The organism is Paeniglutamicibacter terrestris (assembly GCF_012271785.1).
Lineage (GTDB): Bacteria > Actinomycetota > Actinomycetes > Actinomycetales > Micrococcaceae > Paeniglutamicibacter > Paeniglutamicibacter terrestris.
The window spans coordinates 57,340-115,010 of sequence record NZ_JAAWVT010000011.1 but is presented as its reverse complement, the minus strand read 5'-3'; the positions used below and the strand labels follow the sequence as shown (position 1 = coordinate 115,010).

Annotated in this window: 49 protein-coding genes (2 of these 49 only partly in view); 33 read left to right on the top strand and 16 right to left on the bottom strand. The window is 60.3% G+C overall.

Annotated elements, in window-relative coordinates; genetic code table 11:
* The 18 genes from ftsL to dnaE all read left to right on the top strand — a co-directional run.
* Positions 1-713: the 3' portion of a cell division protein FtsL gene (gene ftsL / locus HED64_RS17520; protein WP_168153265.1), read on the top strand. Its footprint begins 52 nt before the window's first position; only the last 713 of its 765 coding nucleotides appear in the window; its start codon lies beyond the left edge, outside the window; the stop codon is at positions 711-713.
* Positions 714-786: 73 nt separating this feature from the next.
* The gene (locus tag HED64_RS17515; protein ID WP_168153264.1) at positions 787-2,619 is read left to right on the top strand and encodes a peptidoglycan D,D-transpeptidase FtsI family protein; all 1,833 of its coding nucleotides are present in this window, start codon (positions 787-789) and stop codon (positions 2,617-2,619) included.
* Entirely contained in the window at positions 2,619-4,247 is a 1,629-nt protein-coding gene (locus tag HED64_RS17510; protein WP_168153263.1) for a UDP-N-acetylmuramoyl-L-alanyl-D-glutamate--2,6-diaminopimelate ligase, read from the top strand. The genes HED64_RS17515 and HED64_RS17510 overlap by 1 nt, the downstream gene beginning before the upstream one ends.
* Positions 4,248-4,260: 13 nt before the next feature.
* Entirely contained in the window at positions 4,261-5,739 is a 1,479-nt protein-coding gene (locus tag HED64_RS17505) for a UDP-N-acetylmuramoyl-tripeptide--D-alanyl-D-alanine ligase (protein WP_168153262.1), read from the top strand.
* Positions 5,736-6,839 (top strand): phospho-N-acetylmuramoyl-pentapeptide-transferase, encoded by a 1,104-nt coding sequence (mraY, locus tag HED64_RS17500; RefSeq protein ID WP_168153261.1) that lies wholly within the window; start codon positions 5,736-5,738, stop codon positions 6,837-6,839. The genes HED64_RS17505 and mraY overlap by 4 nt, the downstream gene beginning before the upstream one ends.
* Entirely contained in the window at positions 6,839-8,365 is a 1,527-nt protein-coding gene (murD, locus tag HED64_RS17495; RefSeq protein ID WP_245326074.1) for a UDP-N-acetylmuramoyl-L-alanine--D-glutamate ligase, read from the top strand. The genes mraY and murD overlap by 1 nt, the downstream gene beginning before the upstream one ends.
* A 9-nt stretch (positions 8,366-8,374) precedes the next feature.
* On the top strand, positions 8,375-9,673 hold the full coding sequence (gene ftsW, locus HED64_RS17490) for a putative lipid II flippase FtsW (RefSeq protein ID WP_168153259.1): 1,299 nt from the start codon (positions 8,375-8,377) through the stop codon (positions 9,671-9,673).
* Positions 9,674-9,733: 60 nt separating this feature from the next.
* Complete coding sequence (gene murG, locus HED64_RS17485) at positions 9,734-10,864, top strand: undecaprenyldiphospho-muramoylpentapeptide beta-N-acetylglucosaminyltransferase (protein WP_168153258.1); 1,131 nt, start codon at positions 9,734-9,736, stop codon at positions 10,862-10,864.
* A 4-nt stretch (positions 10,865-10,868) separates the two neighbouring features.
* Positions 10,869-12,269, top strand: a complete 1,401-nt coding sequence (murC, locus tag HED64_RS17480; RefSeq protein WP_168153257.1) for a UDP-N-acetylmuramate--L-alanine ligase — start codon at positions 10,869-10,871, stop codon at positions 12,267-12,269.
* Positions 12,269-13,024, top strand: a complete 756-nt coding sequence (locus tag HED64_RS17475) for a cell division protein FtsQ/DivIB (RefSeq protein WP_168153256.1) — start codon at positions 12,269-12,271, stop codon at positions 13,022-13,024. The genes murC and HED64_RS17475 overlap by 1 nt, the downstream gene beginning before the upstream one ends.
* A gap of 199 nt (positions 13,025-13,223) precedes the next feature.
* Complete coding sequence (gene ftsZ, locus HED64_RS17470) at positions 13,224-14,405, top strand: cell division protein FtsZ (RefSeq protein ID WP_168153255.1); 1,182 nt, start codon at positions 13,224-13,226, stop codon at positions 14,403-14,405.
* 38 nt (positions 14,406-14,443) lie between these two features.
* The gene (locus tag HED64_RS17465) at positions 14,444-15,154 is read left to right on the top strand and encodes a purine nucleoside phosphorylase YfiH/LACC1 family protein (protein WP_168153254.1); all 711 of its coding nucleotides are present in this window, start codon (positions 14,444-14,446) and stop codon (positions 15,152-15,154) included.
* A gap of 171 nt (positions 15,155-15,325) precedes the next feature.
* Positions 15,326-15,859 (top strand): cell division protein SepF, encoded by a 534-nt coding sequence (locus HED64_RS17460; protein ID WP_168153253.1) that lies wholly within the window; start codon positions 15,326-15,328, stop codon positions 15,857-15,859.
* Between the two features lie 21 nt (positions 15,860-15,880).
* The gene (locus HED64_RS17455) at positions 15,881-16,186 is read left to right on the top strand and encodes a YggT family protein (RefSeq protein WP_132364837.1); all 306 of its coding nucleotides are present in this window, start codon (positions 15,881-15,883) and stop codon (positions 16,184-16,186) included.
* A gap of 217 nt (positions 16,187-16,403) precedes the next feature.
* Positions 16,404-17,096 carry a DivIVA domain-containing protein gene (locus HED64_RS17450; RefSeq protein ID WP_132364839.1) on the top strand — a complete coding sequence of 231 codons (693 nt, stop codon included), beginning with the start codon at positions 16,404-16,406 and terminating at the stop codon, positions 17,094-17,096.
* A 165-nt stretch (positions 17,097-17,261) separates the two neighbouring features.
* Positions 17,262-17,786, top strand: coding sequence for a signal peptidase II (lspA, locus tag HED64_RS17445; protein WP_168153252.1), 525 nt, complete (start codon positions 17,262-17,264; stop codon positions 17,784-17,786).
* Positions 17,783-18,721, top strand: coding sequence for an RluA family pseudouridine synthase (locus HED64_RS17440; RefSeq protein WP_342590767.1), 939 nt, complete (start codon positions 17,783-17,785; stop codon positions 18,719-18,721). Before lspA ends, HED64_RS17440 begins: the two co-directional genes overlap by 4 nt.
* Before the next feature lie 107 nt (positions 18,722-18,828).
* The gene (gene dnaE, locus HED64_RS17435) at positions 18,829-22,395 is read left to right on the top strand and encodes a DNA polymerase III subunit alpha (RefSeq protein ID WP_132364841.1); all 3,567 of its coding nucleotides are present in this window, start codon (positions 18,829-18,831) and stop codon (positions 22,393-22,395) included.
* Between the two features lie 22 nt (positions 22,396-22,417).
* On the opposite strand, the gene HED64_RS17430 is transcribed toward dnaE, so the two are convergent.
* On the bottom strand, positions 22,418-22,915 hold the full coding sequence (locus tag HED64_RS17430) for an SRPBCC family protein (protein ID WP_168153251.1): 498 nt from the start codon (positions 22,913-22,915) through the stop codon (positions 22,418-22,420).
* A gap of 150 nt (positions 22,916-23,065) precedes the next feature.
* On the opposite strand from HED64_RS17430, the gene hisD reads away from it, so the two are divergent.
* Together hisD and nrdR are read left to right on the top strand one after the other, a co-directional pair.
* Complete coding sequence (hisD, locus tag HED64_RS17425) at positions 23,066-24,424, top strand: histidinol dehydrogenase (RefSeq protein WP_168153250.1); 1,359 nt, start codon at positions 23,066-23,068, stop codon at positions 24,422-24,424.
* Between the two features lie 145 nt (positions 24,425-24,569).
* Complete coding sequence (gene nrdR, locus HED64_RS17420) at positions 24,570-25,058, top strand: transcriptional regulator NrdR (RefSeq protein ID WP_168153249.1); 489 nt, start codon at positions 24,570-24,572, stop codon at positions 25,056-25,058.
* A gap of 125 nt (positions 25,059-25,183) precedes the next feature.
* Here the strand turns inward: nrdR and ppgK are convergent, their stop codons facing one another.
* Both ppgK and map read right to left on the bottom strand, forming a co-directional pair.
* Positions 25,184-25,972, bottom strand: coding sequence for a polyphosphate--glucose phosphotransferase (gene ppgK, locus HED64_RS17415; protein WP_168153248.1), 789 nt, complete (start codon positions 25,970-25,972; stop codon positions 25,184-25,186).
* 50 nt (positions 25,973-26,022) lie between these two features.
* The gene (gene map / locus HED64_RS17410; RefSeq protein WP_168153247.1) at positions 26,023-26,898 is read right to left on the bottom strand and encodes a type I methionyl aminopeptidase; all 876 of its coding nucleotides are present in this window, start codon (positions 26,896-26,898) and stop codon (positions 26,023-26,025) included.
* Positions 26,899-27,040: 142 nt separating this feature from the next.
* Here map and HED64_RS17405 point away from each other — a divergent pair, with 142 nt between their 5' ends.
* A complete protein-coding gene (locus tag HED64_RS17405) occupies positions 27,041-27,238 on the top strand; it encodes an SPOR domain-containing protein (protein WP_168153246.1) in 198 nt (65 codons plus the stop codon).
* Positions 27,239-27,253: 15 nt separating this feature from the next.
* On the opposite strand, the gene panB is transcribed toward HED64_RS17405, so the two are convergent.
* The gene (panB, locus tag HED64_RS17400; RefSeq protein ID WP_168153245.1) at positions 27,254-28,111 is read right to left on the bottom strand and encodes a 3-methyl-2-oxobutanoate hydroxymethyltransferase; all 858 of its coding nucleotides are present in this window, start codon (positions 28,109-28,111) and stop codon (positions 27,254-27,256) included.
* A gap of 135 nt (positions 28,112-28,246) precedes the next feature.
* Between panB and glnA (HED64_RS17395) the strand changes: the two genes are divergently transcribed.
* The 3 genes from glnA (HED64_RS17395) (at position 28,247) to HED64_RS17385 (ending at position 33,019) form a co-directional block, all read left to right on the top strand.
* The gene (gene glnA, locus HED64_RS17395) at positions 28,247-29,587 is read left to right on the top strand and encodes a type I glutamate--ammonia ligase (protein ID WP_132364857.1); all 1,341 of its coding nucleotides are present in this window, start codon (positions 28,247-28,249) and stop codon (positions 29,585-29,587) included.
* 16 nt (positions 29,588-29,603) lie between these two features.
* Positions 29,604-32,618: a bifunctional [glutamine synthetase] adenylyltransferase/[glutamine synthetase]-adenylyl-L-tyrosine phosphorylase gene (locus HED64_RS17390; RefSeq protein WP_210149899.1), complete on the top strand. Its 3,015-nt coding sequence runs from the start codon at positions 29,604-29,606 to the stop codon at positions 32,616-32,618.
* Between the two features lie 71 nt (positions 32,619-32,689).
* Positions 32,690-33,019: a cupin domain-containing protein gene (locus HED64_RS17385; RefSeq protein WP_168153243.1), complete on the top strand. Its 330-nt coding sequence runs from the start codon at positions 32,690-32,692 to the stop codon at positions 33,017-33,019.
* A gap of 202 nt (positions 33,020-33,221) precedes the next feature.
* Here HED64_RS17385 and glnA (HED64_RS17380) read toward each other — a convergent pair whose 3' ends face one another.
* Positions 33,222-34,646 (bottom strand): type I glutamate--ammonia ligase, encoded by a 1,425-nt coding sequence (gene glnA / locus HED64_RS17380; RefSeq protein ID WP_132364863.1) that lies wholly within the window; start codon positions 34,644-34,646, stop codon positions 33,222-33,224.
* Between the two features lie 438 nt (positions 34,647-35,084).
* Between glnA (HED64_RS17380) and HED64_RS20290 the strand changes: the two genes are divergently transcribed.
* Entirely contained in the window at positions 35,085-35,360 is a 276-nt protein-coding gene (locus HED64_RS20290) for an RDD family protein (RefSeq protein ID WP_425351813.1), read from the top strand.
* Positions 35,361-35,464: 104 nt separating this feature from the next.
* Here the strand turns inward: HED64_RS20290 and HED64_RS17370 are convergent, their stop codons facing one another.
* From HED64_RS17370 to lipB, 3 genes are read right to left on the bottom strand one after another with little or no spacing between them, the layout of a single operon-like run.
* Complete coding sequence (locus HED64_RS17370) at positions 35,465-36,220, bottom strand: DUF4191 domain-containing protein (protein ID WP_168153242.1); 756 nt, start codon at positions 36,218-36,220, stop codon at positions 35,465-35,467.
* A gap of 31 nt (positions 36,221-36,251) precedes the next feature.
* Positions 36,252-37,253 carry a lipoyl synthase gene (gene lipA / locus HED64_RS17365; RefSeq protein WP_168153241.1) on the bottom strand — a complete coding sequence of 334 codons (1,002 nt, stop codon included), beginning with the start codon at positions 37,251-37,253 and terminating at the stop codon, positions 36,252-36,254.
* Positions 37,250-37,930 (bottom strand): lipoyl(octanoyl) transferase LipB, encoded by a 681-nt coding sequence (gene lipB, locus HED64_RS17360; protein ID WP_168153240.1) that lies wholly within the window; start codon positions 37,928-37,930, stop codon positions 37,250-37,252. The genes lipA and lipB overlap by 4 nt, the downstream gene beginning before the upstream one ends.
* A gap of 103 nt (positions 37,931-38,033) precedes the next feature.
* Between lipB and HED64_RS17355 the strand changes: the two genes are divergently transcribed.
* Complete coding sequence (locus HED64_RS17355) at positions 38,034-39,677, top strand: serine/threonine protein kinase (RefSeq protein WP_168153239.1); 1,644 nt, start codon at positions 38,034-38,036, stop codon at positions 39,675-39,677.
* A gap of 63 nt (positions 39,678-39,740) precedes the next feature.
* Here HED64_RS17355 and HED64_RS17350 read toward each other — a convergent pair whose 3' ends face one another.
* The 5 genes from HED64_RS17350 to HED64_RS17330 form a co-directional block, all read right to left on the bottom strand.
* On the bottom strand, positions 39,741-40,178 hold the full coding sequence (locus tag HED64_RS17350; RefSeq protein WP_132364873.1) for an OsmC family peroxiredoxin: 438 nt from the start codon (positions 40,176-40,178) through the stop codon (positions 39,741-39,743).
* A gap of 182 nt (positions 40,179-40,360) precedes the next feature.
* Positions 40,361-40,711, bottom strand: coding sequence for a hypothetical protein (locus HED64_RS17345; protein ID WP_168153238.1), 351 nt, complete (start codon positions 40,709-40,711; stop codon positions 40,361-40,363).
* Between the two features lie 127 nt (positions 40,712-40,838).
* The gene (sucB, locus tag HED64_RS17340; protein WP_168153237.1) at positions 40,839-42,575 is read right to left on the bottom strand and encodes a 2-oxoglutarate dehydrogenase, E2 component, dihydrolipoamide succinyltransferase; all 1,737 of its coding nucleotides are present in this window, start codon (positions 42,573-42,575) and stop codon (positions 40,839-40,841) included.
* Positions 42,576-42,723: 148 nt separating this feature from the next.
* The gene (lpdA, locus tag HED64_RS17335; RefSeq protein WP_168153236.1) at positions 42,724-44,103 is read right to left on the bottom strand and encodes a dihydrolipoyl dehydrogenase; all 1,380 of its coding nucleotides are present in this window, start codon (positions 44,101-44,103) and stop codon (positions 42,724-42,726) included.
* Between the two features lie 291 nt (positions 44,104-44,394).
* Complete coding sequence (locus tag HED64_RS17330; RefSeq protein WP_168153235.1) at positions 44,395-45,909, bottom strand: leucyl aminopeptidase; 1,515 nt, start codon at positions 45,907-45,909, stop codon at positions 44,395-44,397.
* A 410-nt stretch (positions 45,910-46,319) separates the two neighbouring features.
* On the opposite strand from HED64_RS17330, the gene HED64_RS17325 reads away from it, so the two are divergent.
* The 4 genes from HED64_RS17325 (at position 46,320) to HED64_RS17310 (ending at position 51,401) form a co-directional block, all read left to right on the top strand.
* Complete coding sequence (locus HED64_RS17325) at positions 46,320-47,252, top strand: proteasome assembly chaperone family protein (RefSeq protein WP_168153234.1); 933 nt, start codon at positions 46,320-46,322, stop codon at positions 47,250-47,252.
* Positions 47,253-47,255: 3 nt separating this feature from the next.
* Positions 47,256-48,578 (top strand): MFS transporter, encoded by a 1,323-nt coding sequence (locus tag HED64_RS17320; RefSeq protein WP_168153233.1) that lies wholly within the window; start codon positions 47,256-47,258, stop codon positions 48,576-48,578.
* Between the two features lie 140 nt (positions 48,579-48,718).
* A complete protein-coding gene (locus HED64_RS17315) occupies positions 48,719-49,876 on the top strand; it encodes a DUF4192 domain-containing protein (protein WP_168153232.1) in 1,158 nt (385 codons plus the stop codon).
* Between the two features lie 298 nt (positions 49,877-50,174).
* On the top strand, positions 50,175-51,401 hold the full coding sequence (locus HED64_RS17310; RefSeq protein ID WP_168153231.1) for an RNA polymerase sigma factor: 1,227 nt from the start codon (positions 50,175-50,177) through the stop codon (positions 51,399-51,401).
* A gap of 213 nt (positions 51,402-51,614) precedes the next feature.
* Here HED64_RS17310 and HED64_RS17305 read toward each other — a convergent pair whose 3' ends face one another.
* Positions 51,615-51,839 (bottom strand): DUF7455 domain-containing protein, encoded by a 225-nt coding sequence (locus HED64_RS17305; protein ID WP_132364887.1) that lies wholly within the window; start codon positions 51,837-51,839, stop codon positions 51,615-51,617.
* A gap of 199 nt (positions 51,840-52,038) precedes the next feature.
* Here HED64_RS17305 and HED64_RS17300 point away from each other — a divergent pair, with 199 nt between their 5' ends.
* Positions 52,039-54,144, top strand: coding sequence for a DNA gyrase/topoisomerase IV subunit B (locus HED64_RS17300; protein ID WP_168153230.1), 2,106 nt, complete (start codon positions 52,039-52,041; stop codon positions 54,142-54,144).
* A 111-nt stretch (positions 54,145-54,255) separates the two neighbouring features.
* On the opposite strand, the gene HED64_RS17295 is transcribed toward HED64_RS17300, so the two are convergent.
* Together HED64_RS17295 and HED64_RS17290 are read right to left on the bottom strand one after the other, a co-directional pair.
* A complete protein-coding gene (locus HED64_RS17295; protein ID WP_168153229.1) occupies positions 54,256-55,218 on the bottom strand; it encodes a M56 family metallopeptidase in 963 nt (320 codons plus the stop codon).
* 24 nt (positions 55,219-55,242) lie between these two features.
* Positions 55,243-55,617, bottom strand: a complete 375-nt coding sequence (locus HED64_RS17290; RefSeq protein WP_168153228.1) for a BlaI/MecI/CopY family transcriptional regulator — start codon at positions 55,615-55,617, stop codon at positions 55,243-55,245.
* A 204-nt stretch (positions 55,618-55,821) separates the two neighbouring features.
* Between HED64_RS17290 and HED64_RS17285 the strand changes: the two genes are divergently transcribed.
* Both HED64_RS17285 and cydB read left to right on the top strand, forming a co-directional pair.
* Positions 55,822-57,396, top strand: a complete 1,575-nt coding sequence (locus HED64_RS17285) for a cytochrome ubiquinol oxidase subunit I (RefSeq protein WP_168153227.1) — start codon at positions 55,822-55,824, stop codon at positions 57,394-57,396.
* A 30-nt stretch (positions 57,397-57,426) separates the two neighbouring features.
* Positions 57,427-57,671 carry the beginning of a cytochrome d ubiquinol oxidase subunit II gene (gene cydB, locus HED64_RS17280; protein ID WP_168153226.1) on the top strand. Its footprint extends 778 nt past the window's final position, so 245 of the gene's 1,023 nt are visible here — the first part of the coding sequence; the start codon lies at positions 57,427-57,429; the stop codon falls past the right edge of the window.

Sequence of the window (57,671 nt, the reverse complement as noted above, 5' to 3'; positions counted from 1 at the left end):
CAACGCAGGGTGCCAATGCGCTCAGCCATGCCCCGCGACCCATCCCAGCCTCACGTCCGGAAGAATCTACCGCCAAGAGCCGCACGACGCTCTCGGTGGTCCCGGAGATCGGTTCCTCGCGACGGATTCCCTTCCTTGTCACCATCCTTGGTTTGGTTATTGCCTCGGTTGTTGCGGTTCTGCTCATCAACGTCGCCATTGCCAACGGCCAGTACACGGCGGTGGATCTGCGCGGACAGGAACGTTCCCTCTCCCAGGAAAACGAGGCATTGCGTCAGAAGGCGTTGTACCTCGAAGCTCCTCAGGTGGTAGCCGCAAAGGCTGAAAAATTAGGCATGGTGAAACCGGGAGCCCCCGCGGCCATCAACATTGAGTCGGGAAAGGTCTCTGGCACTCCGACAGCGGCCAAAAAGCCCGACGCTGATGCCAAAGCAAGCAATGTTTCCCTCAACTCTCCGGTCAAACCCGAGCCGCCAGTGGAAAAAGTTGTTTCCGCGCCCATCGTTCAGCCGGCACCGGCTCCCGTTGCCGCCGAAGTGCCTGCCAGTGAGCCTGAGGCAGTCGAACAGCCTGCCACCGCGCAAGAGGCAACCAAGAGCATCGTAAGCGAGCCATCCGAGCAGGCCGGCAACGATAAGCGTCCTGACTTTTCCGCGGCCGAGCTCAACGGGGGAACAATTCCCGCTCCGAGCTTGAAGACCCCGGGGCAGTAGAAACCCAGACTTGAACCGTCCACCAACCACCTAGAGCACCACCAACCCACGCCCGGTATGAGCTGAGGACCGCATGTCAAAATTATCCCCAACCACCACCGGAGCAACGCATCCACGCTTGCGCATGGTTTTAGGCATTGCATTGGTGCTTTTGTTGGCCATTGGTGGGCGGTTGTTTTTTGTCCAATCACTCAACGCCAAGGCCGTCGCTGCAGCAGCTGTTGATAACCGCACACGGGTCCAAGAAACCCAGCCCAAGCGTGGACAGATCCTTGACGCAAGCGGTGCCATCATGGCCACCAGTGTTGACCGTTATGACTTGGTTGTTGACCAACGCAAAGTCGAGGCGGCCAAGCCGATCGTGCGCGCCCCCATCTCCGGCGGCGCCAAGCGTGAAACGGTTTCCGTTGAACAGACGGTGACCGAGTTGGCGGACATCCTCAACCAAGACGTCGCCACGGTGCGCAACGCGGTGGTGGCCGCGGAGGGAGCAAAACCCAACGCCTACTCCGTTGTTGCCAAGGGCGTGACTCCCGAGGTGCGTAACGCGGCCATGGAACTGGGTATCCGCACCCTAACCGGCCAATTGCGCAGCGAACGCCAGTACCCCAACGGGGTGGTCGCCGGTCCGGTCCTGGGATTCGTGAAGAACTCCGATAACCAAGAAACCCATGTGGGTGCCGAAGGCCTTGAACTGAGCCAAAACGATCATTTAACCGGAGAAGCCGGAACCAAAACCTACGAGGTTGGTGCCGACGGCGTCAGAATCCCGGTGGCCGAGACGACCGAAGTTCCGGCAGTTGACGGCCAAGACGTGAAGCTCACGCTCGACAGCGACATCAACTTCATCGCTCAAGAAGCGGCGTTGAAGAAGCAGAAGCAGTTTAATGCCGAATGGGTCTCGGTCCTGGTCACCGAGGTGAAGACAGGTCGCATCATCGCCATCGGGGACTCGAACCAGATGGACCCCAACGACCCCAGCGCGACCGAAGGCAAATTTCGCACCTCGGCGTCAATCACCCAAGCCTTTGAGCCCGGCTCCACCGGCAAGATGGCCACCTTTGCCTCCGCGTTAGAGGAGGGCGTGGTCAAACCCACCGACGCCTTCAGGGTCCCGAATGCCTACAAGATCAACAACGAAGTCATCAACGACTCAAAAAAGCACACCACCTATGACATGACGGCCGCGGGCATCTTCGCTCGCTCATACAACACCGGTACCGTGATGATCGGCAACAAGATGAGCAACGAGACTCGCTTCAACTACTTGAAGAAGCTTGGCATCGGTTCGGCCATCGACATCGGCCTCGGCGGTGCCAGCAAGGGCATCTTAGCCCCGGCTGACGACTGGGAACGGCGCCAGCAGTACGCGATCATGTTTGGTCAGGGCTACACTCAGACTGCACTTCATACGGCACAAATCGCCCAAACCATCGCCAATGGTGGGGTTCGCATCCCTCCGACGCTGATCGATTCCTACATCAATCCCGATGGAAGCATCGAGAAACCTGCCGCACCAAAGAGTGAGCGTGTTTTCTCCAAGGCGACCACCGATCAGATGCTCAGGATGATGGAAACCGTGGTCTTGGAGGGCACTGGCACTAAGATGGCTGTGTCCGGTTACCGCGTTGGCGGTAAATCGGGCACCGGCCAAGCTGCTGGCGAATCCGGCGGATACGACGGATATACCAGCTCGTTTGCCGGTGTGGCTCCACTGGATGACCCCCAGTTTGCCGTCGTGGTGACCATGTATCGTCCGAAGGGCGACTGGATCTCCTGGAGCGTCGGTGACACCTTCAGCGAAGTCATGGGCAAGACCCTTAATGCCTACAACGTTGCTCCGAGCGATTCGAAGCCCAACGGCTACAAAGTGTTCATCGGATCCGAACAAAAGAAATCTTGGTAATGCCTGAAGCACTCTCCCCCCGGGCGGCCGAAGCGCTGCTTCGCCCCACCCGAGCAACCAACACACCACTGAACGCCATGCTCGAGTACCTGCATGAAACCGGACGTGGGGCCACAGTCGTTGGCGACGGTCGACTAGGTGTCACCGGGGTCTGCCTCGACTCTCGTGCCGTATTGCCGGGAGACCTGTACGTCGGCGCCCCCGGGGCTCGTTTCCACGGGGCACAGTTTGCCCAGGATGCGGCTCGCGCCGGGGCCACGGCGATCCTCACCGATGAGGAGGGAGCGGCAGCCGCCTCAGCGCTGGGGCTTCCGATGCTGCTGGTTGATGCTCCGCGTGAAGTCATCGGCGAAATATCCGCGCTGGTTTATGGGACAGATGAAAAATGCCCCGAGCTCTTTGGCCTGACCGGAACCAACGGCAAGACCACCACCAGCTACATGATCCGTTCGGTGCTCCGCGCCCTGGGCAAGGAAACGGGCTTGGTGGGAACCATTGAAATTTCCGCCGGCCAAACCCCGATTCCCAGCATTCTCACCACCCCGGAGGCACCCCAGCTGCACGGGTTGATGTCACGGATGCGCGAGTTGGGCGTTAACGCCGCCACCATGGAGGTCTCCTCCCACTCGCTGGCCTACCACCGGGTGGACGGTCTACGCTTCGCCGTCTCCGGCTTCACCAACTTGACCCAGGACCATCTTGATCTGCACGGGTCGATGGAGGAGTACTTCGGTATCAAGGCGATGCTCTTTGACTTAGAACGTAGCGACCGAGCCGTCGTCATCGTTGATGATCACTGGGGCAGCAAAATGGCGGCGCACGCCACCGCAGAGGTCTTGACGCTATCCACCGGCACCGAGGTCGTTGAAGCCGACTGGGCCGTGAGGGATGTACGTCCGGCCGGTCTGGGACACCACTTCACCCTGAGCGGGCCGAATGGACTTCGACTCACCGCGAAGACCGGGCTCCCGGGAGACTTTAATATCTCCAACGCCGCGCTGGCCATTCTCATGGTGCTGGCCTCCGGCGTTGATCCGCTGACGCTGCAGCAGGCACTGGATCAAGCGGATCCCCTCACCGTAGAGGTCCCCGGGCGCATGCAGGTCATCGCGTCGGAACCGGCCGCCATCGTTGACTTCGCCCATAACCCCGACGCCCTGGCCCGGGCACTATCCTCGGTGCGCCGTGACGAGGAAGGATCACGCGTCTTCGTGGTCTTCGGAGCCACCGGTGAACGTGACGCCACCAAACGCCCGATCATGGGTGCGGTGGCCGCCCAGCACGCCGATGTGGTCATTGTCACCGACGATGATCCGCACTCCGAAGACCCGGCACCGATCCGCGCGGCGTTGGTCGCGGGCGCACGCGCTGAGATCGACGCTCACGGCCTCACCGCTGTCGTACACGAGATCTACCCGCGCGCCGCCGCAATCGCCGCAGCGGTGGCCATGGCGGGGGAGAAGGACACTATTTTGGTGGCCGGACGAGGCCACGAAGTCTTCCAAGAGGTCATGGGTGTGAACCTTGAGCTTGATGACCGTGAGGAATTGCGCCATGCCCTGCGCGCCAATGGCTTCACGCCCCTGGGCTCGTCCTCCGATTCCTTCGAACCAACGGATGAAGGGTAAAGTCCTAGGTGCCATGATTGATCTTCTTTCCGCCGAAATCGCCGAAATTACTGGCGGGCGACTCACTTCAACGGCTAGCGCCGACCAACTTATTCGCGGAGTCGATACCGACTCGCGATCCTGTGAAACCGGATGGCTTTTTGTAGCCAAGCCGGGGGAGTCCTCAGATGGACACCACTTCATCGGATCGGCCATGAGTAGGGGCGCCGTGCTGGCCCTTGCCGAGCACGAAACCCACGCCGAGGACGGATCCGTTCACCCGGCCATCATCGTCCCCGATGCCGTCATCGCCATGGGGCACCTGGCCGCGGCCATCGTGGCCCGGCTTAAAGCCTCCAATTCCCTGCGTGTAATCGGCATTACCGGTTCGGCCGGCAAGACCACCACCAAGGACCTGTTGGCCTCCCTGCTCTCGCAGCTGGGTCCGACGGTTGCCCCGGTGGGTTCCTACAATGGCGAAGTCGGCGTACCGCTGACCGTCTTCCGGGCCACCTCCGAAACCAAGTACCTGGTGGTTGAGATGGGTGCCACCGGTGTGGGACACATTGCCTACCTCACCGAGATGGTGAAGCCCGAAGTGGGTGTGGTGCTCGGAGTCGGTTCGGCACACGCCGGAGAATTCGGCGGTATTGCGAACATCGCCAAGGCCAAGGGCGAAATGGTTGAATCGCTGTCCCCCGACGGACTTGCGGTGCTCAACCTCGATGACAATTTGGTGTCTGCCATGTCCTCGCGGACCAACGCCGTGGTGCGTAACTTTGGTGTGCAACGCACCAACGACGCCACCGCCGTGGGCGTTTGGGCCCAGGGCCTCGAGGTCAATGCGGAGGGTCACCCAGAATTTACCCTGGTCTTCGCCGATCACTCGTCGCACCGAATCACCTCCGGCCTGATCGGCCGCCACCACGTGACCAATATTCTTGCCGCGGCCACCGTCGCGGAATACCTCGGTGTGCCCCCCGCTATCATCGCCGCGACGTTGCAGGGCCTTGGCCCGGCCAGCCGCTGGCGGATGGAACGCTTTGAGCGCGCCGACGGGGTGAGCATCATCAATGATGCCTACAACGCCAACCCAGATTCGATGCGCGCAGCGCTTCGCACCCTGGCCGAACTTGGCCTGCCGGACGCGACGGGCAAAACTCGACGCACCTGGGCGGTGCTGGGCGAAATGCTTGAACTGGGTGATGAGTCACGGCACGAACACGACCTACTGGGTCGTGTTGCCGTCCGCATGAACATCAAGAAGCTGCTGGTCATCGGCCGCGGTGCCAAGTTGGCCTACAACTCTGCGGTGCTCGAGGGCAGCTGGGGAGACGAGGCCTACTACGCCGAGGACATCGAGGATGCAACACAAATCCTGACGGAGAATCTTCTTCCCGGGGACATCGTGCTTTTCAAATCGTCCAATGGCTCCGGCCTGCGGCACCTAGGCGATGCCATCGCCGGAATCAATAGCGGTGTTACCACCGCAGAGGGAGGTTCGGCACTGTGATTGCCCTCATCATCGGATCCGGCATCGCCATGGTTTTCACCATGGTCATGATGCCGCTATTTATCCGCCTACTGACGCTTAAGCAATACGGTCAGGTCGTCCGCGACGACGGACCAACCAGCCACGCGACGAAGTCTGGCACGCCCACCATGGGCGGAGTCATCATCATCGCCGCGGTGATCCTGAGCTACTTCATCACCCACGGGCTGCTGGCCCTGTTGGGTCGGCCCAGCGCCGGAGTGAGCGCCAGCGGGTTGCTGGTGCTGTTGCTCTTTGCCGGCATGGGACTCGTTGGCTTCCTTGATGACTTCATCAAGATCGCCAAGAAACGCTCGCTGGGACTGCGTGCCTGGCAGAAGATCGTGCTGCAGGCAGTGGTGGGCATCGGATTCGCCGTACTGGCGCTGAATTTCCCTAACGCTCAGGGACTGACTCCCGCCTCCACGGCAATCTCCTTCTTGCGCGACACCTCCATCGATCTGGCCTTCGCCGGACCGCTGTTTGGCTTGATCCTCTTTGTGCTGTGGTCCAACCTCATCGTCACCGCCACCACTAACGGTGTGAACCTCACCGACGGTCTGGACGGGCTGGCCACCGGCGCCGCCATCATGGTCTTTGGCGCCTACACACTCATCGGTATCTGGCAGCAGAATCAGGCTTGCGGTATCCATGAGGCGAAAAACGTTTGTTACACAGTGCGTGACCCCATGGATTTGGCGCTGCTCGGTGCGATCTTCTGTGGCGCGTTGATCGGCTTCCTCTGGTGGAATGCCAAACCGGCAAAGATCTTCATGGGTGACACCGGATCCTTGGCCATCGGCGGCGCGATTGCCGCCTTCGCCATCCTCTCGCGCACGCAGATTTTGCTGCTCGTGTTGGCCGGACTCTTCGTGATTATCGCCCTTTCGGTGATCATTCAGGTCGGCTTCTTCAAGCTCTCCGGCGGCAAACGCGTCTTTAAGATGGCACCGCTGCAGCACCACTTTGAACTCTCCGGCTGGGCCGAGGAGAACGTGGTGGTACGGTTCTGGATTCTTGGTGGGCTCTTTGTTGCCGCGGGTCTGGGCATCTTCTACTCCGAATGGGTCGTGGCACTCTAATGCTTAACAACCTTGATCACCTCACGCGCTGGGAATCTGACTGGAAGGGACTGCGGGTAGTTGTCGCAGGCCTGGGCCTCTCCGGGTTCTCTGCCGCCGATACCTTGATCGAACTCGGCGCCCACGTTGTGGTCATCGACGGCGCTGACACCGAAGTCAACCAATCACGGGGCGAGACCCTGAAGATCGTCGGAGCCACCGATGTGCTGCTCGGTGCAGCGCACCTTGATGAGCTGCCGCTGATCAACGGGCTGGCACCGCAACTGCTGATTGCCTCTCCGGGCTGGAATCCGCGCCAGCCACTGCTGGTGGCAGCGGCACAAGCCGGGATCGAGATCTGGGGCGACGTTGAGCTGGCCTGGCGCGTGCGCGAAAAAGAGGGCCGCAAGCTCGCCGAGTGGGTAGTGATCACCGGGACCAACGGCAAGACCACCACCGTGTCCATGACCGAAGCGATCTTCCAAGCCGCGGGACTGCGGGCCATTGCCGCGGGCAACGTGGGTACCCCAATTCTTGATGCCATCCGTGACCCCGAGGGGTTCGACGTGATCGCCGTGGAGCTTTCGTCCTTCCAACTGCATTACACCCACACCATGTCCCCGCTGGCCTCCGTGGTGCTGAACATCGCCGAGGACCACGTGGATTGGCACGGTGGGTTTGAGTTCTACAAGGCCGACAAGGCCAAAATTTATGAGCGCACCCGGGTTGCGGCGATCTACAACGCCGAGGAACCCGTGGTTGAGGCCATGGTCGAAAATGCCGACGTGACCGAAGGCTGCCGCGCCATCGGCTTCACCACTAACGTTCCCGGACTGAGTATGGTGGGTGTGGTGGATGGACTGCTAGTTGACCGCGCCTTTATCGAGGACCGGAAGAATTCGGCCGCGGAGCTGATTGCCCTTGACCAGATGGGTGAGGTGGTTCCGCGGCACACCGCGTCGAACGCCGCAGCCGCAGCCGCCTTGGCCCGAGCCTTTGGGGTTGAACCGGAGGCCGTGGCCAAGGGATTAAGTTCCTTCGATTCGGGAGATCACCGCATTCAGGCCGTCGCCCGCCGCGATGACGTGCTCTGGATCAATGATTCCAAGGCCACCAACCCGCACGCAGCAAACGCCGCGTTGGGTGCCTTCTCCTCGGTGGTGTGGATCGCCGGAGGGCTGTCCAAGGGTGTGGAATACGACGAACTTGTCACCGCCCACGTCAAGCGCCTCAAAGCGGTGATCGTCATCGGAACCGACACCGCAGCATTGCTCGGTGCCCTGCAGCGACACGCGCCGCAAGTACCGGTGATCATGGCCGAGGTGCGCGAAACTGGTGTGGAGACGGCAACAGGATCCGCCGCGGCCAAGGATGGCTCAGCAGTCATGGCGCAGGCCGTGAAACGAGCTGCCGAGGTTGCCACGGCGGGGGACACCGTGCTGATGGCTCCGGCGGCAGCATCCATGGACCAATTCACTTCATACGCACAACGCGGAAATGCTTTCATCGACGCGGTACGCGCGTTAATGGAGGAAGAAACTAGCTAAGGAGCTCTTGTGAGCGGCACATCCCGTACTCCACCAGGCAAGGGCGCAAAGGCCGGCACGCCGGGCCGCAAGCCCGGCCGGGGTTCGGAATCCCGCGGCTTGAGCAAATGGTTCACCCGCATTGAGGATCCCTCGCTGCGCGGTGCCCAAATCAATTACTACGTGGTACTTGGCACCACCCTGGCGTTGACCTTCATGGGTCTGATCATGGTCTTGTCTTCCTCCTCGGTGGAGGCCATCGCCAAGAACAAGTCTGCCTTCGGCGATTTTTCCAAACAATCGCTGTGGGCAGTGGTCGGCATCATTTGCATGATGGCCCTGCAACAGGTTCCGGTCGCCAAGCTGAAAAAACTGGCGTGGCCGGCGTTGATCGTTGCCACAGCACTCTTGCTGTTGGTATTGATCATCGGCAAGGAGATCTACGGCAATAAGAACTGGATCCTCATCGGTCCGTTCTCGATCCAGCCCTCCGAGTTTGCCAAGGTCGCCCTGGCCCTCTGGGGCGCCTGGGTGGTAGAACGCAAGGCAAAGCTGATGGACCAGTGGAAGCATGCGGTGATTCCCCTGCTGGTGCCCTTTGGGTTGCTGGCCGTGGGCCTGGTGCTGATCGGCCGCGACCTCGGCACCGCCCTGATTTTGCTGCTGATCCTCGCGGTGGTGATGTTTGTTGGTGGCGCCAATTCTCGGATCTTCGGGATTGCGGGGATAGCCGGTCTGGTCGGCGTGGTGCTGATGGTTATTCTGGCACCAAACCGCATGGGCCGAATCCTGGCCTGGCTGCATATCGCCTGCGGCGACACCAACGATTACTGCTACCAGGCAGAGCAGGGCCTCTACGCCCTGGCCTCCGGCGGCTGGTTTGGCGTGGGCTTGGGTCAATCGCGACAAAAATGGTCACACATTCCCGAGGCTCAAAATGACTTCATTTTCGCGGTGCTTGGCGAAGAATTGGGGCTCTTGGGCACCATCTTCGTGATCGTGCTCTACGGCATGCTCGCCGTGGCGATGTACCGGATCGCCGTGCGTGCCGGAACCATCTTTGGTCGTGTTGCCATCAGCGGCATCATGGCTTGGATCATTGGCCAGGCGTTTGTGAATATCGGCATGGTCACCGGACTGTTGCCGGTCATCGGTCTGCCGCTGCCCTTTATTTCCTCCGGTGGTTCGGCGCTTCTGGCCACGTTCTTAGGGGTCGGGGTGGTGCTCTGCTTCGCTCGCGACCAGCGCTCCAGACTCCAACGCCCCGGAACCCGCAACGGACTGCGTGCGCTGCTGGCTAAGTCCCGCGGCGCCTCTTCCACCAGCTGATCCCACCACCTGTCAAAAAAATTGCCGATGAAACCCGTTGAAGGAAGCACACAGAATCCCATGACTGAGCCATTACGCGTGGTGATCGCCGGCGGCGGAACGGCCGGACACATCACCCCCATGATCGCCATCGCCGATGCCCTGCGCGAGCAGGACCCCGCGACGAGTATCACCGCCGTGGGTACGGCCCTCGGGCTTGAAACCCGGCTGGTACCCGAAGCCGGCTATGAGCTGCGCACCATCAACAAGGTGCCCATGCCGCGGCGGCCCTCGCTGGATTTGCTAAAGCTGCCCTTCCGCTTCAGCGCCGCGATCAAGGCTGCCGGCGCCATTCTGGATCAGACAAGGGCCCAAGCGGTGCTCGGGGTCGGCGGTTACGTCTGCACCCCGGTCTACCTTGCGGCAAAAAAGCGTAAGCTGCCCATCTTTGTTCACGAGGCCAACGCCCGTGCCGGACTGGCCAACAAGGTGGGCGCCAGATACGCGACGGGTGTTGGCGCAGCCTTCAGCGGAACCGGGCTGCCCGGAGCCAAACTGGTGGGCATGCCGATGCGCGGCTTTGTTGCGACAATGGACCGGTCCGCGATGCGCGAATCCGCCCGTGCTGCGCTGGGCTTCTCCGCGAAGGCTCCGGCACTGGTGGTCACCGGAGGCTCTTCCGGAGCTGCCTCGATTAACGCCGCCATCGGCGCCGCCCTGCCCGCGCTCAGCGCCAAGGGGATCGAGATCTTGCACATCACCGGCCGTGACAAGGTGATGCTGGATGCTGCGGGGGAGCCGCTCACGGCACCGGGTTACCGTCAGGTCGAATACGTTGACTCGATGGAACAGGCCTACGCCGCGGCAGATTTGATGGTGGCCCGATCCGGGGCTGGCACGGTCTGCGAGCTGGCCGTCGCCGGTACCCCCTCGGTCTTGGTGCCACTTCCCATCGGCAACGGCGAACAGCGCCTGAACGCCACCGACCTCGTGGCCGCTGGCGGCGCACTGCTGGTGAACGATGCCGAATTCACTGCCGAGTTCATTACCTCCACCGTGCTGAACCTGCTACTCGATCACCCGGCACTCGCGAGCATGGGGGCCGCGGCGAAGGCCCAGGGTCGCACCGACGCTGCAGCAGCGATGGCCACCATGATCCGTACGGGTCTGGGACACAGCGCACCGCCACTTACCTCCAGAACGGAAAGCTAGCATCATGCAGGAACAACACACACTTCAGCAGCTGGGCAACGTCCACCTCCTGGGCATCGGCGGCGTGGGAGTCTCGGCCGTAGCCAGGCTCATGGTGGCCCGAGGGCTCAATGTCTCGGGCACCGATGCCAAGGACCTGCCGGTGCTCCACGATCTTCGTGAAGCAGGTGCCCGCATCAACGTGGGATACGCCGCGGGGAACCTCGGGGACGCCGATACCGTGGTGATCTCCTCGATCATCAAGGCCGGTAACCCGGAGTATGACGAGGCAGTTGCCCGCGGGCTGAGAATTCTGCACCGCTCACAGGGTTTGGCCGCCGTCATGGAGGGCCACCGGGTCATCACCGTGGCCGGTACCCATGGCAAGACCACCACCACCTCGCTGATCGCCAGCATGTTGCGCGCGGCGGGAGCTTCCCCAACGTTTGCGATCGGTGCCAACATTGCGGCGCTTGGTACCAACGCCGAATTCGGTGAGGGTCGAATCTTCGTGGCCGAGGCCGATGAATCGGATGCGTCCTTCCTGAATTACTCCCCGGATGTCGCGGTGGTAACGAACATCGAGGCAGATCACCTGGATCACTACGGCAGTGTTGAGGCGGTGCACCGCGCCTTCTACGATTTCGCGTCCTTGCTTCCGGAAGACGGGCTTCTGATTTGCTGTGCCGACGATCCGGGGTCCCTCGCCCTGGCCACGCGCATGCGCAAGGAACGTCCGGCGCTGCGGGTGCAGACCTATGGGTTCGCACCCGATGCGGACCGCCGTCTGGTTGATCCGCATCCGCGCGGCCAGCGTTTTGCCTGCACCTTGGAATGGGGCAGCGGGCAAAACATCGATCTTGAGCTGGCACTGCCGGGAAACCATAATCTGCTTAATGCTGCGGCTGCCTTCTGTGTTGGGTTGGATGCCGGGTTGGACCCCGAAGCCGTAACGGCAGGACTTGGTTCGTTCACCGGTGCCGCACGCCGCTTCGACTTCCGCGGTGAGGCCGGGGGAGTGCGGGTCTTTGATGACTACGCCCATCACCCCACCGAGGTCTTGGCCGCGTTGCGCGCCGCGCGTGCCGTTGCCGGCACCGGTGCCGTTCACGTGTTGTTTCAGCCCCACCTCTTCTCGCGCACCAAGGAGCTCTACAAGGAATTCGCTGCCTCGCTGTCGCTGGCTGACTCGGCCTATGTGCTGGAGATCTACCCGGCACGCGAGTCGCCGATTCCGGGGGTTACCAGCGAACTTGTCACCGGCGAGCTGGCTACTGCCGGCGGACTGGTCTCCATGGGGCAAGCAGCGGCCGTGGTTGCCGGTGTAGCGGCCTCGGGAGATGTGATCATGACCATCGGTGCCGGAGACGTCACCGAGCAGGGCAGTGCCATCTTGGCGGCCTTGGAAGAGCGTCTGGGTCACTGATGGTCACCAAGCCCGGCCAGAGCAGGGGCAATTCCAACGTCCTTGACCTGCCCGAGGACCCCAGGCGGCGTACCAAACGGCGCTGGATCATCGGTGGTTCGGTGGTGGCTGCCTTGGTGGTGATCCTGATGCTGGTGCTCAACTTTTCCCCCATCTTGGCCATCAAAAATGTCCAGGTGAATGGTAATAAGTTGGTCACCGACGCGACGCTGCAAAAGGCGCTTGAGCCGCTGCATGGAGTTCCGCTCTCACGCGTGGGAACGGGGCGAGTGATGGAACTGCTGGCCGGTGAGCCGGCCGTTCAGGACGCCATCGTCCAGGCTGAGGCCCCCAACACGCTGCACGTTCAGATTGTTGAATATGTGCCTGTTGCGCTGCTCATCGAGGGCAAGAGGCGTTCGCTCGTGGGCCCTGAAGGCCAAGTCCTGGCGCAATTGTCGGCCAAGGCGAAGCCGAAGCTGCCCACCATTAAATCCTCGAAAGCGACGAAGGACCCAAAGGTCTTTGCCATCGTGACGCGAGTTCTCTCCGAACTACCGGATAAGCTGTTGGCGACCGTGGATCATGCAACGGCCACCAGCAAGGACTTCGTGGAGCTCACGCTCAACGACGGAACACTGGTGGTTTGGGGTGATGCTCAGGATGCGGCACTGAAGAACAGTGTTCTTCAAGCCCTTCTGGCAGCGCCCAAGGACAAGGAAGCACCCATCAAGGTGTACGACATTTCTAGTCCGCAGCACCCGGTGGCCCGGTAACGGGCCGCAAAAGACGGCAATAGAAGAAAAATGAACGACTTTGCGGCGACACGCGGCCGTGGTCGTTGCATGTACGAACTCCGAACCATAGCGTTTTCATAGCGGTTGCTTGACATAACTATAACCTTCGAGTTGAGGGTTAACGTTGGTCCGGTTGAGCTTCCTCGGTCAGCAGCACATCGAACAAGGGAATCAGGACGTGGCAGCTCCACAGAACTACCTCGCCGTCATCAAGGTCGTCGGCATCGGCGGTGGTGGCGTCAACGCCGTCAACCGCATGATCGAAGTTGGCCTGCGAGGCGTCGAATTTATTGCAATCAACACGGATGCGCAGGCATTGCTCATGAGCGATGCCGACGTCAAACTCGATGTGGGACGCGAACTTACCCGTGGCCTGGGCGCCGGCGCCAACCCCGATGTGGGTCGCCAGGCGGCCGAGGATCACGCCGAGGAAATCGAGGAAGTGCTGCGCGGGGCCGATATGGTCTTCGTCACCGCTGGTGAAGGTGGTGGCACCGGTACCGGTGGCGCGCCGGTCATCGCACGCATTGCCCGCGGCCTCGGCGCACTGACCATTGGTGTGGTCACCCGTCCGTTCACCTTCGAAGGCCGTCGCCGCGCAACCAGCGCCGACAATGGCATCGAAGCACTGCGCGACGAAGTCGACACCCTCATCGTTATCCCGAACGACCGCTTGCTCTCGATCTCCGATCGCAACGTCTCGGTCCTTGACGCCTTCCGCCAAGCGGACCAGGTACTGCTCTCGGGCGTACAGGGCATCACCGACCTGATCACCACCCCGGGCTTGATCAACCTCGACTTCGCCGACGTAAAGTCGGTCATGCAGGGCGCAGGCTCGGCATTGATGGGTATCGGTTCGGCGCGAGGTGAGGATCGCGCGGTCAAGGCCGCCGAGCTTGCTATCGCTTCACCGTTGCTCGAAGCCTCCATCGATGGTGCTCACGGCGTGCTGCTCTCCATCCAGGGCGGCTCGGACCTCGGTCTGTTCGAAATCAACGAGGCCGCACGCCTCGTGCAAGAAGTTGCTCACCCCGAGGCCAACATCATCTTCGGTGCCGTCATTGACGATGCCCTGGGTGACGAGGCTCGCGTGACGGTTATTGCCGCTGGTTTTGATCAGGTTGATGCCACCAGCACCCCGGCTGCCCCGCAGCCGATCGTGCGCAGCGCTCCGGCAGCACCCGCGTCGGCTCCTGCCGCTCCGGCAGCACCGGCCACGGCGCCCGCCGCAGCACCTCGCCAAGAAGTTCGCTCGTCGGTAGCAACCGCCGAGCAGGGCTTTGAGGAACTGCCCGCCATTGTTGAGCCGGATCTCTCGGCCACCAATGACGACCTGGATGTCCCCGACTTCCTCAAGTAGGGACAAACACTCACCGGAACGGAACCCTTCCACAGCCCATGTTGCGTTACGAATCAGCACTCGCTCCGCGAGTGCACGTTGCGTTCACTTCCACGGCCGAGGGAAACCTGGCCTTCCACGTTCCCGATGATCGCGACGCCGTGCTGCTGCGGCGTCGCGATCTCGAGCGGGGGCTGGGTCTGGGTGAATCTCGATTCAGTTACATGAATCAAGTTCACTCGGCAACAGTGGTTGAGCTCACCGGCGATGAGCCAGAGGGTCACGGCCCCACCTGCGATGCGCTGGTTTCGGCCACAGCCGCGGTGCCGCTGGCCGTCATGGTCGCCGACTGCGTTCCGGTGGTCTTCGTGGGGGCAACTCCGCGCGGAGGAATCAGTGCCGCTGCCCATGCGGGGCGGCGCGGATTGCTTGACGGCATTCTCACCGCCACCGTGGAACGTCTACGTTCGGCGGGAGCCACCAGCATCGAAGCCTGGATTGGTCCGGCCATTTGTGGCAGCTGCTACGAGGTCCCCGAATCCATGGCGGAAGAAGCCAGCATCCAGCGGCCCGGAATTCGAAGCACCACCCACCACGGCACCACGGGGCTGGATTTGCCCGGCGCCGCGGCCACCGAATTATCCGAGTTGGGTGTAGTGGTCACCAAGACCGGAATCTGCACGCTCGAGGATGAGAACTACTTTTCCTACCGACGTGATTCACAAACCGGTCGTTTGGCAGGACTTGTCTGGCAGGACGTTGAGGCTTAGGCCGCAACGTAAGAGCATCAGTCCAGCAGGGAGCAAAATTCTGCCGGGCGACACACCGAGCGATTCTCCCCGATGTCCTCAAGCACCGACAATTGGTGCTGTAGCGTCGAGTTAGCGGAGAGACTTGCGGTCCGGCAATCGTCGACCGCAAACGATTAAAAGGAGAAGACCATGGCTGGCGCATTGCGCAAGACAATGATCTACCTGGGACTCGCCGAGGGTGACGAGAACTTCGAGGCCGACAAGCAAGACATTCAAGCGCGTGAAGAAGTGCGCTTAGTCGAGCCTGTTCGCGAGGAGTCGGTCGCCGCACAGCCTGCACCGGTAGCACCAGTGGCACCCCGAGCTGTCATCGAAAACGAATACCGGGCTCCGGTAACACCCATCAAGCGCGCACCTTCAGCACGGGACGAGGACTCTTCATTGCGTCAGATCACCACCGTTCATCCACGGTCCTACAATGATGCAAAAATCATTGGGGAGAACTTCCGTGATGGCATACCTGTCATCATGAATGTCACCGATATGGGCGAAGCGGACGCCAAGCGTCTGGTCGATTTCTCTGCGGGTCTCGCCTTTGCCCTGCACGGCAGCATCGAGCGGGTCACCAACAAGGTGTTCCTGCTCTCCCCATCGACGGTAGAGGTACTCGGTGAGGACAAAAAGCAGTCCGAAGACCAAGCCACCTTTTTCAACCAAAGCTAGATCCAGGGGTTCGAAGTAAACGTGGAGCTAATTTTCGCCCTACTTTATGTGCTGCTCACGGTGCTGCAAGTCATGCTACTTTTGCGCATAGTGCTTGATATCACTGAATCTTTTGCGCGTAGTTGGAGGCCACAGGGCATTTCCCTGGTTGCCGTTACACTGATCGCCAAGACCACGGATCCACCCATGCGGTGGTTACGCTCACGTATTAAACCGCTTGATCTCGGGGGAATTCGCCTTGATCTTGCGTTCATCATTTTGTTCTTCGCCGTCATAGTGCTCAAACTTGTTGTCAACAACTTGGGTGTAGCGGCGGCGTTGAGATAAGCCTTGAAAGAGGCTAGTTTTTCGGTCGCGACAAGGACTAAGAGCATCACTTTCCGGTAAGAAAGTCCGTTGCTTTTAGCCTTTACCCGGTCAGTCGTTATAGTGTTGTCACATTGAGCGCAGCGACTGCACCGGGCTGCGTTCTAGTAAAACGGTAAGTGTACTCGTGCCGCACTTCAGCGGTTCGGGGAGAAGAACCAAGTATCGAGGTGACCAGATGGCTCTCACGCCAGAAGATGTAGTCAACAAACGATTTCAGCCAACGAAGTTCCGCGAAGGCTACGATCAGGATGAGGTTGACGATTTCCTAGACGAGATCGTTGTCGAGCTACGTCGTCTGACGCAGGAGAACGACGATCTGCGTCGTCGCCTGTCGGAAGCCGGCGTCAGCGAAGGCGCTCAGTCCGTTCCAGCGCCAGTAGCAGCCGCACCTGCGGCCAAGCCGGCCGAAGCCGACAAGGCCAAGGAAGCCGCCAAGGCTCCCGAGGTTAAGAAGGAAGAGACCAAAGCTCCGGAGGCCCCCAAGGCAGCCGAGCCGGCCAAGGTCGTTGCAGCGGCCCCGGTCGCAGCAGCAGCTCCGGCTACTTCCGCCGAATCCGCCGCTGGCGTTTTGGCCATGGCACAGCGCCTGCACGACGAATACGTCTCCGCAGGTGTCGAGCAGCGCGACAAGATCATTGCTGAAGCACAGGTTGAGGCCACTGGCCTTGTCACCGACGCCGAAGAGAAGAGCCGTAAGACGCTCTCCGCATTGGAACAGCAGAAAACTGTTCTGGAGCGCAAGGTTGAGCAGCTGCGAGGCTTCGAGCGCGACTACCGTGCACGTCTGAAGACTTACATCGAAGGCCAGCTGCGCGACCTGGAAGCCAAGGGGTCCATGGACACCACGGAAGCCAAGGGCAACAGCTAATCTGCTTCACCATTTGCCACACAAATTGATGGCTTAAGATTGTTGGCGGTCGGAACTCCGGCCGCCAACAATTCGTTAAAGGACACGATGGAAAACAGCTCCGTACCCCCTGCGTCTCAGGGTTCGACCACTCCGGGGTCCGGCCGGGGAAACACCCGAACCCTCATGATCGTCACCAGTGCCATTGCCGTGCTCGGGCTGGTCCTCGACCAGATCACTAAGCGCATCGTGGTGTCCACCATGTATGAAGGCCAAGTCATTGATGTCTTACCGCCGCTCTTGCGTTGGTATTTCATCAAGAACTCCGGTGCCGCATTTTCCATGGGTGAGGGATTTACCTGGGTATTCACCATCATCCAGGCAGCGGTTTTGCTCTATGTGGCAATCATGCTGGTTCGCAAAATTCGCATCTGGCCCTGGGCACTGGCTCTGGGCGGACTGATGGGCGGGGTTGCGGGCAACCTCACCGACAGGCTCTTCCGGGCCCCTTCCTTCGGCCACGGCCACGTGGTTGACTTCATTGCTCTACCCAACTTCGCCATCTTCAACGTTGCGGATATGTTCATCGTTTGCTCAATGATCGGCATCTGCCTGCTGCTTTTTAGCGGCCGCGAACTTGATGGACAAAAGAACTCAGCAAAGAACACCACCGAACCGGGCGCCGGTCCGGATATGAAGGATCAGCCGTGAACGCCGAACGTAACGAATCCCTGTTGGTCGAGCCCGAAGAGGCCGACCAACGCATCGACGCTTTCCTCGTTGCGCGTTTAGGTCTTTCTCGCGTCCAAGCAGCTCTGTTGTGCACCGAAGGCAACGTAAGCGTTGCTGGAAAAGCCGTGTCAAAGTCGAAGAAGATCGTGGCCGGCACCACCGTCGATGTCTTTCTTCCGATTCGACCGGATCCATTAGAAATCAGGGTAGAACTCGTGGAAGATCTCAAGATCATTGCCGACGACGACGAATACGTTGTCATTGACAAGCCGGTCGGCGTTGCCGCACATCCATCGCCGGGTTGGGTCGGACCCACTGTTGTCGGCGCACTGATCGCTGCCGGCTACCGCATTTCCACCTCGGGCGCTGCCGAACGTCAGGGCATCGTTCACCGCTTGGACGTGGGAACCAGCGGGTTGATGGTTGTCGCCAAGACCGAGCGCGCTTACACCGCATTGAAGCTGGCCTTCAAGGAACGTACCCCCAAGAAGATCTACCACGCCGTAGTTCAGGGACTCCCAGATCCACTCGAGGGCACCATCAACGCTCCGCTGGGGCGCCACCCAGGGTACGACTGGAAGTTCGCCGTAGTGGAGGATGGTCGCCCGTCGGTGACTCACTATAAGGTCATGGAGGCCTTCGGCCGCGCCTCCCTGGTGGAGGTCACCCTAGAAACCGGGCGCACCCACCAGATTCGTGTGCACTTCGGCGCCATGCGTCACCCCTGTGCGGGGGACCAGACCTACGGGGCCGACCCGAAGCTGTCCGCAGCACTCGGGCTGACCCGCCAATGGCTCCATGCCCAGCGACTGGGCTTCTTCCATCCCGTTAACGGTGAATGGATGGAGTACACCAGCTCGTATCCACTGGACCTGGTCAGCTCCTTGGAGCTCTTGCGCGAGGGCAATTTCTAGCCCCACCTGAACATCATCAGAGGCACCCACACACCTGTGTGGGTGCCTCTTCCCACAACCGGTGTCGATAGCGGGCGCAGGCGCCAGAGAGGGCCTAGACTGGATCGGTGGCTAGCTCTAATCGCGATGGATTCGTACACCTTCACACGCATACCGAATACTCAATGCTTGACGGTGCTGCGCGCCTGACAGAACTCTTTGAGGAGACCAACAGGCTTGGCATGACCGCCCTGGCCACCACCGACCATGGTTATTTGTTCGGTGCCTTCGACTTCTGGTCCAAGGCCACAGCAGCCGGGGTCAAGCCCATCATCGGCATCGAGGCCTACGTCACCCCGGGTACCGCGCGCGACGACAAGACTCGCGTGAAGTGGCGCACCGACGAAAGCCAGAAGCGCGATGACGTCTCCGGCGGTGGTCTCTACACCCACATGACGTTGTTGAGCTACAACAACACCGGCATGAAAAACCTTTTTAAGGCCTCCTCTCTGGCTTCCCTTGACTCGGTATTTGGCAAGTATCCGCGGCTCGACCGGGATCTGCTTGACACCTATCACGAAGGCATTATCGCCACCACCGGTTGTCCCTCAGGCGAGGTACAGACGAAGCTGCGCCTCGGGCAATACAACGAGGCCAAGGCCGCCGCAGCGGAATTTCAGGATCTTTTCGGCAAGGAAAACTATTTCTGCGAGTTCATGGACCACGGGCTGGATATTGAACGTCGGGTCACGCAGGACCTATTGCGTCTGGCCAAGGAACTAAACATCCCGAGGGTTGCCACCAACGACCTGCATTACACCCACGAGCACGACGCCAAGGCCCACGAGGCCCTGCTGGCCATCAACTCCGGTTCCACCCTCGATGAGCCGACCTACGACCAAGGCGGCTCGCGCTTCGCTTTCTCGGGGTCCGGCTACTACCTCAAGAGCCCGGCCGAAATGCGCCACCTCTTCCGTGAAATGCCGGATGCCTGTGACAACACCCTGCTGATCGCCGAACGCGCGGAGGTGTCCTTTGATACCAGTGCCAACTACATGCCTCGTTTCCCCTGCCCGGAGGGCGAGGACGAAACCAGCTGGCTGATCAAGGAAGTCGACAAGGGGATGCATTACCGCTATCCCAACGGCGTCCCGGAGGCGTCGCGCAAGCAGGCGGACTTCGAACTCGACGTCATCATCAAGATGGGCTTCCCCGGCTACTTCTTGGTCGTCGCCGACTTCATCAACTGGTCCAAGGACAACGGCATTCGCGTTGGACCCGGCCGTGGTTCTGGTGCCGGTTCCATGGTTGCCTACGCCATGCGCATCACCGACCTTGACCCGCTGGTCCATGGTTTGATCTTCGAGCGTTTCTTGAACCCTGAGCGTGTTTCGATGCCCGACTTCGATGTCGACTTCGATGATAGGCGCCGCTCGGAGGTCATCAGGTACGTGACCGAAAAGTACGGCGACGAGCGTGTGTCGATGATCGTGACCTACGGGTCGATCAAAACCAAGCAGGCGCTGAAAGACTCCTCGCGTGTGCTTGGATACCCCTTCTCCATGGGAGAATCCCTGACCAAGGCGCTGCCACCTGCCGTCATGGCCAAGGACATCCCGCTCAATGACATTGAAGACCCCAAGTCCAAGCGGTACTCCGAGGCCGGGGACTTCCGCCAGCTAGTGGCCACCGACCCCGAGGCAGCTCGCGTTTTCGAAACCGCGAAGGGCATCGAGGGGCTCAAGCGCCAGTGGGGCGTGCACGCCGCCGGCGTGATCATGAGCTCGGATCCCATCATCGACGTCATCCCGATCATGCGCCGCATCCAAGACGGCCAGGTCATCACGCAGTTCGACTACCCGACCTGTGAAGGTCTGGGGCTGATCAAGATGGACTTCTTGGGACTGCGAAACCTCACCATCATTTCGGACGCGCTGGAAAACATCAAGGCGAATCAAGGCGTGGACCTGGACCTCGAGCGTCTAGAGCTCGACGACGCGGGCGCCTATGAGCTGATGGCCCGTGGCGACACCCTAGGTGTGTTCCAGCTCGATGGCGGGCCCATGCGCTCACTGCTCAAGCTCATGCGCCCGGATAACTTTGAAGACATCTCCGCTGTGCTCGCGCTCTACCGCCCAGGCCCCATGGGCGCCAACTCGCACAACAACTACGCGTTGCGCAAGAACAAACTCCAGGAAGAAACCCCGATCCACCCCACGCTCCTGGAACCGTTGCGGGAGATCCTGGGCGGGACCTACGGCCTGATCGTGTACCAAGAGCAGGTCATGTCCATTGCGCAGAAGCTAGCCGGCTTCTCGCTGGGACAAGCCGACATCCTGCGCCGTGCCATGGGCAAGAAGAAGAAGTCCGAGTTGGACAAGCAGTTCGCCGGCTTCTCCCAGGGCATGATCGACAACGGGTACACCAAGGAGGCCATCAAGGCCCTCTGGGACATCCTGCTGCCCTTCTCCGACTATGCCTTCAACAAGGCGCACTCGGCCGCCTACGGGGTCATTTCCTACTGGACCGCCTACCTCAAGGCTCACTACCCGTCCGAATACATGGCAGCACTCCTAACGTCCGTGGGCGACGATAAGGACAAGACGGCCATGTACCTCAACGAATGCCGTCACATGGGCATCACCGTTTTTGCTCCCGACGTCAATGAATCTGCGCTGAACTTCACCCCGGTGGGCAACGACATTCGCTTCGGCATGGGCGCCATCCGCAACGTCGGCGCCAACGTGGTCAACGCGTTGGTCGAGGCCCGTGTGGAAAAGGGCAACTTCGAGAACTTCGCAGATTTCCTGCAGAAGGTCCCAGCCGTGGTCTGCAACAAGCGCACCATCGAATCCCTGATCAAGTCCGGCGCCTTTGACACGATGGGCCATGCCCGACGCGCCCTAGTGGCCATTCACGAAGAGGCCGTGGATTCGGTCATTGCCGTGAAACGTAATGAGGCGGCCAACCAATTTGACCTCTTCAGCGCTTTTGATGACCCGACCGCCGCGGCCGGCATGACGGTAGCAGTTCCGGATATGCCCGACTGGGAAAAGAAGGACAAACTGGCCTTTGAGCGCGACATGCTCGGCCTCTACGTCTCGGACCACCCGTTGAAGGGCCTAGGTGGCCTGCTGGAACAAAATGCCGACATGTCTGTCACCCAGGTGCTCTCTGACGACGGCCCGCAGGACGGCCACACCGTGACCGTCTGCGGGATGATCACCTCGCTACAGCGTCGCATCGCCAAGAAGAGTGGCAACCCGTATGCGCGCTGTGAGATCGAGGACCTTTCCGGGTCCATAGAAACCATGTTCTTTGGCAACGCCTACGCGCCGATTGCCAACGTGTTGGCCGAGGACCTCATCGTCGTGGTGAAGGGGCGGGTGCAGAAGCGCGACGACGGATCAATCACGCTCAACGCTCAGGAACTCACGGTTCCGGAGATCAGTGAGGACGGCGAAGGCGGCCCGGTGGTCATCTCCATGGCTAACCACAAGGCGACCGAGGAAGTCATCTCCGCCCTCGGGGAGGTGCTGCGCGTGCACCAAGGCACCACCGAGGTGCGGGTGAAGCTACACAGCACCCGTGGGGTATCGCTGATGCGCCTGGGCATGGAATACCGTGTGAACCCGAACTCGGCACTCTTCGGTGACCTCAAGGTCCTGCTGGGCCCGACCTGCTTGGACGGCTAGCAGCCAACGGAGAAACGGACCCTCAGTGGTCCGTTGCGGTGTAGACGGGGGCCAGTGCTGGGTAGTACTGGCCCCACTGCACGGTGGTGACGTCGCCTCCGCTTAGGTGCACGATGGCCCGCTCCAGGTAGTACTCCCACCCCGGCCCGATCGAGCTCGGGTCCTCACTTGGACCCAAATCCTGGGTGAACCGGATGAGTCCGGCACCGGGCGTCCCGGAGATCTCCCATCCGAGGTTCCAGGATCCATACTCGCCTACCGTGGACAAGCTCAGCTCATGTGGGGCGCGGCAGCGCAGGATCTGCACCCCCTCCGGTGGGGCTTCGGTGCCGTCTTCGACCATCGAGAAGGTCAGGTCGCTACCTTCGGCGGAACCGCGCAGGATCCCAATCCACCCGGCCAAACCCGGAGCGGTGGTGAAGGCCTCCCATAGCTGCTGGGGGTCAAAGGTGGTGTGGCGCTCGATGGTGATTCGAACCCCGTCAGTGGTCGACTCCAGGGAGTCGTATGGTTTCATCATCAATACCCCTTGTGTGGTGGTGTGACTCGCATGAGGCGACTCTTTCACAACTGAGCTTTGTGCGGAAGTCACAGCGCGAAAAGCGAATATTAAGCAGGTCGGATACACGCTTTTCACGGCCGCGACCACCTGAGCCTATAAACTGATCTGGTGACCAGCAACGTACGCCCCCAGACCTTTTCCGCGCTCCAAGACCTCGACTTGCGAGGTGCCGCCCTTGACCATGCGAGCCTCAAGGCGGTGCTGCCGCGCCCAGAGTTGAACTTCGCCACCGCCGCCGAGGCCGTGGAGTCGATCATTGGCCGCGTGCGCACCGAGGGCTTCACTGCCCTGTCCGAGCTGGCCGAGAAGTTCGACGGTGTGCAACAGGACTACACCCGTGTCCCTGCCGAGGCCATGGAACGCGCCCTGGCGGAACTTGACCCACAGGTCCGCGCCGGCCTGGAGGAGTCAATCACCCGGGCCCGTGCCTTTGCCGCGGCCCAGGTGCCGGAAGACACATCCGTGGAATACGGGACGGGTGCAACCGTCACCCAGCGCTGGGTAGCTGTGCGCCGGGTGGGTCTCTATGTTCCGGGCGGCCTGGCGGTATACCCGAGCTCGGTGATCATGAACGCCGTGCCTGCCCTGGCCGCCGGTGTTGGATCCCTGGCCATTGCTTCGCCCCCGCAAAAGGAATTCGGCGGGCTGCCCCACCCCACGATCTTGGCCGCGGCCAAGCTCTTGGGTGTCGAGGAGGTTCACGCCATGGGCGGTGCTCAGGCCATCGCTGCACTCGCCTACGGCGTTGCCGTGCCCGCAGGCGTAGACCCGGCGCTGGCCATCGAGCCGGTTGACGTGGTCACCGGCCCCGGAAACCTCTTTGTCGCCACCGCCAAGCGCCTGGTCAAGGGCGTGGTCGGCATCGATGCCGAAGCCGGCCCCACCGAAATTGCCATCCTGGCCGACGCTACGGCGAACCCCGAGTATGTTGCAGCGGATATGATCTCGCAGGCAGAACACGACCCGAACGCGGCGGCCGTGTTGGTCACCGACTCACCCGACCTGGCCGAAGCTGTCCGGGAAGCGCTGGAGAACCAGTGCCGCACCACCAAGCACGCAGAACGTGTTGGCATTGCTCTGGGTGGCAAGCAGTCGGCCATCATCTTGGTATCGAACATCGACGCGGGTATTGCGGTCTGCAACGTCTACGCAGCGGAACACCTGGAGATCCACACGGCCAACGCCCACGCGGATGCGGCAAGAATTTCCGCTGCCGGGGCCATCTTCATCGGGTCCCACGCTCCCGTATCACTTGGTGACTACTGCGCTGGATCCAACCACGTGCTGCCCACCAGCGGCACCGCGGCCTTTGCCTCGGGGTTGAACGTCAATACCTTCCTCAAAGCCATTCAGGTCATCGACTATGACCGCGCGGCGTTGCAGGTGGTGGCACCCCACGTGGTGGCGCTGGCCAACGCAGAGGATCTGCCAGCCCACGGTGATGCGGTAGCCATCCGCTTCGCCTGAAATTGCCCGGTGCCCCGAGAGCGCTGAGGCACTGTGTCAAAGACCACTGCATATGGTAATGACTATGTTGTGATTAGGCTATATGTAGCCATAAACTGATCGAGGGCACACTTGTGTTCGGAAAATGTCCCGAGGAAGGGGTGCCATGTACTGTCCCTATTGCAGGCACACCGATTCGCGTGTTGTTGACAGTCGCTTGACCGACGACGGTACCGCGATCCGCCGCCGCCGGCAATGCGCCGAATGCGGACGACGGTTCAGCACGGCGGAGACCACGAGCCTGAATGTGCTTAAGCGTTCGGGGGTGGCCGAGCCATTTAGTCGCGCCAAGGTCATCAACGGAGTGCGCAAGGCGTGCCAGGGCCGCCCCGTGACGGACGACGATTTGGCCTTGCTGGCCCAAGAAGTCGAAGAAGCCGTGCGTTCCAGCGGCGCCGCGGAGATTAACGCCCGCGAGGTTGGACTGGCGATCCTCACACCATTGCAGCGCCTCGATGAGGTGGCATACCTACGCTTTGCCAGTGTTTACCAAGACTTCAAATCCCTCGAGGACTTTGAGACTGCCATTAAAAAGTTGCGGACCGAACGCGAGAACCGGCCGGTCGGACCGCAACGTCCACTGAGCGCACGATAGCGCCTGTGGCCTTTCCCTCCCAGAACTAACCCTGCAAAATAAACAACGGCGGGTCAGCTTCCTTCAAACAACGAATTTTCGTTGCCGAAAGAAAGCTGACCCGCCTTAGTTTTTTACCGGATTAATTAGGCCCGATCGAGGCCCTGCTGCAGTGCGGCACCAACGATGCCCGCATTGTTTTTGGAGGTGGCCACCGTGATTGGGGTGTTCAAGCTGAGGCGGGGCAGGTAGTCCTCGGCGCGCTTGGAAATTCCGCCGCCAATGATGAACAGTGTGGGGGAGAATAGGAACTCAACGTGGGAGAAGAAGCGCTGTAGGCGCTTGGAGTATTCCTTCCACGACAGGTCTTCGCGTTCCCGCGCCGAGGCGGAGGCCCTGGATTCAGCAACTGCCGAATCAATTTCCAGGTGTCCCAGCTCAACATTGGGAATCAAGACGCCATTGTGGATGAGTGCCGATCCGATGCCAGTACCCAGGGTGATCACCAATACCGTGCCAGCAACTCCGGCTCCGGCACCAAAGTGTGCCTCGGCCAGACCAGCGGCGTCGGCGTCGTTCATGACGTGGACCTCGCGACCCAGTCGCGTGGTGAACAATTCGTCCACGTCGGTGCCGATCCAGGATTTATCCACATTGGACGCGGAGCGAGCAACACCCTGGTGGATGATCGCCGGGAAAGCGACGCCAATGGCACTGTTTGTATCCGGAGCTTCGCCTCGGGTGGCCAACTCGGCAACAATCTGCGCGACAACCTCGGCGACTGCAGCTGGCGTTGCCGGCTTGGGGGTATCGAAGCGGACACGATCGCCAATCAGCGTTCCGGTGGCTAAGTCAACGATGCCGCCCTTCATGCCGGTGCCGCCGATATCGATGCCAATGGCTGTGGGCGATGGGTTCAGTGCGCGTTCAGACATACGAGTCGGGATCTTTCTCTAAGGATGGGCTAAAACGGGTTCCCTGGTTTTTAGGCCAGGGTCAGGATTTCGGCGCCGTCCTCATTGACGAGCAGTGTGTGTTCAAACTGTGCTGTGCGCTTGCGATCCTTGGTGGTGGCAGTCCATCCGTCGTCCCACATGTCCCACTCAATAGTTCCCAAGGTCAACATGGGTTCAATAGTGAAGGTCATGCCGGGTTCGATGAGCTGGCTGTAGGCCGGTGCTGCATCGTAGTGGGGGATGATCAATCCAGTATGGAAGGATTCTGCCACGCCGTGGCCCGTGAAGTCTCGCACCACGCCATAACCGAAGCGTTTTGCGTAGGCGGAAATGGTACGGCCGATGACATTGATTTCGCGCCCCGGCATGACGGCGCGGATGGCCCGGCGCAAAGATTCCTCGGTACGCTCTACCAAGAGGCGTGATTCTTCATCAACGTCTCCGGCGAAGAAGGTGGCATTAGTGTCGCCGTGGACTCCGCCGATGAAGGCGGTGATATCGATATTAACGATGTCACCATCCTGCACCACCGTGGTATCCGGGATGCCGTGGCAGATGACCTCATTGATCGATGCGCACAACGACTTGGTGAATCCACGGTAGCCCAGCGTGGACGGGTACGCCTTGTGATCAAGCAGGAATTCGTGCCCGATTTTGTCTAACTCATCGGTGGTGATGCCCGGAACAATCGCCCGCCCGACCTCGGCCAGTGCCTGCGCGGCGATCTTTGACGCCACACGCATCTTGGCGATGATCTCTGCCGAACGAACTTCGGGGGCATCGGACTTCCGCGGTGCGGGACGGCCAACATATTCCGGACGCGCGATCGAGTTGGGGACGGTTCGTTGCGGGGTCGGCGTCCCGGGCTTAAGAGAGCCGATGGGTGCGGTTGTTGCTAAAGACATGTCTTTCATTCTAGCGGGGCAAGATCAGCCGATGGCCACGCACGTTGTTCATTTTATCCGCTGGGATTGAGCCGGCGGATGTAGTGTGGTGGGCAAGGAGCGCCTACAGCGCCACGAATAACGAACGGTGGGACGGATAAACATGAGTGACGCATTGCCCGGCGAGGGCGAATTCTGGTTCAACATCACCACCGGCGCGGTCGAGACCGGACCTCAAACGGATTGGTCCCAGCTCTTGGGCCCATACGCATCTCGGGCCGAGGCCGAAGCCGCCCTGAACAAGGTGCGCGAGCGCAACGAGCAGTGGGACGAAGAAGAGGAAAACGAAGAGGAAAACTAGGGGCGAGTGCCGCCCCTAGCTTTCCGGGAATTCGTGCTCGGCCGCCGGGAAGGTGCCCCCGAGGACATCCTCACGGTAAGCCGTTGCTGCACCGGCTACCACCGAGCGTAAGTCCGCGTACTTTTTGACAAAGCGTGCGCTCTTCCCGCTACCTAGGCCCAGCATGTCCTGCCAGACCAGCACCTGTCCGGTGGTGGCGCCCCCGGCGCCGATACCCACGGTGGGTACATGCAGAGCTTCATCTACACGACGGGCCGTGCTGGTGGGAACCATTTCCATCAGCACGGCAAAAGCGCCCGCGGCCTCAAGAGCCTGCGCGTCGGCGATCATGAGGTCCCCGGCTTCGCCGCGACCCTGTACTCGGTAGCCGCCCAGAGCATGTTCGGACTGTGGGGTGAAACCGATGTGCGCCATCACCGGCACGCCGGCAGCCACCAGTGCGCGCACATGCGGCGCGAAGAAGGCGCCGCCTTCGAGTTTCACTGCGTGCACACCACCCTCCTTCATCAACCGCACGGCCGAGGCAACGGCCTGCTCGGGAGAAACCTCGTAGGAACCGAATGGCATATCGCACACCACCAGGGCGTGCGAGGCACCGGATACCACCGACTTGGCAAAGACGATCATGTCGTCCATGGTGATCGGCAGCGTTGAGGAATAGCCCATCACGGTGTTGGCCGCCGAATCTCCCACTAGCAGGACTTCGATGCCACTGGCATCGAAGATGCCCGCCATCATGGTGTCGTAGGCGGTTAACATGGCAAATTTCCTCCCCTGATCTTTGGCAGCTTGGAGGTGATGCAGACGGATTCTGGGCCGTGCGGCGCCCTCTGCGGACGCCGGATTCGTGGGTGTTGAAGGATGTGCGCTCATGTGCAGAAGACTAATGCACAATGCAAGAATGACTCCCTTCCATGTCATGAGGGAAATTCGAGATAAAGACCGTATAAAGTGGGTAAGTGGGGCGGAAATCGCCGCCGTTGCACCCCCTTGTGGAAGGAACCCGCCGTGGATCGCCAGCAGGAATTCGTCCTTAGAACCATTGAGGAAAGAGACGTACGTTTTGTGCGCCTGTGGTTTACGGACGTTGTGGGTTCCATGAAATCGGTGGCGCTTGCCCCGGCGGAGGTCGAAGGTGCCTTTGAAGAGGGCCTCGGCTTTGATGGTTCCTCCATTGAAGGACTCTCTCGCATTTACGAGTCCGACATGCTCTTGCAGCCGGACCCCTCGACCTTCCAGATCCTTCCGTGGCGTGGTGAAACCGAACCCACCTCACGGATGTTCTGTGACATTCAGACCCCCGATGGTCTGCCCGCCGCGGCCGACCCGCGCCATGTACTGAAGCGCCAGCTGGCTGCCGCAGCAGACATGGGCTTCACCTGCTACACGCACCCGGAAATTGAATTCTATTTGTTGCGTTCCTCCGAGCTGGGTGCCGAGGGCTACCCGGTACCTGTTGACCGGGGCGGATACTTTGACCACGTCACCGGCGGCGTCGCTCAGGACTTCCGCCGCACCGCGGTGACCATGCTCGAAGCCGTGGGGATCTCGGTGGAGTTCAGCCACCACGAAAATGGCCCGGGACAAAACGAAATCGACCTGCGCTACGCGGATGCGTTGCAGACGGCCGATAACATCATGACCTTCCGGACGGTGATCAAAGAGGTCGCGATCCAGCAGGGCATCTACGCCACGTTCATGCCCAAACCGTTCTCAGATGAGGCCGGCAGCGGGATGCATACGCACTTCTCGCTCTTCGAGGGCGACACCAACGCCTTCTTTGAAGCCGGACGCGAATTCCAGCTCTCGGACACCGCACGTCAGTTTATCGCCGGCATCCTGCGTCACGCACCGGAATTCACCGCCGTCACCAACCAGTTTGTGAACTCCTACAAGCGCCTGTGGGGTGGGGGAGAGGCCCCCAGCCACCGCTCGTGGGGACATAACAACCGGTCGGCCCTGGTCCGTGTGCCGCTGTACAAGCCGGGTAAGGGTCAGTCGGCGCGTGTTGAATACCGCGGCATTGATTCCGCGGCCAACCCCTACCTGGCCTACGCCTGCCTCTTGGGCGCCGGTCTGAAGGGCATCCAAGAAGGCTACGAACTCGAGCCGCAGGCCGAAGACGACGTCTGGGGTTTGAGCAGCGCAGAGCGCCGAGCCAGCGGGCACGATCCGCTGCCTGGCTCACTGCACGATGCGATTCGTGCCATGGAGGAGTCCGAGCTGGTGGCCGAGATTCTCGGCGAGCAGGTCTTCACCTCGTTCCTGCGTAACAAGCGTGATGAATGGGAAGCCTACCGGCAGAACGTCAGCCCGTTCGAGCTGCGCCGCTACCTGGGGATCCTCTAGGAACGTGGTGCCGGTGATGCCCACGAGGCAGCTGATTGCGGCAGGTTTCGACGACCTCGAGCGCGCCAAGCGCTTCCTGGCCGATAAGGAACTGATCGGCCTCGATTTGGGTGTTCTGGTGGGCCACCTCTCCCACGCCGCGGACCCGGATCAGGCACTGTTGTCCCTGCTAAGGGTCATTGAGCATGCGCCTGACGCACTGAAACTTGTGAAGGATCCGAGCCTTGCTCCGGGATTCATGCGCTTGTTGGGTGCCTCTGACGCCTTGGCGGGATTCTTGATCCGCGAACCTTCCGCACTGCAGGTCTTGGCGGCACCGGCGCCACAGGTGATGCGCGGACGCAGCGCCATGGAATTGCGGGCCGAGCTGTTGCGCGCCGTCGGCGCCGATCCGTCCGCTGGGATGCCCCCGGTGGCCACGGCTAGAGGCGAAGATGGTTATCGAATGTTGCGGGTGGCTTACCGCCGCGCGGTGCTCAGCCTGGCCCACCGTGACCTCGGGGCCGCCGACGCACTGGAGGCCATGCCGGCGGTCGGGCGCGAACTCGCCGACCTTGCGGCGGCCGCCATCGATGGTGCGCTGGCGATTAGCCGCGCCGAGGCCGCAGAACGCTTTGACCCCGCAGATATCGCCGATCTTCGTCTGGCGGTCATCGGCATGGGTAAATGTGGCGCCCAAGAACTGAACTACGTCTCGGACGTCGACGTCATTTATGTGCATTCCAGTGATCGGCTGGAGGACGAGCTGGCTCACACCATCGCCACGGAACTGGCGGTGGGCATCTCCCGGGCCATCGACAGCTCGGGTATCGAACCTGGCTTGTGGGAGGTAGATGCCAACCTGCGTCCCGAAGGCAAAGACGGTGCTCTCAGCCGTACTCTCGAGTCGCATGCGGCATATTACGCCCGCTGGGCCGCGTCGTGGGAATTCCAGGCACTGCTGAAGGCTCGTGCCATAGCCGGTGACGCCCTTCTTGGAGCAGCTTACGAAGCTATGGTCGCTCCGCTGATCTGGTCTTCCTCGGAGCGTGACGGATTTGTTGACTCGGTCCAGCGCATGCGCCGCCGAGTGACGGCGAATATCAAGCCCAGCGAGGTGGCGTTCCAGCTGAAGTTGGGTCCCGGTGGACTGCGGGATGTTGAATTTACCGTTCAGCTGCTCCAGCTGGTCCACGGGCGCGTGGATGAAACCTTGCGCGTGCGCTCAACCACCAAGGCCATCGAGGCACTGAGCATGGCCGGATACATTGGCCGCGACGATGCGCAGAAATTTGATAGTTCTTATCGTTTCCTGCGCGTCTTGGAGCACCGTATTCAGTTGGTTAACCTGCGTCGGACGCACCTGATGCCGCACAAGGAGGCGGGCCAACGAGTTTTGGCTCGGGCCGTGCGATCGAGTGTCGGAGGCAAAATATCGACCGCTGCGGGTCTGCTCCAGCGCTGGAGCGAGACCAAACGGCTGGTACGCCAGCTGCACGAACGAATCTTCTACCGCCCGCTGCTGAGCAATTCCGCAAACTTGTCAGCCGACGAGGTCAGGCTTTCCCCGGAAGCGGCGCAATCACGCTTGCGCGCCCTCGGTTATGCGGATCCGAAGGCAGCAATGCGCCATATCGAGGCGCTGACCGGCGGAGTGCGCCGACGCGCGGCCCTGCAACGGCAGCTGCTTCCGGTATTGCTGGGGTGGATTGCCGAAGGGGTCAACCCTGACGCCGGCTTGCTAGGGTTCAGGCGCCTGAGCGAATCATTGGGGGAGTCGCACTGGTACCTGGGGATGCTGCGCGATTCTAATGCTGCAGCCGAACGGCTGTGCCGCATCCTGTCTAATTCTCGTTTCATTACCGATCTGTTGGAGGTCTCGCCCGAGTCCACCGCGTGGTTGGGCGACAACAAACAGTTGATCCCACTGAGCTACGAGGCTTTGTGGGCGGAAATCTCCGCAAAACTGAAGCGCAATCCCGCCGCCGAGCAGGCCATGCGGCTGATTCGGTTGGTGCGCCGACGGGAAATTTTGCGCATCGCGTTGGCCGACGGTGCAGAAGCCATCGATCAGGACACTGTGGGTCGCGCCTTGGCCGAAAATGACCGGGCCGCGGTGCGTGGTGCCTTGGAAGTTGCCCAGCGCACAGAATTTGCCAAGACCCCGCAGCTCGGTGAATTCCTGGTGGTGGCCATGGGACGCCAGGGCGGAAAGGAAATTGGCTACTGCTCGGACGCCGACGTCATGTTCGTCCAGCGCCCCTTCAAGGATTCGTCGCCGGAAGATGCCCAAGCGCAGGCGCTGCGCATTGCCACGGCAGTGGGTTCCTTGTTAGGCAAGGCCATGGTGCCGGCGATCGCTGCAGAACCGCGGCTGGAAATTGATGCTGCGCTGCGCCCCGAGGGCAAGAGCGGTCCGCTGGTGCGCTCCATCGAATCTTATGAAGAGTATTACCGCCGGTGGTCCCAGATCTGGGAGCAGCAGGCGCTACTGCGTGCTGCCCCTATGGCCGGGTCCGAAACGCTGGCGGAAGACTTTATGGCGATGGTCCAGCCCCTGCGTTATGAACAGGTCATGGGCGAGGAGCAGGTCCGCGAGATCCGCCGGATCAAGGCCCGCGTGGAAGCCGAAAGGTTGCCCCGTGGCGCCGAACCGGAACGTCATCTGAAACTGGGCCGTGGATCGCTCAGTGATGTGGAATGGCTGGTCCAGCTCATTCAGCTGCAGCACGCCAAGGAACACCCCGACTTACGCACCACCTCTACGCGTCCGGCGCTTAAAGCCATCGGCGCCGCGGGAATCATTCCCGAAGCTGACCTAGAGACGCTGGATACTGCATGGTCATTGGCTACCAGGATCCGCAGTGCCGGGCTGATCTGCACCGGTCGGGTCAGCGATGTGCTGCCAACCTCCTGGCCCGATATGGAGGCTGTGGCGCGTTGGTGTGGTTATGCTCCCGGGGAGGCCTCGGTGATGGAAGACGACTATCTCAAGGCCACGCGCCGGGCCAGAAACGTTTTTGAGCGTTACTTCTACGGCTTCGAGGATTAAGCGCCTAGGCTGAGGTCACCGACGCGGTGATCCGCTCGGCGCCATCATCTTTGAAAGGACGGGAGAGGGCCATGCATCTTTCCAGCGCAGAACTCGATGACTTGCTGACCACGGAGGCTCAGAAGGCAAAGGCCTCGCACAATGGCCGCAGCGCGGTCGCTGTGCTCAAGGACGGCCATCTGCGTCACACACTCATTACCTTGCTCGAGGGCTCTCGGCTTAACGAACATGCCAAACCGCTGGCCGCAACGCTGCAAGTGTTGCGCGGCACGATCGTGGTTAATTGGGCCGGCGAATCACGAGTCATTGAACATGGGGGACTCTTTGTGTTGCCCGATGCCCTGCATGATGTTGTGGCCAACGAGGACAGTGCCTTCCTCCTGACCACCTTGGTCGGCTGAGGCCTTCCGCTCTCATCCGAGCACGAGGTGAGGTCCCAGTGAATATGTTGGAGACGTACAGCAAGATAGAAGGCCGTGCCTGAACTGATTTTTGACAGGCCAAAGCGAACACAAAAAAGTCCGTGTGGAAACGTCGGCTTCTTTTGAAGCGACTCATCCACACGGACTTTTTAGTAGTTACCGAGGAATCTCGGCGTGCTGCTTAGCAGCCGTAGTACAGCTCAAACTCGTACGGGTTCGGGCGCAGCGACAGCGGCTTGATTTCAACTTCGCGCTTGTATTCGATCCAGGTGCGGATCAGGTCCTCGGTGAAGACGTCGCCCTCGAGCAGGAAGTCGAAGTCGTTTTCCAGTGCTTCGAGTGCCTCGTCGAGGGAACCCGGAGCCTTCTGGATATCCTTGGCTTCTTCGGCCGGGAGCTCGTAGAGGTCCTTGTCGATCGGGTCTGCCGGCTCGATGCGGTTCTTGATGCCGTCAAGGCCAGCCATCAGCTGGGCTGCGAAGGCCAGGTACGGGTTAGAAGCGGCATCCGGTGCGCGGAACTCGATGCGCTTGGCCTTCGGGTTCGAGCCGGTGATCGGGATACGGATACCAGCGGAGCGGTTGCCCTGCGAGTAAACCATGTTGACCGGTGCTTCGTAACCCTTGACCAGACGACGGTAGGAGTTCACCGTCGGGTTGGTGAAGGCAAGAACTGCCGAAGCGTGCTTCAGCAGGCCACCGATGTACCAGCGAGCGGTGTCGGACAGGCCGGCGTAGCCCTTCTCGTCGTAGAACAACGGGATGCCGTTGGCCCACAGCGACTGGTGGCAGTGCATGCCCGAGCCGTTGTCACCGAAGATCGGCTTCGGCATGAAGGTAGCTGACTTGCCCCAAGCATCGGCAACGTTCTTGACGATGTACTTGAACTTCAAGATGTCATCGGCCGAGTGCGTCAGCGTGTTGAACTTGTAGTTGATTTCAGCCTGGCCGGCAGCGCCAACCTCGTGGTGGCTGCGCTCGACCTCGAGGCCTGCTGCTTCGAGTTCGAGACAGATGGCGTCGCGCAGGTCGGCCTGCTTGTCGGTCGGGGAAACCGGGAAGTAACCGCCCTTGAAGGGGGTCGTGTAACCCTGGTTGCCGCCCTCGATCTTCTTGCCGCTGTTCCACGGTGCCTCGATGGAGTCAACCTTGTAGAACGAGCCCTGGGGCTTCGATTCGTACTGAACGTTATCGAAGATGAAGAATTCGGCTTCGGGGGCGAAGAATGCGGTGTCGGCGATACCGGTCGAGGACAGGTAGGACTCTGCGCGCTCGGCCACACCACGCGGATCGCGGTGGTACGGCTCTCCGGTGCGCGGGTTCACGATGGAGAAGATGAAGGCAAGAGTCTTCTCAAGACGGAACGGGTCGAGGTAACCGGAAGTGACATCGGGGATGAGCTGCATGTCAGAGTCGGCGATGCCAGCGAAGCCGGCGATCGAGGAACCATCAAAGAGCTGGCCGTTGAGGAAGAAATCTGCATCAACCGTGCGGGCCGGAACGTTGAAGTGCTGCTGGACGCCGGGGAGGTCAGTGAATCGGATGTCAACAAACTTGACATCTTCTTCGGCAATATATGCGATGACTTCTTCTGGGCTCTTGAACATTGTCAGGGACTCCTGTGTGGGATTTCTACATTGACGGCTTGGGTGCCGTCACTGGGAAACGTCCTACGACGTTTCTTCCTGTGTTATCAACACTAGCCTTAAGCGATTACTCTCCTGTGTCTCGATTGTTTCCGTTACGTTACATAGGCGGCAAATAGCGGCCTTGTATTGTGGCGTGAATCACTTAGGTGTAGTGGGGTTACTCAAACAAGACGAAGCGAATATAAATAGGGGGAGCCGGGAATCTCTCGCCCGGTTCTTGCCCGGTAGGCTGGGGATGTGGAAAGAAAAGATTTTGGCTCGTGGCTCGAGGGCCCGCCGCAGTTAAGTGATCAGGAATGGCCCGGCAAGAGATTGGGACGCCCGGAAAGGGGCCCCGGTTCTGTTGCGCGCATCGGTCGGCGTGTCGGCGCTTTATTGGTGGACTGGGGGATCGCGATGCTGATTTCCATGTTCTTCTTTAAATCTGATCCCGCGGCGAACTTGGTGATCTTCGCCGCGACGCAAATGCTCTTTGTTGGTGTTACTGGGCATTCAATCGGCCACCGCATCTTCGGGATGCAGGTCCAGGGGCTCGATGGAAGTGCTGTGCGGCCGCTGACCGGAATCATTCGCACCGCGTTATTGTGCCTGGTTATTCCGGTCTTCTTCAGCGACTCGGATCAGCGTGGATTCCATGATCGGATCCGCAAGACGATTCTGGTTCGTATCTGATTCTTCCTCGCGTGCGTGGAGATGAACTTAAACAAGTAATGCGGGTGTCCGAACCAATGGTTCGGACACCCGCATTACTTGTTGGTGGCTGTTGCTGTTAGGCGTTAGCGCATTTGCTTACGGTTGGGGCGAGCCCGGTTCGGGTCAATGCCCTTGGGGATCGGCAGCTTTGCGCTACCCAGGGTGCTCAAGCGCTTGTCAACGGCGCTGATCTCCAACTTGGTGATGGACTTCGGCAGCTTCTTCATAGCCTTGCCAACCTCGGCCAACTTGGTTTGGCCTTCGTCGTTGCCGGAGTGGATCACGTGGATCGGCACGTTGGGAAGAACGCGGCCCATGCGCCTGCGCTCGGCGTCAACCAGCGAGCGAACTCGGGCGGTTGGTCCCTCGGTCACCAAAACGACGCCGGCGCGGCCGATGCCCATGAACACCAGGTCCTTGGACCGGGGGTTCACCGCCACTGGCTCTTCCTTCAGGATCCAGCCACGGCGCAAAACGCTCATGGCCGCTCCTGCGGCTCCCGGGCGACCCTCGAGCTGGGTGAACGCAGCCTTTTCAGCACGTCGCGAAAGAATCATTGTCGCTGCAAGCAGCGCCACGGGAATCGCGATCAATAGGGTCGTGACCCAGTTGTTGATGATCAGACCGATGATCAGACCTACAACAAGGACACCAAGGGCAGCCAGAAGCATCAGCCAGACGACCATAGGGTCATTCTTGCGAGTCATCTGGAAGACCTGGCCCAGCTGTTTCAGCCGGCCCGGTTCCTTGTTGGCCTTTTCGGCCTTGGGCTTGCGCGAGAACAGTCCGCGCTTAGGACTTGCAGCCTCAGACGAGGCGTTATCGGTGTTTTTGGCCATAGTGGTTCAATTCTACGTGATCGGGGAACGCCTAGGCGCCGACCAGCGAAGAAGCCTCCTGGCGAGTGTCGCCTGAGCTGGCGATGTGGGCCAGCGCCTCCGGGATGACGTTGCCCTTTTTGCGCATTGCTGCTGCCCAGAGGCGGCCCGCGCGGTAGGAGGAACGAACCAAGGGACCACTCATGACACCCAGAATGCCCAGTTCTTCGGCTTCCTGCTGCAATTCCACGAATTCCTGTGGCTTGACCCAGCGTTCAACCGGGTGGTGACGCTCGGTGGGACGCAGGTACTGGGTGATGGTGAGCAGATCGCAGCCCGCCTCCACGAGGTCCTGGATGGCCTCGGTAATTTCCTCACGTGTCTCGCCCATGCCCAAGATCAGGTTCGACTTGGTGATCATGCCATTGGCCCGACCCTGGGAGATGACATCAAGCGAGCGTTCGTAACGGAAGGCCGGACGGATCGACTTGAACAGGCGCGGCACGGTTTCAAGATTGTGCGCGTAGACCTCGGGGGCGGAAGCACAAATCTCGTCGAGGTACTCGGGCTTTCCGGAGAAGTCAGGAATCAAGAGTTCGACACCGGTGCCGGGGTTCAGCTGGTGAATGCGGCGTACCGTCTCGGCATAGAGCCAGGTTCCTTCGTCGGTGAGATCATCGCGGGCTACACCGGTGACGGTGGCGTAACGCAGTCCCATTTTCTTCACGCTCATGGCGACCTTGAAGGGTTCCGCGCGATCCAAAGCTGCCGGCTTGCCGGTGTCGATCTGGCAGAAGTCACAGCGACGGGTACATTCCGAACCGCCGATGAGGAATGTTGCTTCCTTGTCTTCCCAGCATTCGAAGATGTTCGGGCAGCCTGCTTCTTCGCAGACAGTGTTCAGGCCTTCGGACTTGACGAGCTTCTTCAAGTTAACGTATTCGGGGCCGATATTGATCTTGGCCTTGATCCATTCGGGCTTCCGCTCAACAGGAGTCTCGGTATTTCGCTGCTCAATACGCAGCAGGCGGCGACCTTCGGGTGCGGCACTCATGAACGGGCTCCTTCGGGGGTTGTAGCAGTCAGCGCGACGATCGGACTTAGTAGCGCTTCAAGTTCTTTTTCAACGCGGTCCAGGACATCGGCCGGATTCACGGTAAGACCGGTTTCCTGGCTGATGCTCGTGGTTCCGGCGTCGGTGATGCCGCAGGCAATGATCTGGGAGTAGGGAGCCAGATCATTGGAGCAGTTAAGGGCGAAGCCATGCATTGTTACACCATGGTCAACACGGATACCGATGGCAGCCAGTTTCCGGTCTTGGGCACCGTCGGTGCCGGCAACCCATACGCCGCTGCGGCCCTTGATGCGGGTTGCGGGGATTCCGTAGTCGACGGCCACATTGATGAGGGCTTCTTCGAGTGTTTCAACGTACTCCCGAATGCCCTTCATATCGCGTAACCGAACGATGGGGTAGCCCACCAATTGGCCGGGGCCGTGCCAGGTGAGCTTCCCGCCGCGATCCACGTCGATCACGGGGGTGCCGTCCGTTGGCAAATCTTCGGGTTCGGTTCGTCGACCCGCGGTATAGACCGAAGCGTGCTCCAGCAATAGCACCACGGGACCAGACTGCCCGTCGGTTACTTCACTGTGTATTTGGCGTTGCATGTCCCATGCGACGCGGTAATCAACCAGCTCGGGGGCATGGCCGATTCTCTCGAATTTGATGGTCATGGGAACCACAGTACGCGGTTTGCCACTTGCCCTCGAATCGTCTACACACTGTTTCTTGTGGATAACTTAAGCGCAACTAAATCATGAGGCGTAGAACAGATTTATGGAATCCTATGACAAGCCTCCGGCTTTCCCCAGCATGGATGGCTACCGCACGCTACGGCACCTTGATGATGGAGCTCATGGCCTCGTTTTTGTCGTCGAAGAAGAAGCGACACATGTAGAGCGAGCCATTAAAATCCTGCGCGGGGTGGCCAGCGAGATGGCGGGGGAGATCAATTGGGGCCCGCTGGAACATGAGTTCTTGGTTGACGTTCTGGGCACCATCACAACAAGCCTGGGTCCCGGGATTCTGATGGAATATTGCCCCGCCGGTTCCGCCGCAAACGTTGTTGCGGTGCGCGGACCATTAAGCGTGGGGGAGACCATCACGGTCATGGCACCGATTGCCGAAGCCTTGGATTTCTTACATGCCCGGGGGATGACCCACGGTGATCTGAGCCCGCGCAATATTTTGTTTACGGCCGAGGGCAAACCGAAGTTGGGGGACTATGGAATGCATCGGCGCCTGGGTCAATCACCGGGCGACTTTGCGACAAGCGGCTTCTGCGCACCGGAGAGTTCTCAGCAGAGCATCTCCGGGATTCTTGAACCCGCACGCGACATCTACGCCTTGGCTGCCTGCACCTGGTACCTGCTGACGGGAAGACCGCCTAGCTCCACGGTTAACAGAACTCCTTTGGGCGCGATGGTTCCGGAAGTGAACGACGAATTTGCGCGATTGCTGGAGCAGTGTCTGGATATCGACCCGAAGAATCGGCCGACAGCGGCACAATTTGGACAACGCATCTTTGTTGCAGGGGAGCCTCTGGCGGTTGAACTCAGTTCGGCTGTGGAACCCGAAGCGCTGAAGCACATGACGACCACGCGCCAAGTACCCGCCGGAGCTGGCCTTCTGGGCTGGCATCGCCGCCAGGGTCACAGGTCTGTCGCGGACAAGGAATTGCTCAAGCAGCGCACGGCACAAATCAAGGCCCAACAGCGCCGCGTGCCACGTCGGCTCCGAGCCGTGATGGGCAAAACGGTCATTTTGCCCGAGCAAGATGTGCTGGAACAAGAATCCGCGGAAGCTCCGTGGTCCACAATGCATAAGGTTCACGGGTTGAGGCACGGGAATAGGCGCATTGTTCTTGGTGCTTTTGCTGGCCTGCTGGCAGTGATCCTCGCCGGTTCGGGTGCGTATGCTTTCAAACGCTCGAGCGACCAGAATGTTTTGGTGAATCCCACCGATCAGGTGTCAACTCAAAGCGTCATCCATGATCCGCTAGCGGGATCCTCGCAGCAGCGAACGCCGGGAAATGTTCAGGAAATCATTCTTGCCGCCGCCGAATTGAGCTCGGGCCGGGACAAGGCGCTGATGAAGGGGGACTCCAAGCAGCTGGAACGTTTACATGTTAAAGGAGCTCCGGCGCTGGCCACGGACGTGGAGGTCTTGAGTCGGATGAAAAAACTGGGGGTGCATCTTGAAGGTCTGCAGACCCGGCTCAGCGACGTGGTCGTGCTGCCCTCAAGCGCAGAAAACGAAGTGGTGTTGGACGCGACGAGTGTGCAAAGCAGCTACCGCTACATGGATGCGGGCGGGGAGGTTATTGTCAGCGCGAAGCAGCCCGAAACGCAGCGCGTACAAATGATATTGCGGCGCGTGAATGGGGTGTGGAGACTGTGGCAGGTATCCGCTGCGCGGTAATGAATGTGGGGTGTGCGCCGGCACGGGCACATGCCGCAACCGGCGCACACTACCGGATGCGACCTACGTCAGGCTTGCATCGAGGGTGATCGAGGGGACGGCAGCGAGTGCAGCCGACACCGGGCAGCCCTCTTTAGCCGAGAGAGCGAGCTTCTGGAATTCCGCGTCCTCTAGACCTGGGATGGTGGCCTTGAGTGTCAGCCTGATGGCACTGATCTTGGCGCCATCGCTGGTATCAAAGTCCACTGCTGCGCTGGTTTCTAGTTTGTCGGCAACGTGGCCGGCCTGCTTGAGAATATTGCTCAGTGCCATGGAGAAGCACGATGCGTGGGCAGCTGCAATCAGTTCTTCCGGGCTGGTCTTACCTTCGGCGGCTTCGGTGCGGGCTCGCCAGGTTACCGGGAACGTTCCGATGCCCGATGTCTCAAAGGTGGTTTCCCCCGACCCGGACGCCAAATCTCCGGTCCAAACGGTACTTGCGCTTCTAGTGGTGACTGCCATGGTGACAACTCCTTGAATCTGCAATGGGACGAAGGCAAACGCCTCCTCGGTAATCCTATGGCCCGGGGGAGTAGAACGACAGGACCGGGATTAACAGCAATGGCGGTGTGTCGGCGGGAAACCCACTGACACACCGCCATTGTTCTGTAGGCATGAGGCCTACTGATACGGCAAATTCCTGATTAGACCCAGAGGGTCGCCACAGCGATGGCGATCAGGGCAGTGCCGCCGGTGCCATGAGCCAGACCAGTGGGTACCTCTTGGCCATTTTTGATCTTACGGCGGCCCAGAAGTGCTGCCACGAAGACGCCGATGGCCAGCAAGAGCTTGACGGCGATCTTGGCGTGGTTCACCTGGCCGTCACCGGCTTCAGCGACGCCAACCAGTGCTAGGCCGGTGACCAGCTGGGCGATGGAACCATAGAACTGCCAAATGTTGACGGTGGGTGTCTTGAAGTTGGCCAGCCAGCCGCCAAAGATCGCAGCCGCACCCAATACGTGCAGGAAAACCAGGATTGCAGTCAAAAAAGTCATGATGTCAGCCTAATCGAAATTCGACGGGTTGTAGAATTCGAGCCCTCCGTGGGGGAGAACAAATAGGCCGAGGGCGGTACACCCCCATATGGGGATGTACCGCCCTCGGCTTATTAGTGACTCGAGCTTAGAGGCCGAGGTCGGCTTCGAAAGCGCCTTCTTCAAGGCGAGCCTTCAGCGTCTGCAGGAAGCGTCCTGCATCGGCGCCGTCAACCAAGCGGTGATCGTACGTCAGCGACAGGTACATCATGTGGCGGATGGCGATGGTGTCATCGCCATCAACGCCGCCCACGACAACTGCGCGCTTGACGATTGCGCCGGTGCCCAAGATGGCAACCTGCGGCTGGTTGATGATCGGGGTGTCGAAGAGCGCGCCGACCGAACCAATGTTCGTGATCGAGAACGTTCCCCCGGAAAGCTCGTCCGGACCGATCTTGTTGTCGCGAGTACGCTTCGCCACGTCAGCGATCTTGCCGGCCAGGCCAGCGAGATTCAGGTCGCCAGCGTTGGAGATAACAGGAACCAGCAGGCCCTTGTCTGTGTCAACCGCAATCGCCAGGTGCTCGGCGTTGTGGTAGGTGATCTCCTGCTTGGCCTCGTCGTACTCGGCGTTCAGCTTCGGGTGCTGCTTCAATGCTTCGGCAACGGCCTTGGCAATGAACGGCAGGAAGGTCAGCTTGGAGCCGTTGACGGCAGCAAACTGGTTCTTAGCCGAATTGCGCAGGTTGGCGACGCGAGTCATGTCGACCTCGTGCACCTGGGTCAGCTGAGTGGAAACATCCAGCGACTCGCGCATGCGACGAGCGATGACCTGGCGGATACGCGGTGCCTTGGCAACGGTGCCACGCAGCGAGGATGCAACCACGGGTGCAGCAGCCTTGGCTGCCGGAGCGGCAGGTGCCGAAGCAACTGCTGCGGCCGGAGCAGCGGGAGCGGTGGCGTCAATGACGTCCTGCTTGCGAATACGTCCGCCAACACCGGTGCCGGTGACGGTGGAGAGATCAACATTGTTCTGGTTGGCCAAGCGGCGAACCAACGGGGTTACGTAACCGTCGTTGCCTGCGGCAGGAGCGGCAGCCGGTGCAGCCGGAGCGGCAGTCGGTGCCGGTGCAGCAGCGGGTGCCGGTGCAGCAACTGGAGCCGGAGCGGCAGCCGGAGCCGGAGCCGGAGCGGCAGCCGGTGCCGGTGCAGCAGCGGGTGCCGGAGCGGCAGCGGGTGCCGGTGCCGCAGCGGGTGCCGGAGCAGCGGCGGCGCCTGCGGCACCAACGATGGCCAGAACGGTACCGACCTCAACGGTCTCGTCTTCCGGAACGCGAATTTCCAGCAAGGTACCGGCAACCGGGGAAGGAACCTCGGTGTCAACCTTGTCGGTGGAAACCTCGAGCAGCGGTTCGTCAACGGCAACCTCGTCGCCAACGGCCTTGAGCCAGCGGGTGACGGTGCCTTCGGTGACGGATTCGCCCAATGCCGGGAGAGTGATCTCGGCGCCCGATGCGGCGGCTGCGGGGGCAGCGGCCGGAGCTGGTGCTGCTGCGGGAGCTTCGGCCGGTGCTGCTGGAGCCTCTGCCGGTGCTGCCGGTGCTTCTTCGGCCGGCGCGGCGGCCGCGGGTGCTGCGGCTGAGCCGGAACCATCACCGATGCGAACCAGTGCGGCTCCAACTTCGGCGGTCTCGTCCTCGGCCACGAGGATTTCCTCAATGACGCCGGCAACCGGCGAAGGGATTTCGGTGTCGACCTTGTCGGTCGAAACTTCCAGCAACGGCTCGTCGACCTCTACGCGGTCGCCTACCTGCTTGAGCCAGCGTGTAACGGTGCCTTCGGTGACGCTTTCACCCAGGGCGGGCAAGTTCACGGTTTCAGACATCTTGTTCCCGTTCTCCTATTAACTAAAAAATTTGTGTGCAAGAGATGCGCGGTATCCCGCGCTTCTCCGTGGGAGGGCATTGCCTCCGAGCTTAGTGCACCGGGTACGCGTTCCGTGGAGGAACGCGTACCCGGTTAAGCGTTTGTGACTAACCGTGCAGTGGCTTGCCGGCCAGGGCCATAGCGGCCTCGCCGAGCGATTCGTTCTGCGTGGGGTGTGCGTGGATGAGCTGAGCAACATCCTCGGGGTAGGCTTCCCAGTTCACGATGAGCTGTGCTTCACCGATCTGCTCGCCGATGCGTCCGCCGATGCCGTGAACGCCCACGATGGGACCGTTCTTGACGCGGACCATCTTGATCAGGCCGCTGGTGCCCAGGATCGAGGACTTGCCGTTGCCGGCCAGGTTGTACTCGGTGATCTCAATCTGGTCATCGCCGAACTTGGCCTTGGCGGCCGGCTCGGAGTAACCAACCGAAGCGATCTCCGGTTCGCAGAAGGTGACCTTCGGGATGTTGATGTCCTCAACAACCACTGGCTTCTGGCCAGCGATTTCCTCGGCAACAAAGATGCCGTGCTGGTAACCGCGGTGTGCAAGCTGGACGCCCGGGACAATGTCGCCGATCGCGTAGATGTTGCCAACGCCGGTGTGGCAGCGCTCATTGGTGAGCACGAATCCGCGGTCCATCGGGATGCCCTGAGCTTCGTAGCCCAGACCCGCGGTGACCGGTCCACGGCCAACGGCAACCAAAACGATGTCTGCTTCAAGGGTCTTGCCATTGGCCAGGGAGACCTTGACGCCGTTGGCATCCTGTTCAACCTTTTCGAAGAAGACGCCGGTGTTGAACTTGATGCCGCGCTTCTTGAAAGCGCGCTCCAGGTGCTTGATGATCGCCGGATCTTCGTTCGGGACCAGTGAGGGCAGGCCCTCAACGATGGTCACGTCGACGCCGAAGGACTTCCACACGGAAGCGAATTCAACGCCGATGACGCCGCCGCCGAGCACGATGGCGCTCTTGGGCAGGGTGTCCATGTTCAGTGCCTCGGTGCTCGTGAGCACCCGACCGCCGATTTCCAGGCCGAAGGTCTTCGACTCGGAACCGGTAGCGAGAATGATGTTCTTGCCCTTGTACGGCACGCCGTCAACGTCGATGGTGTCCTTGGAAACCAGGCGGCCGTTACCTTCGATAACGGTGACCTTCTTCATCTTCAGCAGACCGGTCAGGCCCTTGTACTTGCCAGCGACAATATTGTCCTTGTAGCTACGCACGGCGCCGAGGTCGATCGACTCAAGGGTGGTGTTGATGCCGTACTTGGCACCTTCACGAGCATTTTCGGCCAATTCGGCCGAGTGCAGGTACGCCTTGGTAGGGATGCAACCCCAGTGCAGGCAGGTGCCACCGAGCTTGGCCTTTTCAATCAGACCGACGGTGAAGCCCAGCTGCACGGCGCGCAATGCTGCCGAGTAGCCGGCAGAACCGCCGCCGAGAATGAGGATGTCGAATTCTTGCGTTGCTGCCGATTCGGCCACGTGAACGCTCCCTCGTAATGAGTTATGGCCGACGTCGTGGTCGACCAGGGGGTCTATTGGGTGTGTCTTTGCTGGCCCAATCCGGGTCGACAAACACGGTAAAGCAGTGATCTTTCACGTTCACCTTATCCCCCCAAATCGTACGGAGCCACATGTCGTGAGCCAGATTGCGGACTCCTGTGACCGGCCCCACAGCGGTGGCGGCCAAAGTGGCCGACACCGCCGCGATTCCGGCCATTTCTACTACGAGAAGTAGAAAAGGGGGATTGGGTGTGCGCTTGTTGGTGTTCCCTACTTGGCCGCGGACATTTCCTCGGCCAGTGCTACCAGGGTGCGCACCGAGGATCCGGTGCCATTCTTGTGGGTGTATCCGAAGGGTGCCGACTCGTTAAATGCGGGACCAGCAATGTCCATATGGGCCCACGGAATCTTGACCCCATCGACCTCGCCTACAAACTCATTCAAGAACACCGCTGCGGTCATCATGCCGCCCATGCGCTCACCGATGTTGGCCAGATCGGCAACCTGAGAATCGATGGTGGCGCGCAGTTCCTCGGGAAGCGGCATGGCCCATGCACCCTCGCCGGCGCGGGTAGCGGCGGTAACCACGGCATCACGTAGTGTGTCATCGCCCATGATTCCGGCGGTGCGCAGACCGAGAGCCACCATCTGGGCGCCTGTCAGGGTGGCGATATCAATCAATGCGTCGGGTTTTTCGAGGCTGGCTGCCGCCAGTCCATCACCCATGACCAAACGGCCCTCGGCGTCGGTGTTGAGGACCTCGACGGTCTTGCCGCCGAACATGGTGATCACATCGCCCGGGCGGGTGGCGGCGCCACCTGGCATGTTTTCGGCGAGGCAGAGCCAGCCGGTGACCTTGATCGGCAGGTCAAGAGCGGCAATGGCGGTAACGGTCTGGAAGACTGTTGCTGCGCCGGCCATGTCCGACTTCATGGCGTGCATGCCAGCGGCCGGCTTGATGGAGATTCCGCCGGTGTCGAAGGTGATGCCCTTGCCGACCAGCGCTAGGTGCTTGGTGGCCTTGGCGGGGGAGTACTCGACCTTGACCATGCGTGGCTTGCGTACCGAGCCTCCGCCGACGCCCATGAGTCCGCCGTAGCCATCCTTCTCAAGCTTCTTCTCGTCGATGATCGTGACCTTGAGTCCTGCGCCCTTGGTGGTGTCCTTAACTTCTTGGGCGAAGGACTCCGGGTATAAGACATTGGGGGCGGTGTTGACCAGATCGCGCGTGGCGCGCACTGCGCGGCCCAAGATTGCTGCACGCTTCAGGGCGGCAGGCAGGTCCTTATCCGCGGAAGCCGCGGTGGCAATGATGGCCTCGCTCAGCGGCAGCTTGGTGGCCGGGGTAGAGCGGTGGTTGTTGAAGTGGTAGGCGCCGAAGGTAATGCCCTCGGCCACCGCTGCTGCCTGCGAGAGGGTGGCGGCGGGTAGGGCGAAGAGGATGGTGTTAACGCCAGTCAGCTGGCGGGCGGCGGATCCGGCGGCTCGACGCAGCGCTTCGTCGCTCAACGTCGATTCCTCGAATGAGCCCAGACCAACGAGCACCAAGATGTCGGCCTTCATCTCCGCGTTGGCGGCGAAGCGCACCAATTCATCGGCTTTGCCGGTGACGCCCAGGGCCGTGAGCGAGTCCTGAAGGGTTTCGGTGACCTTAACGCTGAAAGGAGAAGCCACCAGCACCGGACCATCGGTGCCCTTAACGACACCGAGGACCAGCGCGCCGGCGCCAATTCGCTTGATGTCAGTGGAGACGGCTGTCAGCTTGAGATCGCTGGAGTTGATCACGAAACGAGTCCTGTTCTTTGAATTCTGTGCAAACGGGTCTTTTACCGATGCATCGAAATAACCTCGGCAGCGTCCGCGCGCCGGGGTTACCGGGACGCCAATGCTGATTGGCTAATATCAATCGTATCGTTGAGACGGATCCCACAACGCATTTGACAGGCAACCGGCCTAGAATTGGGTGTGGGCCGCGGGAAGAAAACAGCACACATGCTGGTTGACCCCTTATGTCGGCAACCGAACGACACCACGATTCGGTTCGCCCGGCCCGCAGCTACCACTGGTTACTCCCTTATCCGCGTCGCGCCTCAAGTCGCCACGCCCCCGGGAAGATCCGGAGATGATGGATCACCATCCACATCATCGGTGCGGGTGGCGAACTTCAACGACGCAACCTGAAAGGAGCAGCCGCAATGCTTGACCCTCAATCTCTGATTAGGTTCGAAGACTTTGACCTGGATGCTCTAGAACTCCAAGGCCTGAATCTGCTCGTTGGCCTCCGCGGCCATGCTGATGCGGGACATGCACTCGCCCAGGTACGGGCAGAACTGCTTGATTCCTTGAATCCGAAGCTCATCGCTTCCTTCGATATCGATCAACTTATTAACTATCGTGAGCGTCGCCCCCAGATTTCCTTCCTGGGTGACCACTACGCCGCCTACCAGGCGCCCCGCCTAGAGCTCTACCGGCTGACGGATGGGCTAGAGCGCGACTTCCTATTCCTTACCGGACCGGAACCGGATCTGGCGTGGGAACGTGTCAGCGCAGCTATCATCGCGCTGGTTGAAGCCTTTAACATTCGGTTGACGGTCTCCTTCGACGCCGTGCCGATGCCAGTGCCCCACACCCGCCCGCTGGGAGTCACCGCTCACGGCAACCGCGAGGAATTGATCACCGGCATCTCCACTTGGACGCCTACGGCAGAACTTCCAGCCAGCCTGGCGAGTCTGCTGGAAATCCGGCTCAACGAGGCGGGCAAGGACGCCGTGGGTTATTCCATCCACGTGCCGCACTATCTCGCAGAGGCCGAATACCCGCAGGTTGCCGTCGGTATCCTCGAGTACGTGGGAGCGGCCATGGAACTGGGCCTGCCGACGGATCGGCTGCGCGAGGCCGGCCGCAACCTCGAATCACAGATCGCCGATCAGGTAGCCGCAACGCCCGAGGTAGCGCGCATGGTGGAAAACTTCGAGCAGCGCTTTGACCAGCATGTCCCGGAGACCGAACGCCGATCATTGTTGGTCACCGCGAATGCAGAGCTCCCCGACGGAGACGAACTTGCCATGGCCGCGGAGGCATTCCTCTCCGGTTTCCCCGAAGCAGATGGTACTGCCACCAAGGATTAGATAGTGATTAAGGCCAAACACCTCGATTCGACCAGATCATGGATTGTGTGGATAGCGAGCATCATCGCTTACCTCATCGCCGTGACTCAACGCACCAGTTTCGGGGTGGCTGGCCTAGAGGCCACCGACCGCTTTGCCGCTTCCGCCTCCATCTTGGCGACTTTCTCCGTGGTGCAACTGATTGTTTACGCCGGGCTGCAGATTCCCGTGGGCATCCTGGTGGATAAGTGGGGTCCGCGAGCCATGATCACCGGCGGTGCCGCGCTGATGATCATCGGTCAACTGCTGTTGGCCATGGCTGATTCCGTTGGCGCTGGTTTGGTGGGCAGGTTCTTCGTGGGCGCCGGCGATGCGATGACCTTCGTCTCGGTGATTCGGCTGCTTCCCATCTGGTTCTCCGGCTATCGCATCCCGATGCTGACGCAGGCCACCGGCATGGTCGGGCAATTGGGGCAGTTGCTATCGCTCATCCCGTTTGTGGCCCTTTTGCACCTGTGGGGTTGGAGCCCCGCGTTCCTGTCCCTCGCGGCACTCTCGGTCTTGGCCTTTATGCTGTCCCTGATATTGATCAGCAATGGTCCGCGCGGAGCTATCGAGACAACGCTTCCGAACCCCAAGGCCAGGGTGCTGCTCTCCACGGCATGGCGTGAACCCGGCACCCGGTTGGGCTTCTGGACGCACTTCACCACCCAGTTCACCACCAACGTCTTTCTGCTCACGTGGGGCTATCCGTTTTTGGTGTCAGGGCAGGGAGTCAGCCCAGCCACCGCGTCGGCATTACTTTCCATCTTCGTGATCGTAGCTATATGCGCGGGACCCATCCTGGGCTCGGCCGTGGCCCGTTACCCCGAGCGACGCTCGTCCATAGCCTTCATGGTGATCGGCGCGCTGACGCTGTGCTGGCTAATCGTGATCCTCTGGCCGGGGCGCGCCCCGTTGTGGATGCTGATTCTGCTGATCATTTCTGTAGCACTCGGTGGTCCCGCATCCATGATTGCCTTCGATTTTGCCCGCACCTTCAATCCACCGCACATCATCGGAACGGCAACGGGCGTGGTGAACGTCGGCGGGTTCTTGGCGGCGCTTATCACGGTGTACGTGATCGGTTGGCTCCTGGACCTCCAGCAAAAGGCAGCCGGACCCGGTGCCGAGCTTTACACCCTCGATACCTTCCGCTGGGCCATGTCCTTCCAATTCGTCATGGTTCTCGGCGGGGTGATCGGCATGGTGGTGACCCGCAACAAGGCTCGTCGACAGATGGCCCTGCAAGGCCAGTACACGCCGCGAACATCTGGGCGTTTTGGTCGGCGTAACCGGATTCAGTAGCCCTCATCGCGCGGCCGAAGGTAAGCTCAGAGCACTTTTCCGCACAGAATCTTCGCCATTGAGATCCGTGTGTGCCGGGGTATCCACAGGTTTTCGTTCGGCCCCCGCACTCCGGTCCGCGCTGGAGCACCATGGGTTTCATGACTACGACACCCTCAGCTTCGAATTTTTCTCTGGCCAGTCCCGAAGAAGTCTTGGCCTACATTCCCCACGCCCTAGGGTTCTATCCACGCAACGCGGTGGTCCTGTTGATCATGCAGGGATCGGGGCTGGCGGCAACGCTTCGCATAGATCTCCCAAACGCGGAAAACGGCGACGCCCAAGCCGCCCACTGGATCACTCAGCTGGTGAAGTTGGTCCACAAAGTTCCGGACGCCTCAGCGGTATTTCTGGCCATTTATACGGGTCAACAATCCGGGACGAGTCACGAGTCGCTTCCCAAAGCCGACCTAGTTCGGGCACTCGCACCAGCGCTGGTTCGCTCTAAGATTCAGGTCCGCGACGCTTGGTACGTGGGAGCCCATCATTGGCATAGCTATTTCTGTCTCAGTGAGGATTGCTGCCCGTCCGAAGGATACGACCTCCCAGATTTGGCCCTGACCGAGACGCATCTGCGCATGGTGGTGGCCGGTTCGGCGCCCACCGAAGAGATCTGGGACGGACGCGGCGCGCCCGAGTGGCCCAACAAGTCAGCCATCCGCTCTCTAATCGAGATCCTGATGGGGGAACTGCCCGGGACGGCTTCACGCGAATCGATGATTCGTGGATGGGCCCAATTACTTGATTCCGATCCGCTCGTGGCCGAACGCCGGTTTCGTGGCGATGAAACGCTGTGCGCTTCGCTTCTGGTCTCGCTTAACGACCGGATGGTCCGCGATATCCTTCCCTACTTGGCTGGCCGTGGGGCAGCTCGTGCCTACGCCGCCTTCCAGGAGGTATCACGAGCCATCGACTTCGGAAAAGCGTCGGAAGATTTCTCCGGTTTCCTGCTGGGAACCGCCTCCTGCACCCCCGAATGGGATCGCATTGACCGGCTGTGGTTCCTCTGCCGTGATCTCTTGGGCGTTGCCCAGGGGCCGGAGGAAACCGCGCTGCTGTGCCTGATGGGCTGGATCAATTGGTCTAAGGGCAAGGGCAGCTCCGCCCTTCGGCTGTTTGTGACAGCGCTTGAATTGGATCCAGACTATCGACTCGCACAGCTCATGGAAAAGTTGTTAGAAACGGGGGAGATGCCAACGTGGGTAGCTGATCCGGCACGTGCTTGGCGGATGCGGCTCGAGGGACGACTCAGCGCCTGAGCCGCAAGGCTGCCCCTGTGTAGCAGAAGAATCTTTTGGCCCGCCCGGCACAATGAATCGCCAACGGGTTGAAACGTGAGAGACTATTAACCAACAGACCCGGTTGGGTTCGTGTTCCATGGCTATCATGCCAGCTCCGTCGAGTTACCTCGATGGGAACAAATGGCGGGAAAAAGGCGTTCCACTTAGTGGACCCGGATTCCCGACTCGCCTCTAGTAGGCGGGACGCGGACTTGACAGGGTCATAGTGGTGTTACCGGTAGGTGGCATCGCGGACGAACCGTGAGAAAGGTATTTCGTGTCTTCTGAGACGACCACCAATGGCCAGGCAGCTACGGCTGCCGCCGATCCGCAGGATGCCCCCGCGGTTAAGGCAGCTACCAAGACTGCTGCCGCGAAGGCCGCCCCCGCGAAGAAGCCTGCTGCAAAGCGGGCTCCTGCCAAGTCCCGTGCCAAGGCCGACGCGGAAGTTGAAACCGAAGAGGTTGAGACCGAAGCGGATGACGCCGATGAGACTCCCAAGACCCCTGTTGTTGATGACAACTCCAAGGGCTTCATTCTCACCGCCGACGAAGACGACGCCCCGCAGCAGCAGGTCATGGTTGCAGGTGCAACCGCTGACCCGGTAAAGGATTACCTCAAGCAAATCGGTAAGGTCGCCCTGCTGAATGCTGAGCAGGAAGTCGACCTGGCTCTGCGCATTGAGGCCGGACTCTTCGCCCACGAAAAGCTTGTTGCCGACGACGGCAACAAGATGGACAAGCGCTTGCGCTGGGACTACGAGCAGATCGTTCACGACGGCAAGATCGCCAAGAACCACCTGCTGGAAGCAAACCTCCGCCTCGTGGTGTCGCTCGCAAAGCGCTACACCGGTCGCGGAATGCTCTTCCTTGACCTGATCCAGGAAGGAAACCTGGGCCTGATCCGTGCCGTCGAGAAGTTTGACTACACCAAGGGCTTCAAGTTCTCCACCTACGCAACCTGGTGGATTCGCCAGGCCATCACCCGCGCCATGGCCGACCAGGCCCGCACCATCCGTATTCCGGTGCACATGGTCGAGGTCATCAACAAGCTTGCACGTGTACAGCGTCAGATGCTTCAGGACTTGGGTCGCGAACCCACCCCTGAGGAGCTGGCCAAGGAACTCGACATGACACCCGAGAAGGTTGTCGAGGTTCAGAAGTACGGTCGCGAACCGATTTCCTTGCACACCCCGCTCGGTGAAGATGGCGACTCGGAATTCGGTGACCTCATCGAGGACTCCGAGGCTGTTGTCCCCGCCGATGCGGTCTCCTTCACCCTGTTGCAGGAACAGCTGCACTCGGTTCTGGATACGCTCTCCGAACGTGAGGCCGGCGTTGTAGCCATGCGCTTTGGCCTGACCGATGGTCAGCCCAAGACCTTGGACGAAATTGGCAAGGTCTACGGCGTGACGCGTGAACGAATCCGTCAGATCGAGTCAAAGACGATGTCCAAGCTTCGTCACCCGTCACGGTCACAGGTGCTGCGCGACTACCTCGACTAAATCGAAGTAAAAGCCACATCAAGGTGCCGGTGTTGTTCGTGCAGACGCGCGAACAACACCGGCACCTTGTGCTTAACGCCAGGAAACGTGCCAGGGGATCGGTGTTCGGGTCCTCCACGAATCCGGGGCAAGGCAACTTAACTGCAGCGGGACCCCGGCATGCTGCCAGGGTCCCGCAATAAAATCTCTTCGGCTTGGAGCCGAACGATCAGCTTAATCCTCGTCGTCGTAAACTGGCTTCTCGTAGAGTCGCGAAGTTTCGTCTTGCCATTCGGTGGTCAGGGGGCGCAGTTTTTCTTCTACGGAACGAGCGTGGTGGCCGCAGAAGAAGAGCTCGCCGCCGGAGGTCCCCAATACTGCACGCACAAATGCTTGTGCACCGCACCGGTCGCAACGATCAAGAGCGTTCAGCTGCCGAGTTACTGTCGTCGTGGTCATGATGACCTCCTTCATTCGATGTGTAACTAATACAACCAGCTAAACCTCAATTTCTTCCTCGATTATTTGCTCTTTCGCTGACCGCGTAGCTCAAAGAGGGGTGAGGTGGCGCTCAATGGCGCCGGGCAAACGCGAAATGACGGGGCCAGAGACTATTGTTGTTAGCGTCGTTCCGATGTTTTTGAGGAGTTTTACAACCGTGGCCCAAAGCAATGACTACAACGCCCGACACCTGTCTGTTCTCGAGGGTCTCGAGGCAGTTCGCAAACGTCCGGGTATGTACATCGGCTCCACCGATTCACGTGGCCTCATGCACTGCCTCTGGGAAATCATCGACAACTCTGTTGATGAAGCTTTGGCCGGCCATGGCCAATCCATCAACGTGCTGTTGCACCCGGACGGATCGGTAGAGATCCACGATGATGGTCGCGGCATCCCCGTAGACATCGAACCAAAAACCGGGTTATCCGGCGTAGAAGTCGTTTTCACGAAGCTTCACGCGGGTGGCAAATTTGGTGGCGGCTCCTACACCGCTTCCGGTGGTCTGCATGGTGTCGGTGCCTCGGTGGTCAACGCGCTGTCCGCGCGCCTCGACGTCGAGGTTGACCGCGGAGGCAAGACATATGGAATGCAGTTCCGCCGTGGGGAGCCGGGACGCTTCACGGACAAGGGGAAGCCCAAGGCCGAAGCCGCCTTTGAACCGTTCTCCTTGGAGTCGGTGCTCGACGTGGTGGGTAAGGCTAAGCGAGGCGTCACCGGAACACGTGTGCGCTACTGGGCCGACCGACAGATTTTCACTCCCGATGCCAAATTCTCCTACACGGAACTGCAGGCGCGAGCTCGACAGACCTCGTTTCTTGTTCCAGGGTTAAAAATCACCCTTCGCGACGAGCGGGGGCTGGCCGGAACACCTGGCGAAGATGGACCATACGAGGAAATCTTCCAGCACGATGGTGGTATTTCCGAGTTCGTGGATTACCTCGCCAACGACGGTGCTGTGACAGATATTTGGCGCTTCCAGGGATCGGGAACCTTCAAGGAATCAGTTCCGGTCATCGATGGTTCCGGACATAGCCGCATTACTGAGGTGGAGCGCACCTGCGAGGTGGACGTTGCCCTGCGTTGGGGCATCGGATACGAAACAAATCTCCGATCTTTCGTCAACATCATTTCCACGCCGAAGGGTGGAACTCACCAGACAGGGTTTGATCAGGCACTGCTGAAGACCTTCCGCAAGGTCATTGAAGCCAACGCCCGCAAGCTCAAGGCCGGCAACGACAAGATTGAGAAGGACGACGTTGCTGCCGGGTTGACGGCGGTACTTACGGTTCGGTTGGCAGAACCCCAATTCGAGGGTCAGACCAAGGAGATTCTCGGTACATCGGCCGTGCGGCTCATCGTTTCTAAGGTGGTCGAAAAGGCACTGACCGAAAAGCTGAATTCTTCTGCCAAGGGGGAGAAGACGCAATCGGCCATGTTGCTGGAGAAGGTTGTTAGCGAAATGAAGTCGCGCATTTCCGCGCGAGTTCACAAGGAAACGCAGCGGCGTAAAAACGCTCTGGAAACCTCATCGCTGCCCACCAAACTGGCCGATTGCCGCAGCACCGATACGTTGAAAACCGAACTGTTCATCGTCGAGGGTGACAGCGCACTGGGTACGGCTCGCTTGGCTCGGTCCTCGGACTTCCAAGCGCTGCTGCCGATTCGCGGCAAGATCCTGAACGTGCAGAAGGCTTCGGTGGCGGATATGCTCTCCAACGCCGAGTGCGCCGCCCTGATTCAGGTTGTTGGTGCCGGATCCGGACGAAGCTTTGATATTACTCAGGCGCGCTACGGCAAGGTGGTGCTCATGACGGATGCAGATGTTGATGGAGCACATATTCGTACCTTGCTTCTTACGCTGTTCTTCCGTTATATGCGTCCCATGGTGGAGTCCGGGCGAGTTTATGCCGCAGTTCCACCGCTTCACCGGGTTGAGGTGATCAATCACGGGACCAAGGAAAACGAGATGGTTTACACCTACTCGGAGAACGAACTGCATGAGGTATTGGGCGCCCTGGAAAAGGCGGGCAAACGCTATAAGGAACCGATCCAGCGTTATAAGGGCTTGGGCGAAATGGATGCCGACCAGTTGGCGGAGACCACCATGGATCCACGGCATCGCACACTGCGCCGCGTAGGGCTCGAGCATGCGGAGTCGGCGGAGCGGGTATTTGATCTGCTGATGGGTTCTGACGTTGCCCCGCGCAAGGAATTCATCATTTCCGGTGCGGAACGTCTTGAACGAGACCGCATCGACGCGTAGTCCTATGAGTATGAAATGATCGCTCAGATCCCCGGTCAAGGGAATCTGAGCGATCACTTTTAGTTAAGGCGGGGAAAGACCCTGCATATTTGCCGATAGTCCACTAAGGACTTAACCGAAAAGTCCGGGCGCCACGAGCATGGTGGTGGGCAGCGCCAAGAGCAGGAGCGCCGCAGCGAGGATCAAATCACGTACCGAGGCAGTTAATGGGGACTTGGGTGTTAGCAGTCTGCGTAGACGTTGCGAGGTTAACTCCTCGGTGGGAGCTCCGCCGGTGCCAGCGTTTGAGATTGCTGCGGGGGCCTTTGTATCGGGTTCCCCCAAGGCGCCAGTGGCAACCGTGAGCAAGGCCCGAAGTAGTTCGGCCGGTGACACCTCGCGCAGGGCCGCATCGTCGGCCAACATCTCCACGAGATCTTGGACGGCGGTCAGCGCCAGCTTTGAAGTGGGGAGCCAGGGGAGTGCGTCGTGCCAGGAAGTAAAGGCCAGCAGCAGCAGATCGTGGCGTTGCTCCAGATGAGCTTTTTCGTGGGCCAGAACTGCGTGGAGTTCTTCTTCGCTCAGGCGTTGGACAAGTCCCCGAGAAAGCACCGTGACGGAACCGGAAAAGCTCGGCAGGCAGTAAGCGATGGGAATTTCGTGGTCAAGTACGAGTGTTCCGGGGCTGACCGTAGATTCTTGGGTGAGGAGGGAGAGAATGTGGCGATGCCGAGATCGCTGCCGAGAGATCCGCCAAGCTGCCCTAATGAGGGTGAGTACCAAATGGAAGCCCAGCAGTGCTGCGGTACTCAGGGCGAAAATGTGGATGGTTCCAGGGGAGGCAATGGACGGGTCGCCCAAAATGAGCTTGACCCCGCGCTCGAGGGCTGTCAAAAGTGTGTCGCCCAGAGAGTCCAGCCCCCAGAAAAGCATTGCTCCGATCATCGACAGTCCACCGGCCAGTGCGATCGATTGCCACATCACCATGGCGGCGAAGGGAGACCTAGCTGTCCATTGGGCACGCGAAAGCGCAACAGGGATGGGCCATGCCAACAATATGGCCAGCCCTGCCAAGAGATATGAAGTCAGCAGCACGTGGGGTGACCGTGCCGATTCTCGCTAGGCGCTACGTGGTGTTTCGAGAAGTACACGCAAAGACTGTGCTTCCTCGGCGGAAATTCCACCGATGAAGCGAGCCAACACGGCTTCGCGATCCAGCACGGTGCCTAGTGCTTCATTCATGAGGGATACGGTGTGCTCTTCGCGGCTCGTCACCGAGGTGTAACGGTGCGGGCGAATGTCACGTTCGCGGGCCACTAAGCCCTTCTTTTCCAGTCGTGCCAGCACCGTCAGGACGGTGGTCACGGCAAGTTCTTTGCCTTGAGCATCGCCGGGAGCGGCGAGTTGATCGCGAAGTTCATTGGCCGTGAGCGGGGATTTTGCATCCCAAAGTAGATCCATTACTGATCGTTCAAGGTCGCCAAGAGTGGCCAATCTTCATTCCTAACAAAGTATTCCAAGGCCCCTGCCTCGTAGGTAGGGGCCGACGGTCGTCGTGATGTACATCGCCCGCTACCTCTAGTTTACCGTGTTTGGGCGATATGTTCTACAGTGGGTAGAAACAAGTTCTACAGAACGTAGAACTTCAAGTTGCGGGACCCCGCTGTACCCGCGAATTTCTGCATTGAAGGGCTTGGCATGGATGCTCTGGAAATTGCCAGATGGCAATTTGGAATCACCACCGTCTATCACTTCCTGATGGTTCCGCTGACGATTGGCTTGGGCCTGGTGGTCGCGGTGCTACAGACCGTCTGGCACCGCACCGGCCAGGAAGAATACCGCAGGATGACGAAGTTCTGGGGGAAACTCTTCCTCATCAACTTCATCATGGGCGTAGCCACCGGCATCGTTCAGGAATTCCAGTTTGGTATGGCCTGGAGCGAATATAGCCGTTTTGTTGGAGACGTCTTCGGTGCCCCGCTGGCAATGGAAGCGCTACTCGCGTTCTTCGTAGAATCAACCTTCCTCGGACTATGGATCTTTGGCTGGGATCGATTGCCCAAGCGCATCCACCTTGCCTGCATCTGGATCGCCTCGCTGGCCAGTATCTTCTCGGCCTACTTCATTCTTGTGGCCAATTCCTGGATGCAGCACCCCGTAGGAACAGAAATGGTGAATGGGCGCGCGGTCATGACCGACGCCTGGGCGGTCTTTACCAACAACACCGCACTGGTCACCTTCCCTCACACCATCTTCGGCGCCTTCGCCGTGGCCGGTGGATTCCTGCTCGGCATTTCCTGGTATCACCTCTACAAGCGGCGCCAAGGCGGAATTGATACCGTTGATGCGGCCGGCAACGTGATCATTGGAGAGTCGGCCACCCTAGGACGAAACCGCGACAAGGTCGACTACCAGGTCTGGATCAAGTCCCTTCGCATCGGCGCAACGATCGCTATGGTCGCGTTTATGGGTGTTGCCTTATCCGGGCATGCGCAAGCACAGCTGATGATCGAGCAGCAGCCCATGAAAATGGCTGCCGCGGAGGCCGCCTGCCACGACGGCACCGGCTTCTCCCTGCTGTCCGTCGGTGACCTGCGCAGTGGCGGGGCGACCACCTGCGACGACGTGGTCGGCGTATTTGAAATCCCGGGGCTGCTCTCCTTCCTCGCGAACAACAACTTCACCACCGAAGTTAAGGGCGTCAACACACTGGTACCCGAATACCAGGCCAAATATGGCACCCACCTTCCGGATGACCCGATGTACGGTGACCGCGCCGGTAGCGAAATCAACTACCTGCCGGTCATGGAAGTCACCTACTGGGGTTTCCGTCTGATGATCACACTTGGTGGGCTCTCCGCGGTTGCCGCAGCAGTGGCCCTGTGGCTCACGCGCAAGGGAACCGTGCCGCACAGTAAATGGATCTCCCGTCTCGCACTGTTCGGCATGTTGGCACCCTTCGGTGCGAACTCCGCCGGTTGGATCTTCACCGAGATGGGCCGCCAACCCTTTGTGGTGGCGCCGAACCCGAGTTTCGAGGGCATCGACCAGGTCTTTATGTACACTGCCGCGGCGGTTTCCCCGGGGGTGAGCGCGGGGGAGATGCTCTTCTCGCTGATCAGCCTCACCTCGATCTATGCCTTCTTGCTGGTCGTTGAGGTCGTCCTGCTCACCCGCTACATCCGCGGTGGAATCGGCTCGGCCATGCCCGAGCTTCACGATCACCCCGACGATGATCAAAAGGACACCGACGTGTTGTCCTTCGCCTACTGACCCGTCGACATCGAAGAAAGGATACTTTCCGTGGAATTTCTACCCACCTTGTGGTTCATCCTCATCGCTGTACTCTGGGGCGGCTACCTCTTCCTCGAAGGCTTCGACTTGGGTGTAGGCATGCTCATGAAGACCTTCGCCAAAAATGAAAAGCAACGCCGGGTGCTGCTCAATACCGTCGGCCCCGTCTGGGACGGCAACGAGGTCTGGCTGATCACCGCCGGCGCAGCAACCTTCGCTGCTTTTCCCTACTGGTACGCCTCGCTCTTCTCTGC

Coding starts and splice junctions, on each gene's coding strand:
- HED64_RS17515 (WP_168153264.1), top strand. CDS start 787: ATGTCAAAATTATCCCCAACCACCACCGGAGCAACGCATCCACGCTTG.
- HED64_RS17510 (WP_168153263.1), top strand. CDS start 2,619: ATGCCTGAAGCACTCTCCCCCCGGGCGGCCGAAGCGCTGCTTCGCCCC.
- HED64_RS17505 (WP_168153262.1), top strand. CDS start 4,261: ATGATTGATCTTCTTTCCGCCGAAATCGCCGAAATTACTGGCGGGCGA.
- murD (WP_245326074.1), top strand. CDS start 6,839: ATGCTTAACAACCTTGATCACCTCACGCGCTGGGAATCTGACTGGAAG.
- murG (WP_168153258.1), top strand. CDS start 9,734: ATGACTGAGCCATTACGCGTGGTGATCGCCGGCGGCGGAACGGCCGGA.
- murC (WP_168153257.1), top strand. CDS start 10,869: ATGCAGGAACAACACACACTTCAGCAGCTGGGCAACGTCCACCTCCTG.
- HED64_RS17475 (WP_168153256.1), top strand. CDS start 12,269: ATGGTCACCAAGCCCGGCCAGAGCAGGGGCAATTCCAACGTCCTTGAC.
- HED64_RS17465 (WP_168153254.1), top strand. CDS start 14,444: ATGTTGCGTTACGAATCAGCACTCGCTCCGCGAGTGCACGTTGCGTTC.
- HED64_RS17460 (WP_168153253.1), top strand. CDS start 15,326: ATGGCTGGCGCATTGCGCAAGACAATGATCTACCTGGGACTCGCCGAG.
- HED64_RS17450 (WP_132364839.1), top strand. CDS start 16,404: ATGGCTCTCACGCCAGAAGATGTAGTCAACAAACGATTTCAGCCAACG.
- lspA (WP_168153252.1), top strand. CDS start 17,262: ATGATCGTCACCAGTGCCATTGCCGTGCTCGGGCTGGTCCTCGACCAG.
- HED64_RS17430 (WP_168153251.1), bottom strand. CDS start 22,915: ATGATGAAACCATACGACTCCCTGGAGTCGACCACTGACGGGGTTCGA.
- nrdR (WP_168153249.1), top strand. CDS start 24,570: ATGTACTGTCCCTATTGCAGGCACACCGATTCGCGTGTTGTTGACAGT.
- ppgK (WP_168153248.1), bottom strand. CDS start 25,972: ATGTCTGAACGCGCACTGAACCCATCGCCCACAGCCATTGGCATCGAT.
- map (WP_168153247.1), bottom strand. CDS start 26,898: ATGTCTTTAGCAACAACCGCACCCATCGGCTCTCTTAAGCCCGGGACG.
- HED64_RS17405 (WP_168153246.1), top strand. CDS start 27,041: ATGAGTGACGCATTGCCCGGCGAGGGCGAATTCTGGTTCAACATCACC.
- panB (WP_168153245.1), bottom strand. CDS start 28,111: ATGAGCGCACATCCTTCAACACCCACGAATCCGGCGTCCGCAGAGGGC.
- HED64_RS17390 (WP_210149899.1), top strand. CDS start 29,604: ATGCCCACGAGGCAGCTGATTGCGGCAGGTTTCGACGACCTCGAGCGC.
- HED64_RS17385 (WP_168153243.1), top strand. CDS start 32,690: ATGCATCTTTCCAGCGCAGAACTCGATGACTTGCTGACCACGGAGGCT.
- glnA (WP_132364863.1), bottom strand. CDS start 34,646: ATGTTCAAGAGCCCAGAAGAAGTCATCGCATATATTGCCGAAGAAGAT.
- HED64_RS20290 (WP_425351813.1), top strand. CDS start 35,085: ATGCTGATTTCCATGTTCTTCTTTAAATCTGATCCCGCGGCGAACTTG.
- HED64_RS17370 (WP_168153242.1), bottom strand. CDS start 36,220: ATGGCCAAAAACACCGATAACGCCTCGTCTGAGGCTGCAAGTCCTAAG.
- lipA (WP_168153241.1), bottom strand. CDS start 37,253: ATGAGTGCCGCACCCGAAGGTCGCCGCCTGCTGCGTATTGAGCAGCGA.
- lipB (WP_168153240.1), bottom strand. CDS start 37,930: ATGACCATCAAATTCGAGAGAATCGGCCATGCCCCCGAGCTGGTTGAT.
- HED64_RS17355 (WP_168153239.1), top strand. CDS start 38,034: ATGGAATCCTATGACAAGCCTCCGGCTTTCCCCAGCATGGATGGCTAC.
- HED64_RS17350 (WP_132364873.1), bottom strand. CDS start 40,178: ATGGCAGTCACCACTAGAAGCGCAAGTACCGTTTGGACCGGAGATTTG.
- HED64_RS17345 (WP_168153238.1), bottom strand. CDS start 40,711: ATGACTTTTTTGACTGCAATCCTGGTTTTCCTGCACGTATTGGGTGCG.
- sucB (WP_168153237.1), bottom strand. CDS start 42,575: ATGTCTGAAACCGTGAACTTGCCCGCCCTGGGTGAAAGCGTCACCGAA.
- HED64_RS17325 (WP_168153234.1), top strand. CDS start 46,320: ATGCTTGACCCTCAATCTCTGATTAGGTTCGAAGACTTTGACCTGGAT.
- HED64_RS17315 (WP_168153232.1), top strand. CDS start 48,719: ATGACTACGACACCCTCAGCTTCGAATTTTTCTCTGGCCAGTCCCGAA.
- HED64_RS17305 (WP_132364887.1), bottom strand. CDS start 51,839: ATGACCACGACGACAGTAACTCGGCAGCTGAACGCTCTTGATCGTTGC.
- HED64_RS17285 (WP_168153227.1), top strand. CDS start 55,822: ATGGATGCTCTGGAAATTGCCAGATGGCAATTTGGAATCACCACCGTC.